Raw genomic sequence first — 57,671 nt, forward strand, 5'->3', positions numbered from 1 at the left:
GCCACCTTTCATATAGCCAACAGGTAGGTACAGACAGCGTCGCTGTTGCAGATTCAAATGCTGTGGCTGCTAGTCCCAAAGATACGGTTGCCGCTCCGCCAGTTGTTTTCAAGCTGGATACGATAACTTATCGCTTTATCGGAGATGGTAATTTTACGAGAGGGAATGTAAACCGTAGTTTAATGGTGCTTCGTGCAGAAATTATTGCCACGGGTCCTGTTCTTTCCATAGCCACAAATCCGAGATTTACTTATGGACGCCAAAATGGAATTCTGGCAGAGCGAGACTCCTACATGGACTTATTCGTCGATGTTTTCAAGAAAAGAAAAACGTATGTTTTTGGCCTGGGGACACTGGAAACCAGCAACCTTCGTGGTATCACGCTACGGGTTATGGGCGGTGCAGGTATTGGTTACAGGTTGTTGAGTACTGAAAAAAATAAAATTTTGCTGACAAACGCGCTTGTTCATGAATCAACCAACTTCCGTGAACTTCCTACAAAAAGTATTCAGCGTAATTCTTTCCGTGTGAAAGGAAAACACTCTTTTGCAAAAGACAGGTTCAGAATCAATCACATCACTTTTGTTCAGCCTGCCATAACGGATATTTCCAACCTGCGTTGGAATACGGTAATCTCCCTGGAATTTCCTGTAAACAAATGGGTAGCACTCAGATCAAGTTATGAAAATTCTTATGAGAGTCTGGTGGAAGCAGGGAGAAAAAGAAATGATTCCCGTGTAACTTTTGGAATTTCAGTTGGAAACAGACAGTAGGTATACAGGTCCGTTGCCGCAAGATGTAAGAATCAAATAAAAAATATACAGAATAGCAGAGAACAATTCTGACAAGGTAGGTATAGTGCTTTCTATGGCGTATTTTGTTATCAGGATACGCTATTTTCATTATTTCTTTTTTATTCTCTCTTATGAAAAAATATACGACCGGGTTTTTTATCTGCGTTCTGCTAGCCGGAATACAATCTTTTGCTCAAACCCCTATTACGATCAGCGAAACTCCGACGCGACATGGTCCTGAAAAAGGGTCCCTGATTATTATTGGAGGCGGAGGAGCTACACCTGAAATCTGGAATAAATTTGTAGAGCTGGCAGGCGGAAAAGAGAATGCGAAAATCGTGGTTATTACTGCCGCAGCCGGAGATTCCTCAGTGTATAAATCCGATGGTGTTGAGTTGGTAAAAAGGGAAACGGGTATCAAAAACGTGACGATGCTACATACCAGCAGTCTGACGGAAGCCAACAGTGAAAAATTTATAGCACCCATTAAAGCTGCTACCGGTATTTATTTTGTCGGAGGCAGACAGTGGAGGATCGCCGATTCTTATCTGAATACGTTAACCCATAAGGCATTCCAGGAAGTTTTGGAAAGAGGAGGAGTGATTTCCGGAACGTCTGCGGGAGCCAGTATTCAGGGATCATTTCTTTGGAGAGGTGATACAAAAGGCGCTCATATCCTGGTTGGTGATCACACTCAGGGCATTGGCTTTTTAAAAAATTCAGCAATCGACCAGCATTTATTACGACGAAATCGCCAGTTTGATCTAGTTGAATTTATTCGCCGTTCGCCGGAAATAATCGGGATCGGTCTGGATGAAGCGACAGCAATAATCGTTCAGAAAGATGTATTCGAAGTTGTTGGCCGTTCTTATGTTGCTGTTTACGATTACAACACGATCGTTGCTCCAAGAGAGCGAAAGTTTTCAGATGGCAATGGTCCGGAAACCAATTTTCAGGGCCCATTTTTCTTTTTGAAACAAGGCCAGAAATATGACCTTAAAGAACGAAAAGTAATCCCGGACAGTCCTGTAAAAGAATGAACAGGTAAAAAATAGGCAGAAAAAATGATTACCGGGTATTGAGAATTTTTCTCATAAAAATAATATCATTAAAAAAATCAAAAGCTGTGCGCCGAAAACCACATTTATATTTTTAATCACTTCGGAAAATTGACCAATACAGCGTTATATTCATTATTGTTAGTCAGGATTTATTTTTCGAAGGAAGTCTTAAAATCGTTCGCTGTTGCTTTCTTGTCTGTAATTAGATTTCAAGGAAATTTTGTTAGAAATTTGACTTTTATCGAATAACTGATTTTCAAACCTAACCCTTATCAAATGACTTCATTGTTTAAAAACTTAGCATTGCGAAAGACATTCACATTTCTTTTTGCCGGAATCGCATTGAGTGCTGCCATTATTTCATGTGGTCAAAAAGAAAAAGCAGCAGAAAAAACCACGAAATCGAAACCTGTGATTATTGGCTACGTCGGAGGTTTTCATGGGCTTGTCAATACCGATGAAATCAAGGCCAATCAGCTGACGCATATCAATTATGCGTTCGTGAATGTGCAGGATGGAAAGGCGTTTCTTACAAATGAGAAAACAGATTCTACCAATTTTAGAAAACTGAATTTGTTAAAAAAAATCAATCCTGACCTGAAAATCCTGATTTCTATTGGTGGATGGGCGTGGAGTGAAAACTTTTCTGACGCAGTTTTGACTGATAGTTCAAGAGCCATATTCGCAAAAAGTTCTGTGGATATTATCAAAAAATACAAACTTGATGGTGTGGATATCGACTGGGAATATCCAGCGATGCCAGGTGAGGAAGGAAATGTTTTCCGTCCCGAGGATAAAGAAAATTTCACACTGATGTTTGAAGCGATCAGAAAAGAGCTGGATATTCTCGAAAAAGAAGAAGGGCAGAAAAAGCTGTTAACCACGGCGGTAGCTGGTTGGGAAGAGTTTATTCCACATTCAGAAATGGGTAAAGCGCAGCAATATCTGGACTTCGTGAATCTGATGACTTACGATCTTTTTTCAGGTGATACAGTTGTTCATCATGCCGGATTATACGCCACAGATAAATTTAAGACCAGAAAATCAGCAGATAATGGTGTCAAAGCTTATATGGGCGCGGGTGTTCCTGCTTCGAAAATCGTGTTAGGAATTCCGTTTTATGGCCGCGCATTTACGTTGGGAAAGGACTCAGAAGTCATAATCGGGGAAGTTTCAGTTTCAAAAGCTTATATCGACGGATATAGCTACATTAAAGACAGTCTGGTTAATAAAAAGGGTTATAAAGAATATCGCGACGACGCAGCGAAAGCTCCTTTTATCTACAATGAAAAAACAAAGGTCTTTATCGGTTATGATGACGAGAAATCTGTTGCTGAGAAGTGTAAGTATGTCTTGGATAATAAGTTGGGTGGAGTAATGTTCTGGGAGTATAATTCTGATCCAAAAGGTTATCTGCTGGACGAGATCAATAAATCGCTGAAATGAGACCGGTCTTAATCATTATTGGATTATGTCTGCTGATTAGTAATCTTGCTTATTCCCGGATCAAACCGGTTTTCAAAGTATTGGCCATCGCTGAAAACGGTGGCCACCATATCGAGTATTCAAAGGCAGCGAAGATATGGATTGACAAGCTGGCAAACGACAATAATTTCAGTGTGGATTACATTGAAAATACGGATAAAATTAATGACGCTTTCTTGTGTCAGTATCAACTTTTTATCCAGCTGGACTTCCCGCCTTATGCGTGGACACCAACTGCCGGAGCAGCTTTTGAGAAGTACATTAATGAAGGAAGAGGAGGGTGGATCGGCTTTCATCACGCAACTTTACTGGGAGAATTTGATGGTTATCCTATGTGGAACTGGTTTTCTGAATTTATGGGAGGTGTCCGTTATAAGGATTATATCCCAACTTTTGCTTCGGGCAGAGTACATGTCGAAGATAACGCTCATCCGGTAATGAAGGGACTTCCGGCTTCATTCTTCGTAGATATGGAGGAATGGTATACTTATGATAAAAGTCCTCGGGCAAATGTTAAAGTGCTGGCCAGCGTCGATGAATCTACTTATAAACCGGATTCAAAAATTAAGATGGGCGATCATCCTGTGATATGGTCTAACCCCAAAATCGCAGGCAGGAATGTTTACATTTTCATGGGGCATTCCCCGGATCTTTTTGAGAATGAAGCGTATAAAACCTTGTTTAAAAATGCGATATTCTGGGCAGCAGGAAAATAATTTATAAGATTTCTTTCATGAGAACCCTTCATAAGTATCTATATGTTAGAAAATTTCGTGAAGGGTGTTTCCTTGTTTTGGATTTTATTAGGTAAAAAAATAAACATCATATCTCAATCAGAAGCCGGAATTTACGGATTTTCGTATAATAGGTTTGCAGTGTACTCTTTTGTAATGCACTACTGCACAAAACTTTGGGGAATAATCTTAGTGTTGAAAAAGTCCCCAATTCAATTGTTAAATCAAAGCATTTTAGTACTTAGTTCATACGGCGATTTTTAAAATTTCTGACAGCGCAACTTTTCTGTTCCAATCATGATAGTCAAGCGTATTTTTAGTTTCTATCCCTTCGCCCTTTTAGTTCTTAGGCATCCGATCAATTGGTGAAAGGTTTTACAGGACGTGTAATTTAGCATCAAGACAAATCAATTGAGAACCCGAATTTTCGGGATCAAATTTGCTTTAATCTTCGATTTTTTGGAAGAAATGGCAAATTATGTTCTGATTAGTTTGAAGTTGAAATGTTTATACACCAAGCCGTCAAAATGATATTAAAAAGATAGATAGGAAATCTGCGGATGAAATTGATGCTTTTTTTGTTTGGGCCAAATAAGTTAGAAAGGATGATTGGATAAACTTTATACGCTAGCGTTAGGATAAAATTTTGTTTTTAAATGCTTGAAAATAAAGACATGGCTTCTCAGCAAGGAGCCATTTTTTTGTGCCCAAAGTTTTGAAATGGGTAACGGTATGGTTTTTGTCTTAGTAGGCGGGAGGTTTCATCTTCGAAACAAATCTTAACATTTAGTCTAATGTAAACTGAATCAACTAACCTGATTTTACTCACCTGCCACTTATGAACAAATCTCAACGATGCCATGAAGCATGTCGCCCCGGGCGCGTGTTCCTGACCATGAAAAAAGTGTTACCCGTTATCTGTCTTCTTCTTTTTTACGCTCAAAACTTAACAGCACAGGTAACGTCGCCAAAGCCAGATTCTTTGCCTGCCTTGCAGCGGGATTCCATCAAAAACCAGCCATTAAAAAGTGATCCTGTTTCGACATCAGCAATCAGGGATACGCTTGTAAAACCAGTCCTTAAAACTGATTCCATTCCCGCGGTTCGTCAAAATTTCGATCCGCTTTCAAAACCTGCTACCAAAATTGATACCGTTGCGAAGCCAGCAGGAGTTACAGATTCTTTATCCAAACCAGTCGGAAAAGCCGATACACTGAATAAGCCCTTAAAACAAGCGGATAGCCTTTCTATTCCTGGGGAAGTAAAAGATCCAGCCGTTGAAAAAGTTGCTTCGGGGGCTGCGGTTGATAGTTTGGCCGGGCCAGGAGCCAGAGCCGTAAAAGGTCGGGTAACAGACGAAGCAGGTGAAGGTTTGCCCGGCGTCAGTGTCTTGGTGAAAAATACAAAAATCCAGACTGTTACCACTCCTGATGGGCTTTTTGATATTAAAGTACCAAGTGAAAAATCGATTTTAGTATTTAGTTACGTAGGTTTTACAACACAGGAAAGAATTGTTAAAAGGCAGACCAACTTTGCGATCTCAATGAACCCGGAAGCTAAGGCTTTAAAGGAAGTGGTCGTGGTGGGTTACGGGACGCAAAGCAAGCGGGATTTGGCTAGCTCGACCTCAAGGGTTGCTGCTCAGGAAATAAAAAGCGCGGTTGTCAATACACTGGATCAGGCTTTGCAGGGCCGGGCAACAGGGGTTCAGGTGACTCAATCTTCCGGCGAACCGGGCGCGTCTACTGTTGTGCGTATTCGTGGAAATAACTCTTTAAGCGGCAATAATGAACCGTTGTACGTAATCGATGGATTTCCAATGCCCCCATATCGCGAAGCAAGTGCAAACTTTACCGGTGCCTATGAACAGAACGGGTTGTATGGAATTAATCCGAATGACATTGAAAGTATGGAAGTGCTGAAAGACGCTTCCGCAACAGCGATTTATGGGTCCCGCGGTGCCAATGGCGTTGTTCTGATCACCACAAAAGCCGGGAAGAGGGGAGCGGGGAGAGTGGAACTTGTAAACAAAACTTCGTTCGGATCAATTTCAAAACCGATCAGGATGATGAACGGAAGACAGTATGCCGAAGTGATAAATGAGTCATATCGGATCACTGAACGCCCGGAACCGTTCAAAAATCTGGATAGCGCTTTCACAAATACTGACTGGATAGGAGCGATTACGCAGCCAAGTTTTCGACAGGATGTTACGTTAAGTGTTTCAGGTGGAAGTCAGAAATCGTCGTATTATGTTTCGGGAAATTACTTATCCGAAAAAGGAACACTCATCAACTCGGATAATAACCGGGCGAGTCTGCGCGTGAATCTGAACAATGAAGTGACCAACTGGTATACCCTAAAGGGCCAATTATCTCTGGTTCGTCAGAAATCAAATCGTGCCCTGACGACTGGTCATGCATGGCCGAACTCTGGCGGGCTGATGGATGGATTGCGGGCAGCACCGATCCTGGACCTTAATTATCTGGGAAACAATGCTCTTGGTGTCCCCGGATTTGTCGGCACTTATTTTGCCAATCCATACAATGAATTGAAGTCAAAAACAGATATTTCTAAAAACGATTATGTGATCGCCAACATGGAAAACTGGTTTAAAATAGTCAATGGTTTACAACTTGTCGTGAGCCTTGGAACAAACCAGAATTTAACACGCCGGAATGTCTTTATGCCTCCGACTACCGCAGAAGGCCGCGTAGTAAATGGCAGCGGAAGCAATTCAACGTCCAACACATACAGCTATAATGTCAACGCATATTTCCTTTACGAAAACACTTTCAATAAAGATCACTACCTGAATGCGACACTTGGCGCCGAATATAACGATCAAACCGTTGAGTTTTTGAATACCGTTTCCAGCGGATATGATGTTCCATTTTTTGGAATTGATAATATAGGAACAGCGCACAATCAAAGTATCAGCTCTTACAAAGAAGGGCGAAGATTGCAATCCGGATTTTTTAGGGGGAATTATTCATTTAAAGGAAGATATGTCCTGAATACATCGATCCGGATGGATGGTGCGTCTCCATTTGCCGCAAATAAAAAATACGGAATTTTTCCTGCCGTTGCGCTGGCCTGGAACATCGATCAGGAGCCTTTTATGAAAAATGTAAAAGCGATTTCGAATTCAAAAATTCGCGCATCTTTTGGTGAAACAGGTAGCCAGGCGATTAGTCCTTATTCATCACTTGCCCAGTTTTGGAGCGGGTTTTACGAAATGGGAAATGACGGAACGATTGCCACAAGCCTTTATCCGACTTCAATCGGAAATCCAAATCTGTCCTGGGAAAGAACACGCCAGCTGAATATAGGTTTTGATTTTAATACTGCAAATGACCGTCTGGTTGTAAGTTTTGATTATTACAATAAAAAAACGATGGATCTGCTGCAATATCGTGTAGTGCCATCGCAATCCGGCGTGACGAGCATTATTGACAATTACGGAAATATGCGCAACAAAGGTGTTGAATTAACCTTGCAGGCAAATTTGGTGAGAAGAAAAAATGTACAGTTTTCAACCCGTTTTAATATCTCGAGAAATGTGAACACACTGATCGATTTGGGAGATAAGAAGACTCCGGATTATGTAGCAATCAATGGCAACCTGCTGGGAGGTATCTCCGGAATTTTGACTCCGGGTCAGGAAGTTGGGCAGTTTTTTGGATATAAAATCATAGGCCTGGCGCAGAAATCGGATTTTAATGCGGAAGGAGAACCAACTTATCCTTACGCAAGCTTATCGACGGAAATCCCCGGGACCTGGAAATATCAGGACACCGACGGAAATGGTATAATCAATGCAGATGACCGTCAGATTTTAGGAAAGTCAAATCCTGATTTTACCTTCGGATGGACAAACGATTTTGCCTGGAAAGGTTTTTCTGTAAATGCTTTTTTCACTGGTTCTGTGGGTAATGATGTATTAAACCTGACGCGTTTTTATCTGAATAATGGTATTGTCAATTATTCGGGAATTGCTTTCAATCAGTCAGAAGAATGGTATGAGAAGCGCTGGACGGAAGCGAATCAGCATAACGATCCATTGTATCCGAGCACTCAGCGTGGACTTAGCTCGGCTGATATTAATTCGACAATGCTGGAAGACGGAAGTTTTATCCGTTTGAAAACACTGACGCTTTCCTATACATTTCCAAAACTTGGAGTAATCCAGAATCCGCGGTTATTCGTGACAGGTACTAATATCGCCACTTTTACAAAGTATAAAGGTTTTGATCCGGAAGTCAGTTCATTCAACCAATCGCTCCTTCAGCAGGGAATTGATTACGGTGCATATCCGGCGCAACGTTCGTACACAATTGGTTTTTCATGTAATTTTTAATTGAAATCCAGAAAAAAATTGAAATATCTCAGTCTCAATTTGATTACACAAAATATGAAACTTAAAATATATTTTTCTGCAATGCTATTGTTGGCACTTGGCTTGCAGTCTTGCAAAGATTCCCTGGATGAAGTACCGTATTCTTCTTTAAATCAGGATCAGGTATTTTCGGATGAAGAAGGATTGAAAAAGGCGACGCTTGGTATTTATCAAAGTTATACTGCTGCAAATTACAGTGATATTGTTAATCGCTTTATCCTCAGTGAGGCGGGGCACCGCTATTCTACTGCGGGAATTTTTGGTGCAGGTGCTGATCCTTTTTACCGTTTTGGACATTTGCCGAAAGAAGACGCATTTAATTCGGTTTGGGGAAGGTTTTACAAAACGATTTTTCGGGCAAATTCGGTAATTGAAAATGCGAATAAGGCTGTTGAAAATACTGAAATTGCAAATATTTATATCGCCGAAGCGAGGTTTTTGAGAGCCTATGCATATTTCAACCTGGTGCGTTATTTCGGTGGTGTTCCTTTGATCAAAAATGCAATCACGTCGCTGGAACAATCTGATCTGATCTATGCGCCGGCATCGAGCGTTGAGGAAACATATGCATTTATTATTGAGGATATGACATTCGCAGAGGCAAATTTACCGGATAACTGGACTGCCTCGGACGTTGGGAGAGTTTCTGCCGGAACTGTGAAAGCAACACTTGGAAAGGTATATCTTCATATGGCTGGAAAGCCTTTAAGCAAAACCGAATATTTTCAACGAGCAGCAGATAAACTGGCAGAAGTTGTAGGAACTGCCAATGAGGCAAAATATAACTTTGCTCTGCTGGATAGTTTTGCGGACGTGTTTTCAATCAATAATGAGCGCAATCAGGAGATTGTTTTATCTTTTGGATATTTTGCCAACGAATCAAATCCGAATGGAAATTTCTTCCCGTTTTTTCTGTTTCCGCAAGGTCTGCAAAACGGAGATGAGCAGACAACTTATGGCTTGACATATAGTTTTTACCAGCTGTTTGGTAAAGGAGATACCAGAAGAGATTTTACGCTAGTCGATCGATACCAGTATAAGGGAAGTCCAAATTTTGCCGCATCCGCGGGTGATAGTGTTATTTACGATTCTACTGTGAATGTCTACCGAAATAAAAAAACAGGTATTTACATGGGTGATACGACTACCGGCTACGGAATTGCTTATGGAAAGCTGGCCAGAGTTCCGCGTATTGCCGGCTCGCCAGCACAAGGCTATAATTCCGATCTGATTGAAATGCGTTTTTCAGATGTGTTGTTATGTTACGCCGAAGCGTTGAACGAGGCCGGAAAATCTGCCAGTGCGTTGCCGGTACTGAATCGTGTCAGAGAGCGGGCAAAAGCGGCTGCATCCAGGGCGACAACTGTTGCAGACCTTCGTGCTGCCATCCGTACGGAAAGAAGATTGGAGTTGACAGGTGAATTTACAACCGTATTTGATATTCGCAGGTGGGGAACGTTAAAGGAGGAAATTGCTGCGATTACGCCTGATCAGATCGTGGGAGCAAAGCTGACACCTTACGATCCAAAGTTTGAAATATACCCGATTCCACAGCCGCAGCTGGATATTAATCCCAATTTGAAGCAGAATACCGGTTGGTAAAAATTGGATCAAAACGAGGCATGGTTATTTTAAAGTTAACCTTAAATAATTATTGCATCTTATTTAACTAGATATAACATGAAACAGACCATAAATCCAGGTGAAACAGAAGAAGAAACCGTCGTGAGCCAGGGACACCAATATCCGGATCCGATTAGTCCGCCTGAAACACCGCCTTTTGATCCAAGACCTGAGTATCCAAACCCTGAAATTCCTCAGGAGACGCCACCTTGGGAAAAAGAGCCTGAAACACCACCCGTTCAACCTGAACCCGAGCTTCCGGCTGTAAGCCCGGACGCTCCTGAGATCACGCCGGAACCACTTCCGGGTAACGAGCCGGATGAACCACTGCAGGGATTGTCGTAAACTGGATAAAAATAAAGGAGCCAATTATATAAATTGACTCCTTTATTTTTATCCAGTTTTTTCTATTGTAAAATCGCAACGGGCACTTTCAAAATGTTCTGGTCCTTAAAGGACGATTTTGGAAATTTCTTAGTTACAAGATTAACGAACTGGTTGTCTCTCGCCTCTGCGGAGTCATAAACCCAAATTCCTACTTTGTTTTCGTTGGAATAGAATGTGATAAGATACTTTCCCGCTTCGCCATCCGCTGGCTCTTCCTGCGATTTAATAAAATAGTCTACACGGTCAATGTTGAAAGCGAAATTCTGGCCTTCAAGGTGAAAAAAATTCGCCATAGCTTTTTGTTAATTGGATTTTTGTTGATTATCAGAAATATCTTAAACAAAGCTGATTCCTGTGATGTGAAGGCAAGAATATTGAAATGGCTAGATGTGTTAAGTAGTCAGATCGAATTTGAATAAGCCATTAACTCAAATATACATTTTTTATTCACAGGAATGGCTATGTTTTGACTTTTTAAATTAACAATTATAATAAATGACCCAGATTACTCCATTCGGTTGTAGATATTCTTTATTCCGAAAGTATTTAATAGTTTTTGGAATATTTTGATAATCACTACATTACTTTTGGTATAGTTTTACGTATTATAAATAGACATTTTTACTTCCAGGTTCGAACTGAAGTATAGAATTAAGTTTGTAAAATTATAGAATAAATTGTGGCATTTTTGTCGCTATACAATATGGACAAAGACCAGAAGAAAATTAAATACCAGGAACTGTTTCTGTCGGAACTCAGAAATAGTAAATTTGGTGAGAAAAGAATTGAGGATGCGCTAAGGGAAATGGAAACGAAGTCTAATATGGAACGATTAACGAAAGCGCTGAAAAATATCTGGAAAAAGTCGGATGAAAATGTAAAGGAACTTGGGACCGCATTTCCAGTTGCCCAGCTCAAAACAGCACCCTCCGAAGTCCCGACAGAAGAGGAAAGGGAAATTAAAGTAAATTTAGATTCTCGAAAACGCAAGTCGGAGGATAGCAACATGGAAAAGAGACGCCAGGACATCAGCGATCTTAAAAATTTGAAAGTGCTGTCTTACGATCACCTTGTTGAGTTAGTCGATGATCTGAATATTGAAGAAGTAACCGAGATTTTGACATCAGTTGCAGGTGAAGAAAAAAATAACCAGCAGTATTTGACCAGGCTTGCTGAAAAACTCTTGAAGGGCCGCGATTCAAAAAAAGTGCCGGATTCGAAACCCTGAGCAGATTCAAATCCAGACAACCTTTTTTTTAATAATCAATACCCATACCAGTCGGTCCACCATTGCTGAAGTTTCCGGCGGATTTCTTCTTCACGGGCATTGTTCCCAGGCTCAAATAATTTAGTACCTTTCAGTTCATCAGGCAAAAAATTCTGTTTCGCAAAATTGCCTTCGAAGTCGTGGGAATATTTGTATTCTTTTCCATAACCAATTTGCTTCATTAATTTTGTTGGCGCGTTTCGCAAATGCAGCGGAACAGGTAAGTGAGCTGTATTTTTCGCAGCTTCCATGGCATCTGCAATAGCGAGATAACTTGCGTTACTTTTTGGAGAAGTGGCCAGGTAAATCGCAACTTGCGACAAAATAATTCTGCATTCAGGATATCCGATTACGTTTACAGCCTGCATACAAGCATTCGCCATGATCATGGCTGTTGGGTTTGCGTTGCCAATATCTTCGGAAGCCATGATTAACATTCTTCTCGCAATAAACGACGGATCTTCTCCGGCAACGATCATTCTGGCCATCCAGTAAACAGCACCATTGGGGTCACTGCCACGTAAAGATTTAATGAAAGCAGAAATAATATCATAGTGCTGCTCTCCGGATTTGTCATAACGCGCAATATTCTGCTGAGCCACTTCGGTTACCCATTCGTCGGTAATCTCAATTTCGTTAACATCACCTTTTCCAAGGACGACAAGTTCCAGCAAGTTTAAAAGTTTTCGTCCATCACCACCCGAAAGTCTGAGTAAAGCGTCGTATGATTGGAATGTTATCTTTTTTTGTTTGAGCCAGTCATCTTTTTCGAGCGCACGATTAATGATTGCTTTTAATTCAACCTCACCAAATCCTTCAAGTATATAAACCTGACAACGCGATAACAAAGCCGAATTTATTTCGAACGAAGGATTTTCAGTCGTAGCACCTATTAGCGTCACCTGGCCTTTTTCTACGGCTCCAAGTAAAGCGTCCTGCTGATTTTTATTATAACGATGTATCTCGTCGATAAACAAGATCGGAGGAAATAAACCCGAGGGACGGGCCAGGACTTCACGCAATTCCTTGACCCCGGAATTAATAGCACTGAGATTATAAAATTGCCGCTTTGTGGCATCCGATAACAAAAGAGCCAGCGTCGTTTTGCCTACTCCCGGAGGACCCCAAAAAATCATTGAAGGAATTGTATTCTGTAAAATTGCCCTCCTAAGAGGTCCGTTTTTGCCAAGTAATTTTTCTTGTCCTATATAATCATCGAGTATGCGCGGGCGCAACCGTTCGGCAAGAGGTGTGGCAATCGGTGATATCATATGTCGAGATTATAATTTTTGTTGATGTAATTAATTAACAAAGCTTTATGATGATCGATTCAATTTACATCACAATAGGTATATAATTATTTGATTATCAATATTTTTATCCTGAAAAATAAAAAAAAAGCGTAACATATTGTTACGCTTTTCTACAATGTAAAAATATTTTCAGATCAGAATGTAAGTCGGTCTAATGTCATTTGTTTTTTTAAATTTCCCAATGCGCCAAATACAAGGTTGTACACCGATTGTATATTAATCTTCATTAGGTCGGCAATTTCGTGGTTGTTAAGATTCATGTAAAATTTCAGGAAAATCGCTTCACGCTGACGGCGGGGCAATCCGTTAATTGCTACATTTAAATGCTGATTTGTTGAGTCAAATTCTTCCTCAGAAATCATGTGGTTTTCATGAGAAGGTGTGTGGATATGCCAGTATTCCACCGGAATATCTTCGTTGCTGGTGTGTTTCTGCTGTGCATTCAAATGGCGAACCAACTTTCTCTTGATGGATGCCATAAGATAAAACCGAACAGATGTGGTGTCACCCAGCGTTGTTCGGTTTCTCCAGAGTTCCACAAATAAATCGTGAATACAATCCTTAATAAGTGGCTTATCAATCGTAAACTGAGAGCAGTATTGATAAAGGATGTGAACGTAAGAACGATAAAGGCAGGCATAAGCGTTCTCGTCTCCTTTTCTGAACTGGTCCCAAAAACAAAGTTCTTCTTCTTGTTTGTAGCGTAAGTGAGCCATTGTAAGGTTAGGAATTAACTAAGGTTAGGAATGATAAATTTAATAAGGGTCATTTTTACACTTGTAAATATATTTATAAAAAAACGTATAAAAAAAATATTTTCAAGAAAAAATTACATCCTTTAAGTTAATCATGCAATAAACCGTAATTAAGTAACCTTTTATAGATTTAAGTTTACAAACTCAAACTTTTCACCATCAAAAAGACCTTTGTCACTTAGTTTAATATTAGGAATTACCAATAAAGCCATAAAAGATAAAGTCATATACGGTGACTTCAATGTTGATCTGAGTCTGGTTTTAACAAATTGGTCAATTTCTGTGTAAGACTCTGCTACTTTATAACCGTCCACGTCCGTCATAAGTCCCGCAATTGGAAGTGCAAGCATATGTTTTTCCCCAAATCCTACGGCTGAGACCCCGCCTTTGGCCTCAATTAATAGATTAACAGCATCGGTGATACTTTGGTCGTCGCAGCCGACTGCAATGATATTGTGGGAGTCATGTGCAACGGTTGAAGCAATCGCACCCTCTTTTAAGCCAAAGTTTTTGATAAAAGCAATGGCAGGAGCGGTGTTTTGATACCGGTTCACAACTGCGATTTTTAGAATATCGCGATCAGTGTCCGAAACGATGAGGCCATTTTCTGTTTTAAAACTTTCGACTAAAAGATTTGTGATCAATTGCCCCTCCAAAGCTTCAATAACCCGAATTTTTCCACTGCTATCAGCAGGAGTCGGAGATTCGAAATCTGATGGGGTTTTGGCTGCACAATTAAAATGGTTGATATGTTCGCTGCGAAGATCAGGAATCAGGGAAATTCCGTTTTCCGCAACTAATGCTCCATCAAGATAGGTCTGAAGAATATTGAAGTCAGTAAGATTATCGATAACCACAAAATCTGCGGGGTCATTTTCTCTCAGTAAGCCAACGGGGAGCCTGTAATGCTCAACCGGATTGATACAAGCTGCCTGCAGAATATTCCATAGATCATGTCCAAGCGTCAGTGCCCTTTTTATCAATACATTGATGTGACCTTCCACAAGATTATCGGGATGTTTGTCGTCGGAACAGAACATGATCCGATCTGGAAATTCTGCCAATAAAGGAATTAATGCGTCAAAATTTCTAGCAGCGCTTCCTTCACGAATTAATATTTTAACACCATAGTCAATTTTCTCCCGCGCTTCTTCATAAGTGAAACATTCATGATCTGTGGAAATCCCATTTGCTGCATATTTTTTGGCAGCTTCACCGCGAAGTCCGGGTGCATGGCCGTCGACCGGTTTATTAAAATATTTGGCCCAGTTGATTTTTGCAACCATATCGGGATCGCCGTTTAAAACGCCTGGAAAATTCATCACCTCGGCCAAATAACCGATATCGTCGCTTGCAAGCATTTTTCTCACATCTTCCGGGTCAACGACAGCACCGGCAGTTTCAAAAATAGTAGCCGGAACGCAGGACGGCGCGCCAAAACAAAATTTAAAAGGAACGCGTTTACCGTCTTTGATCATGTATTCAACTCCTGGAACGCCAACCACATTTGCAATCTCATGTGGGTCAGAAACGGTCGCGACCGTGCCGTGGACTACGGCTAATCGTGCAAACTGTGAAGGTGTCAGCATGGAGCTTTCTACATGGACGTGCGCATCTACAAAGCCCGGCATTATATATGGAAGGCTGATGTTTTCTTTACCTATTATATATATACTTTCAATATGCTTATTATTTATCGTGATTTCAGCTTCCTGAATCGTTTTTTCGAATATGTTTACTAAGTTGGCTTTCATTTGGTGATTGATTGTGGGAAAATGTCTTTTCTGATTAGAACGCAAGGTCTGGTATAATCTATTTTAATGCAACACGGATTGTGAGGTTTATTGTGGCGGATTCGAATTTCAATCGCTTTTATTTTTAAATTGGTTTGATACCCGTCGGATGGCGGAAAAGCCATCCGACGGGGTCGCCCGGTCCAACGGCTTTTTCTGCCGTCGGACCGGTAAAAAACATCCAGAAAGAGAAATTTAAAAATTACAAAAGAAAGCTTAATCATGAAATCACCGAGCTCGCCCGGTAACCTTTCTGATATTGAAGCGGACTTTTTCCGGTATGCAGTTTAAAATATCTGTTAAAATTGGCAAAATTATTAAAGCCGCTTTCATAGCAGATCTGCGCAACACTCAGTTTCCCATCAATCAATAATTTGCAGGCATGGCCGATCCGAAGTTCCAGTAAAAATTGAGAATAGGTTTTCCGGCTTCTGCTTTTGAAATACCTGCAGAAAGAATTTGGACTGATATTGGCAATCTCTGCAATCTCTTCAATCGTTATTTTTTGTTGGAAATTGCTAAGAGAATATTTGTAAATCTGGTTGATTCTGTCCTCATCGTGCTGATCGTACTCTTCCTGATAGTGACTGTTTGAAAGTAATTTTATATCCTTACTATGTGCCAGTGTTTCCAGAATTTGCAACAATGAGATAATCGGATTTCCCTCAACCTGATCCAGCAGGTTCTGAAGCAGTGTCTTGATCTGCTGATTTTCCTTACCCAAAAGTTTCATTCCCCATTTGGCCTTATCAAGTAATTCGTTGATCGCTTTATTTTCCGGAAGGCCTCGGAAAGTATCGCCGAATAGGTCAGCGGAAAAGTGAAGAACAGTTGCTTGTGCATATAGCTGGGAATCGCCTTTAAAATACTTTTCGTCACAACGCCAGTAGTGCGGCAAATTTGGTCCGATAAGCAGCAGATCCCCGCTCTGAAAATTCTGAATATTATCCCCGACAAACTGAGTTCCGGAGCCTTGTTCGATATGAACCAACTCTATTTCTGGGTGATAATGCCAACGATTGTAAAAATACAACACAACATCCCGCCGGATACTAAAAGACTGGTGTAAACCCTTCGGCACTTTAAGTAATTGCGGTTTCACAGGTATAATGACAAGATTTAATCAGTTAGGATCTAATTTATGCCAAAATTATTGAAAAATATGCTAGTATAATGAAACAACGCCTCTTTATATTTCTATTCATTTGTGTTAAAATTCAATAAGAAATATTGGTATTTTTATTTTGGATAACAACATGTATTATTTGAGCATTTTTTTTAGTATATATTAATGATGTATGCTTTAAATATGCCGGGTTAACAGCATAATTATTCGTCTCATTGAAAAGTGGGATGAAATTTTCAGCATGAGGTTATTTCAGATTCACATCATGAACATTTATTAATACTTATTTCTATTGAGACTATGGCGTCCAATCTTTTAAAAATTCACCCGTCTGACAATGTCATCGTGGCGCTTAGGGATATTCCGACCGGCGATATAGCAGAGTGGAATGGAGAGAGTTATTTATTGCCTTATGGCGTTTCATCCAAACATAAGTTTGTCACCGAAGATATAGAAACTGGCGGAGCGATTATTATGTATGGTGTTTTGGTAGGCCGTGCGAAACAGCCGATCAAGCGGGGGGAACCGATTACAACATTTAATTTAAAACACGATTCACAGGATTACAGCACAGCGAACCGTAAGCCATATTCCTACACGCAGCCTGATATAAGTCGCTGGCAGGGAAGAACATTTAACGGGTATCATCGGGAAGACGGCCGGGTAGGAACTTACAATTACTGGCTGGTATTGCCGCTGGTATTTTGTGAAAACCGCAACGTACTGATCATGAAGGATGCTTTCGAGCGTGAACTTGGTTATGCACAGACTGATATGTACCGCGGCCAGGTTGCTGAATTTCTGAAAGCATACCAGTCGGGGGATATGTCCCGTATGCAGAATTTGGGAGGTTTTACCGAGCCAACGAGAGAGCAACAAGTAAAAAGTCGTCCTTTCCCAAATGTGGATGGGATCAAATTTCTTACACACGAAGGCGGTTGCGGCGGTACGCGTACGGATGCAAATACTTTGTGTGCACTTTTTGCTGCTTACGCCGTTCATCCGAATGTGGCTGGCATTACGGTGTTAAGTTTAGGTTGTCAAAATTCAGAGCTTAAAACTTTGGAAGACGAAATAAAAAAACGTGATCCAAATTTCAACAAGCCTTTTTATGCTTTCGAGCATCAGAAAGGAACTGAATACTCATTGGTTTCCGGCGCGATTAAGTCTACTTTTTTAGGTTTGACTGAAATGAACAAACAATTCCGGGAGCCTGCACCTTTGTCCAAACTTTCGGTTGGATTGAAATGTGGCGGTTCCGATGGATTTTCAGGAATTTCTGCCAATCCGGTTCTGGGTCATTTATCTGATATTGTTGTTGGCCTGGGCGGACAAACACTTTTGGCTGAATTTCCAGAGCTTAACGGCGTAGAGCAGGAATTGCTTAACCGTTGTGTTACCGAAGAGAAAGCCGCAAAGTTTGAAAAATTGATGCGTGATTATGCGGGTAAAGCAGAAGCAGTTGGTTCCGCCTTTGCATTCAATCCATCGCCGGGAAATATTAAGGATGGTTTGATAACTGACGCAATCAAATCGGCCGGTGCTGCCAAAAAGGGCGGGAATGCTTACATTACGGACGTTTTGAACTATACAGAAAGAGCGACAGAAGCTGGTCTCGCATTGGTTTGCACTCCTGGAAACGACGTTGAAGCAACAACCGGACAAACTGCTGCCGGTGCGAATATTATTCTATTCACAACCGGATTGGGAACGCCAACGGGAAATCCAATTTGTCCGGTAGCTAAGGTTGCTACAAACACAATTTTGGCAAACCGTATGCCGGATGTGATCGATTTTGATTGCGGCCCGGTTGTCGACGGAACCCAGTCTCTGGAAGAAAACGCTGACCATTTGTTGGAATATGTTATCAAAGTAGCAAGCGGAGAACTGACAAAAGCACAGCAACTGGGGCAGGATGATTTTATTCCATGGAAAAGAGGAGTTTCTCTTTAATTATGGATAGCAATATTTTAAAATAGCTCCGGCTGCAGGAAATTTCATTTTCGGCGCTGGCCGCTGAGTTAGTTTTCGAGTAAAGTTTGTGGTCATCAGCCTTTTTATCGAGACTGTTGATCTTAATATTTAATTTTAAAATACATGTTTGATTTAACCGGCAAAGTGGCTTTGGTAACGGGAGGTGCAAGTGGAATCGGTCTGGCGATTTCTCAGACTTTTGCTAAGCAAGGTGCACATGTCCATATTCTTGAACTCAATATCGATCTGGCAAATCAGGTTGTAGCAGATATAAAAAGCAGTGGCGGAAGCGCAGAAGCACATGTAATCGATATTTCAAAACAGACAGATGTTGTAAAAGTTATTGATGGAATTGCGGAAAAACAAACAATCAATATACTGGTAAATAACGCTGGAATTGCGCACGTAGGAAGAGCAGATAATACTGCCGAAACCGATTTTGACCGTGTATTAAATGTCAATGTAAAAGGTGTTTACAATTGCCTTTTCGCAACAATTCCGCACTTGAAAAAAGCAGGCGGCGGCGTTATTCTGAATATGGCGTCGATTGCAGCCACCGTCGGAATTCCTGATCGGTTTGCTTATTCGACTGCAAAAGGAGCTGTATACTCAATGACGTTGTCCGTTGCAAAAGATTATCTGGCAGATGGAATTCGATGCAATAGTGTTTCACCAGCTCGTGTTCACACGCCTTTCGTCGATGGGTTTATCGCTAAAAACTATCCAGGACAAGAAGCTGAAATGTTCGAAAAACTTTCAAAAACGCAACCGATTGGCAGAATGGCAAAACCAGACGAAATTGGTGCGCTTGCCCTATATCTATGTTCAGACGAAGCCTCGTTCATCACGGGTTGCGATTATTTGATTGATGGTGGATTTGAGAAACTAAATAATTAAAAAGGTTGTCGGCTGTCGGCTTTCGGCAATCGGCATTATAATTGAAATAATTAAGAAAATATTTTATCAAAACTGGCCGGAATCTGGCAGCCGATTGCTGACAGCCGACAGCCGAAAGCCATAACTATGAAACTTTTCCGTTTTGGAGCTTACGAACAAGAGAAACCTGGTGTAGCATTGACAAATGGCGAATTGCTGGACGTCTCTGCTTTTGGTGAAGATTATAACGAGAAATTTTTTGCGACTGACGGGTTGAATCGTTTAGCAGACTGGCTGACGATTAATTCAGCATCAGCACCGCGTGTTGAACCCGGTTTTCGTTTTGGATCATGCATCGCGCGTCCGTCGAAAATAATCTGTATTGGAATGAATTATGCAAAACATGCATATGAATCCGGCGCGACAGAATTGCCGAAGGAACCAATCGTATTTTTTAAAGCGACATCTGCATTGGTTGGCCCAAATGATCCGGTTATCATTCCAAGAGGTTCAGAAAAGACTGACTGGGAAGTGGAGCTTGCTGTGATTATTGGCAAAAAAGCGAGTTATGTTGACGAAGCCGACGCGCTTAGTTACGTAGCAGGTTACGCCATCCACAACGATTATTCAGAGCGTGCCTATCAGCTGGAACGCGGCGGACAGTGGGTGAAAGGAAAAAGTAATGACACATTTGCTCCAATAGGACCTTATCTGATTACAAAAGAAGATGTTCCAAATGCGAATAACCTTGATCTTTGGTTGTCGTTAAATGGCAGGAAAATCCAGGATAGCAATACGTCAGATATGATTTTCCAGGTTGGTTTTCTGGTAAGTTATCTGAGCCAATTTATGACTTTACTTCCGGGTGATGTTATCTCGACGGGTACTCCGGCCGGCGTAGGCTTGGGTATGAAACCTCAGGTTTATCTAAAACCGGGTGATATCGTGGAACTTGGTATCGAAGGATTGGGCGTTCAAAAACAGGAAGCCGTTGCCTGGAAAGCGATATAAATTCAAATTTTCGGATACGGATTTTGATTCGTATCCGAAATAGTAAAATAGTAAAATATGGTTATAGATTCCCATCAGCATTTCTGGATTTATGATTCGGTAAGAGATTCCTGGATTACGCCTGAAATGGAAAAAATACGCCAGAATTTTCTTCCGGAAGATCTGAAACCGGTTTTGGCAGCGAATGGAGTAGATGGATGCGTTGCAGTTCAGGCGGATCAGTCCAACTCTGAGACAGAATTTTTGTTGCAACTCGCGGAAGCAAACGATTTTATCAAAGGTGTTGTCGGCTGGATCGATCTCCGTGCTGATAATTTATATGACAGGCTTGAAGTTTGTTCGCAGTTTGAAAAATTAAAAGGTTTCAGGCATATTGTTCAGGGCGAGCCGGATGATTTTTTGCTCCAGCCGGATTTTATCAAAGGTGTAGGGCAATTGGTTGCATTTGATTTTACTTACGACATTCTTGTTTACCCGACGCAGCTTACTGCAAGTTATACTTTTGCGAAACAACTGCCGAAGGTGAAGTTTGTACTTGACCATATTGCAAAACCTTATATCAAAAAGGGAGAAATGGACACGTGGGCAAAGGATATCAAAAAGTTAGCTGAGCTTCCTAACGTTTATTGTAAAGTTTCAGGAATGGTCACAGAAGCAGATTGGTATTCCTGGCAGAATGCAGATTTTGTTCCGTATCTGGACACCGTTTTAGAAGCTTTTGGAACAGATCGTTTGATGTTTGGCTCTGATTGGCCGGTTTGTCTGGTTGCTGCCGAATATTCAGCGATGAAGGACGTACTTGCAAATTACCTATCAAAGCTTTCTAAAAATGAACAAAATAAGGTTTGGGGAGAAAACGCAGTCAAGTTTTATGCTCTCGATTAAAGAACTTACAAAATGAAAAGATACTGTCTCGCGCTGGATTTGGTCGATGATGCAAAGATGATCGCCGAATACGAGGAACATCACCGTGTTCCACGTCCCGAAATTAAAAAGAGCATTCTGGATGCAGGAATCACGCAAATGGAACTTTATAGAATTGGAAACAGGCTTTTTATGATTATGGAAACGGTAGACGATTTCAGCTTTGAAACGAAAAGCGCAATGGATGCAGCTAACCCGGATGTACAGGTCTGGGAACAGTTGATGTGGAAGTATCAGCAAGCTTTGCCGTCCGCAAAAGAAGGAGAAAAATGGGTTTTAATGGATAAAATTTTCGCTTTGGTTTAGGGATAATTTTAAAATTGAAGTCATAAATTTTGTTAGCCACAATTGAAAAATAGCTTTTAAAACTAGCACAGACCAGCATCACTCAATAAAAGTTAGGGAGAAACTTCTCGGGAATTAACCGAACACAGATTGCGATTTTTAGCCCAATGGTTATAAATTACAGTTTGACAGGAGCCGTTTTACTTAGCTATTTGATAGATTGAAAAAGTTAGTACTGATTATCAGCTTAATAGGATTGACCATTACTTTATTCTCTTCACAGCCTCGTCGGCCGGTTGAAATTAAGGTTATGAGTTTCAACGTCCGCCATGGACTGGATTTGAACGACGAGTCAAATCTTATGGGGATTTTGAAAATAATAAAAGAAAACTCGCCTCAGTTAGTCGCTTTACAAGCGGTAGATAGTTTAAAAAATAACGGTAAAGTACAATTTCAGCTAAGACAGTTAGCTATTCAGACAGGCATGTATTATGCTTATGGTGTGGCTGATAGCACGGAACATGGATCGCAAGGAGTAGGGTTATTATCAAAATGGCCTTTTGAGAAAACACAAAAATTCAATTTGCCGGCAACTAAGGGTTCTGATGCAAGAGTTTTACAGTGCGGACTTATTCGGGTGAATAAAAATCTGACATTTCGTTTTTGTAATGCACGACTTGAATATGCATCTGTTGTGGATAGAGCTTTACAGGCGGCGTTTGTGAACAGGTTATTAGAGGCTAGTATTCAGCCGGTTGTGTTGGGAATGGACATGGGAGCGCGACCCAATGAACAACCCTATTTTTCTTTCAGGAAAAAATGGCAGGATGCTGCCAAAGGATCTCAGATGGAAACATGGAGTGAAGGACTTCCCGGCGACAGGCTCGATTATATTTTTGTATTGATGAACAACAAGGTTAGAGTGAAGAAATATAAGGTAATCAAAAATCACCCTGACGTTTCGGATCATTATCCCATTATGGCAACGATTGAATTTTGGTAAAATATGGATTATTCGCATTTGAAAATCGGACTGTTTATCCCTTGTTATGTAGACCAGTTTTATCCGCAGGTTGGAATTGCAACATTGGAATTGTTGGAAAAACTGGGTTGTAAAGTTAGCTTCCCGCTAAATCAGACTTGTTGCGGCCAGCCAATGGCAAACTCAGGATTCGAGCATCTGACGAAAGATTGTAACAATCTTTTCTTTGATTCTTTTGGCGAATTCGATTATGTAGTGGCGCCATCGGGCAGTTGCGTGCTGCATATCAAAGAGCATTTGAAAGTAGAAGAGCATTTGGAAGAATCCAAAAAACTGCGCAGAAAGGTTTATGAACTCGTTGAGTTTATAACCGACGTCTTGAAAATTGATGAGATCGCGGCTGATTTTCCTTATCGGGTAGGTTTGCACCAGGGTTGCCACGGACAGCGCGGATTGCATCTTTCCCAGATGTCGGAATTAAATGCAGCACCTTATAACAAGCCTGAAACTTTGTTGAGTAAAGTGCACGGATTGCAGCTCGTTGATCTGGATAGAAAAGATGAGTGCTGTGGATTCGGAGGAACGTTTTGTGTAGCAGAAGAAGCAGTTTCCGTGAAAATGGGAAAAGACAGAGTATCGGATCATATCCGTCATAACGCCGAGTATATAACAGGATCGGACATGAGCTGCCTTTTACATTTGGAAGGAATTTTGAAAAGAAAAAATTCGCCTGTTCAGGTAAAACACATTGCCGAGATTTTGAATAGTGCCGTAAAACAAATACCGGTACCCAATCAATGAGCACCGGCATTTTACAAAGTTTACGGAATCCAGAATCTGAGAAGGCTCAGTCGTTTAGTTGATTGAAGAAACGACGCGGCTCGTCTTTGTCAAAATGTCAAACGTTTGTGAAGCTTTCTCTTTTCCGTCCGTAATCTCGAAAGTATAAGTACCGTCAAGAAGCGTAGAAAGGTCGAAATATTTCACAAAAGTTGCTGCTGCACGCTTGTTTTCTGAAAAAAGAACATTTTTGTCAGTGTCAAGAATACGTACGATAATATTGTTTGACTGTGCGTTATTATATGAAACTCGAAATTGCATAGGTTTAACTTGCAGAACTGACAACTTAGTAGAAGCTGTCTCAGTTTTATCTGAAGTTGCGATGGCGGTTTGTGCATTTGCAGTAAATGCTGAACCTGATATAAGCAAACCAATCAAGGCTGCTGAAAAGAGAGTGTTTTTGGTTTTCATAGGAGTGAAAATTTAATTGCGTCTAAAAAAAGTTAAATAAACTTTGATCAGACTCTGATGCCCCGATCAAAAAACTTTGTTGATTCAAAATTACAACACATTGCAATACAATAAAATAGCTTTTTGACGATTTGTAAAAAGTTGTTTATTTAACAATTTGCAAACTTGGAATAATACAACGAATGTGAAAAGTGCAATTGAGATTCTTTAAAAAATACTATTATCTATTTGTTATTAAACCATGTCGAAAGCAGTAATTGAACATGCCGAGGCCTCAGAGACCTTTAATAAAGACGAACCGTATGTAGACTGGCATGACGAAACTTTGTGGTTCGTTCGTAAAAAGCGTGATATTTCGTCAAAATTGTTGCCTGAATGGGAAGAGCTGCGGGAAACCGCTTCACAGATAAAGAATTACGTTCTTTCGCATATGGATGATCTGCTTGAAGCATTTGAAAAAAATGCGAAAGCAAATGGTATTCACGTCCACTGGGCGGTTGATGCGAAGGAACATAATGAAATTGTGCTCGCCATTTTAAAACAGCATAAGGTGGAGCGCATGGTGAAAAGCAAATCGATGCTGACCGAGGAATGTCATATGAATGAATTTCTTATTCAGAATGGTATTGACGTTATTGATACCGACCTTGGAGAAAGAATCGTTCAGCTTCGGCAAGAGCCGCCAAGTCATATTGTTTTGCCTGCAATCCATTTAAAAAAGAAAGATATCGGCGATTTGTTCCATGAACATTTGGGAACGGATGCCGGCGCGACAGATCCGCAATACCTGACAGAAGCCGCCCGGCAACATTTGCGGGATAAATTTCTAACGAGACGGGCGGCATTAACCGGCGTTAATTTTGCAGTGGCAGAGACAGGCGGATTTGTGGTTTGCACGAACGAAGGAAACGCAGATATGGGTGCACATCTTGCGGAAGTTCATATCGCCAGTATGGGTTTTGAAAAAATTATCCCGTTGCAATCTCATCTTGGCGTTTTCCTCAGACTTCTGGCTAGAAGTGCGACAGGGCAACCGGTAACTACATACAGCAGTCATTTTAAAAAGCCTCGCGATGGTCAGGAAATGCACTTGGTCATTGTCGACAATGGACGAAGTACACAATTAGGCCGTGCTGATTTTCGGAATTCTTTGAAATGTATTCGTTGCGGTGCCTGTATGAATACTTGTCCGGTCTACCGCAGAAGTGGCGGACACAGTTATCACAATGCAGTTGCCGGTCCGATCGGGTCAATTCTTGCTCCGAATCTTGATATGACCAAAAATGCGGATCTTCCATTTGCAAGTACGTTGTGCGGAAGCTGTTCGAATGTTTGTCCGGTTAAAATTGATATCCACGATCAGTTATATAAATGGAGGCAGGTTTTGGTAAAAGGCGGTCATGTGCCTCAGGCGAAAGAGATAGGAGTGAAGGCAATGTCGATGGTTTTATCACAGCCAAGATTTTATCAGTGGTCGGGAAGACTTGGCCGTTCGGTGATGCGGACTTTACCTTTTATGGTTAATAATTCGCTGAACCCGTGGTTTAAGCAGCGGGAAATGCCAGAGCCTCCAAAAGAGAGTTTCAGAGACTGGTTTGTCAGAAACCGGAAATAATTTTAGAATCAAAAAATACCATGAGCTCACGTGAAAAAATTCTTCAGCAGGTCAAGCTGAACAAACCTTCCGGAACTGATTTGCCTGCCCGGTATACTTTTGACAGCGGTTATGCAAACACAGAAGATAAATTTAAGGAGGTTTTACAATCTATATATACCGAGGTGATCATTGTGGCATCCATGGAGCATCTTCGCGAGAAAGTAGAAGAGATGTATGTGGACGTGGTAAACAAGGCGAGTACAATTCCTGAACTGGCTTCCTGGGCAGATTTCAGTTTACAGGTTTCCGATCCGCATGATCTTGAAATGATTGAAGTGGCTATTCTGCAAGCAGAATTTGGTGTTGCAGAAAATGGAGCAGTCTGGATTTCCGATAATCATTTGCAACACCGTGTTTTACCTTTTATTACGCAGAACCTTGCTTTTGTCATTCCAAGAAATGCACTGGTCAATAACATGCATGATGCCTACAATCGTTTGTCGGATACAACCGGTTGGGGGTGTTTTATTGCCGGTCCGTCAAAAACTGCGGATATTGAACAGTCCTTGGTAATCGGTGCGCATGGAGCGCGAAGTATGGTTATCTTTTTAGTGGAGAATTAGTTAGGAATTGTTACAGCGGTTGTTTTCAAGTAAGTATATAAAAAAGTTCGTCTCACGCTTTCTTTCTTATACTTTTGCAGATATTAATCTATTGCATTTTTGAATTTGGCACAGTAAACCGGCCAAATATTAAACCTTGAAAGTATGCCCAAAATAATTGTTGCGATTGATGGATATTCTAGCTGTGGAAAAAGCACAACGGCCAAGCAGGTCGCGCAACAGCTGAATTACGCGTACATAGACACAGGAGCTATGTATCGCGCAGTAACATTATTTTTTATTCAGAATCACATATCTGTTTCGAATCCAAGAGAAATACAAAAAGCATTAAGCGATATCCATATTACCTTTCGTCGTCATAAGGAAAAGGGAACGAATGATACGTTTCTGAACGGGCTTTATGTAGAAGATGAGATCCGGAAAATGTACGTTTCCGAGCAGGTAAGTACAATTAGTGCGATTGCTGATGTCCGTCATGCCTTGGTGGCTCAGCAGCAGCGTATGGGGAAATCCAGAGGAATCGTCATGGACGGCCGTGATATCGGAACAGTCGTTTTCCCACAGGCGGAATTGAAGATTTTCATGACAGCAGATCCGATGATACGCGCACAGCGCCGTCAGCTTGAATTGCTGGAAAAAGGTGAGCTAATTGGCATTGCCGAAATTGCCGATAATCTTAAAAAACGTGATCATATCGATACAACGCGTGCGGAAAGTCCGTTGAGACAAGCGGAGGACGCTGTTTATATCGACAATTCGATGATGACGCTTGATGAACAGGTAGAAATGGTTGTCAGGTTAGCGGATGAGCAAATTGGATTAGTACTTCGTGATCGTGAAAATAACTAAAATTTCATGACACAAAATAAGGATACTTCCTATGATTATCTGATTGTTGGACAGGGAATTGCCGGGACTTCAATGGCTTGGCATCTGCATGAATCAGGTAAGAAAATACTTTTGGTGAATGATTCTTCTTTGCCATCTTCTTCAAAAGTCGCTGCCGGAATTTTTAATCCTTTAACAGGGAAAAAATTGGTAAAAACCTGGCTTGCAGATGAGATTTTTCCTTTTGCGCAGAATTTTTATTCAGGTTTGGAAGAAAAACTTGACATCAAGATTTTACACCAGGCTTCCATCTTTCGCCCATTTCGATCCATAGAAGAGCAAAATTCGTATTTAGCACAAACATCTGATCCTGGAATTTCGAGGTATATCCAGTCTGCTGAGAAGCAACAAAATGTCCCTGAACACATTCATGCTCCGTTCGGTGGCATGGAGGTAATTCAGTCAGGCTGGGTTGATTTGCCGTTATTGTTAGAAAAAAGTCGTGACTATTTTTCAAATTCAGGGCAATATCTGGAAGCTGGTTTCAATACAAATGATTTGAAAATTTCAGAGGAAACGGTTTTCTGGAAAGGTTTTAATTTTACCAAAGTTATTCTTTGTCAGGGTTTTAATGCAAGAGAAAACGAACTGTTTAACTGGTTGCCTTTCACTCCGGTGAAAGGTCAAATTCTTGAAATAGAAATTGAAAAGTTAAAGACCAATCAAATTGTAAACCAGGGGATTTTTATCCTTCCGGTTTCTGAAACGCATTGCCGGGTTGGCGCGACTTATTCCTGGGACCCTTTGGACTGGCAGACAACAAAAGCGGCGGCTGAAGAATTGAAAGGTAAGTTAGAACCGTTGCTGAAAGTACCATATCGAGTAACCTCACAGTTGGCCGGAATTCGTCCTTCTTCTCATGACCGAAGACCAATGTTAGGTATTCATCCTGATCATCCCCGTATCGGGATTTTTAATGGACTGGGAACAAAGGGTGTCACACTCGCTCCTTATTTTGCGAACCAGTTTACGGAATATCTTGAAAAGCATAAAGAATTGAATGATGCAGTGAATATTAAGAGGTATTTTTCGTTATATTTCCGTTGAAGTAAGCAGGAGAAAAATGAGAATAAAAATTATACACAAGCTAACCTTATCGGCCGCCTTTTTTACACTTCTTTTAACAAGTGTGGAAATCAAAGCACAACGCTATCCTTCACAGGAAGTTTTCGGCAAAAACCGTGTGCAATATAAAACCTTCAACTGGAAGATTTTCAGAACCACAAATTTTGAAATTTATCACTATCAGGGAGGTACTGCATTGGCAAAACTTACCGCACAATATGCTGAGAGTGAATTCGATAAAATTACGGATGTCTTAGGTTGGACGCCATACAGCCGCGTTAAGATTTTCCTGTACAATTCTCCACAAGAGCTTGAACAAAGCAATATGGGGTTGTCCACGCTTGATAATCTTGAAGATAAAAAACTGGATTTGGGGCAGTCACGCGTTGAGGTTGCATATACCGGGGATCAGATCGGATTCAAAAAGAAACTTGTAAAAGACATCAGTCTGCTTTTCGTATATGATATGCTTTATGGCGGCAATATGAAAGAAGCACTGCAAAGCTCTCTCTTGCTTACACTTCCCGAATGGTTCATGACCGGTGCTGCTGCATATATTTCGGAGGGATGGTCACCGGAACTGAATGATTATATGCGCGATTTTCTCAAAAATCGTAACGTAAGAAAACCAACGTTGCTTACTGGAAATGATGCAACACTGATTGGTCACTCTATTTGGAATTATATCGCCGAACGATACGGAAGAGATAAAATTTCTGATATCCTTAACCTGACAAGAATTATCCGTACAGAGCAAACCAGTATCACAAGTACCTTAGGCATTCCTTCCTATAATAGGTTTTTGAGAGACTGGAGAGCATATTATTTAAATATAAACAAAAAGGCCGAGCAGTTTTATACTGATCCCAAGCCCGCCTGGAAATATAGGCTGAACGAATTAAGTGCTTCGGATGCGAGTGCGGCTATTAAAGTTTCGCCGGATAAAAAATGGACGGCCGTTAGCGAAATGAAAAATGGACGTTACCGTGTTTATTTATTTAACAGCGAATCAGGCTCTAAAAAGATAATCCGGCAGGGGAAACTTGATATTATTGGAGGAAGAAATAAAACACAGCCCCCGCTTTTAGGGTGGTCCAAAAATAATACACTTGCGGTACTTGCGTCGGAAAATGGTCGTCAGAATTTCTATCTGTATGAAAATTTAGACTCGAAGAAAATTAAAATAAAACTGAGAAGAACTATTCGCGGGCTTGATCAGATCAGCGATATGGATATTTCCAGCGATGGGACGATGTTAGCTGTTAGTGCAGACAAAAATGGCCAAAATGATTTATTCCTGGTAAGTGTGGCCAGGATGTCATTGATCGGGTTAACAAACGATTTGTACGACGATGTTTCACCGAGATTTGTTCAGGGATCGGCAAGACGAGTAGTATTTGCTTCCAACCGTCCGACAGATTCTTTGGGCGTAGACAAAGGTAATTTCAAAACGCTGTCTGCTGGTTTATCGGTTTTTGAGCACGAAGGTTCTCCACGCGCTGAAAAGCTTTTAAGATTAACACCGGCTGATTCGAAGGTAAAGGTTGCTCCAATATATGCCGATGAAAATGACGTTTATTACCTATCAAACATAAAAGGTGTCAGCAATGTTTTCAAATATAACAGAGCATCGAGTACGAATTCTCAGGTAACAAATTATATCAACAGCATCCGTAATGCCGATATCACCTTGAAATCCGGCGGTGCAATCGCTTATACTTATTTAAATGACGGCTATTACACAGCGGCATTCAAAAATGGTTTTGATCCGAACGCGTCGGTCGACACGCCATCACTTATAAAAGGAGATATAGTGGGCGGAGAATCTGCTAGGCCTGCCGCTGCAACGACGGTCCCGGATTCTGCAAAAGCACCCGTGAAAACCGAAGCTCCAAAAATGGCTTTGAAAGAAGGGGAGGTTGATACCGATAATTATGAGTTTGATGAAGATGTCTTAAAAACATTTGAAACCCGCCAGAGAAGGGGAACTTTCCCAACATCACCAAATACTTTACCCAGAACAAAGGCAACGCGGGAAAATATTGCAATTAAAGGTCCATATAACTACAAGGGTTTATTTATCACAAATGATGCAAGCTCCGATTGGCGTGTTGATCCGATCAGAGGATTCGGTTATGCACAATCGATCTCGATGAATGATTTGCTTGAAAACCACGTAATTAAAGCGGGTTTGTTTATTTCTTCAAATTTCCGGAATAGTGACCTTTTTGCAGAATATTCAAACAATGTTCATAGGATCGATTTCGGTGTGAGAGTAGATAGAAAGGCTCTTTACATTGATTCGGAAGTAGCACCTCAAAAATACCGATTCAATCAGGTAATGGTTTCTGCATCGTATCCTTTCTCTACCACAAGCAGATTTACAGTCGCGCCGATGTTTACTTCTACGAGAATGGTTGATTTGATTCTGTCGAATCCGGATCTAAGTTCAAGTTATGGAGGATTGAGAACTGAATTCGTATTTGATAATACCACAAAATCTGGTATGAATATGATGCAGGGAACACGTTTCAAAATTCGCTATGACAATTATCTTGGTTTGTCAAATGGAAATGAAAGTTTCAATCGCGTGAGCCTTGATTTCAGACATTATCAGAAAATTCACCGTGACCTGATTTTTGCAACCCGTGTTGCAATGAGTCATTCAGGAGGAAAGGCAGCAAAACAAAGTATTCTGGGCGGTATGGAAAACTGGATTGGAAACAAGAAAGATTCCCGTACTACCGGCGTAAATCCTCTCGATTTCAGCAGAGACAACCGCGATATTTTCTTTACGGATTTCGCAACCAACTTACGCGGATTTAACCTGAACCGTTTGTCAGGAACAAGTTATATGTTGCTTAATGCAGAGCTTCGCATTCCTTTGATCAAATATCTGTATCGCGGTGCAATTACATCAAGTACGCTTCGTAATTTCCAGATCGTAGGATTTGGAGATATTGGAACAGCGTGGACCGGAAAAGGCCCATTTAGCGAGAAAAACAGTCTAAATACTGAAATCATCGGGAGCGTGGAAGAACCTTTCAAAGCGACGGTGATCAATTACAAAAACCCGTATCTAATGGGTTATGGAGTTGGAGCCCGGACGACAATATTCGGTATTTATGTTAAATTTGACTATGCCTGGGGCGTTGACAACGGATATACGAACAAAGCAATTCCTTATGTAACTTTGGGATATGATTTTTAAGTAATGGTTCAAAAATTAAAATAAAATAAAGGTAAAAATGGCACGGGAACTGTTCTCATGCCATTTTTTTGTGCTATCGTAAATCCTTTTTCCACAATTAATGATGATAAGTTTCCAAAGCCGATTTCTATATTTTGTAGTAATTCTCCCTTTTCTGATTTTTGATGCAGATAAAAGTTTCGCTCAACGGGAAGTGATGTATGAACAATATCTCCAGAACCCAATGGCTATAAATCCTGGGTTTACCGGTGTGAGGGAGACTTTTAACATGACAGCCATGTTTCGCAGAAAATGGTTTACCATACAAAATTCGCCTTCAAGCCAGACTTTTGCAGCAGACGGAACCTTTGGAAATGGGAAATTTGGAGTTGGTTTTCAGGCAATGAACGATCAGACCAGCTTTTTCACTACCACTGCTTTTTCAGCATCCTTTGCCTATCACCTTGGAATTTCTGATCAATGGAAACTTGCTATGGGTGGGCAAGGTGGCATAAATGTTTTACCGGTATTTGACGTCGGCTCGTCGTTTAACAGCACCAACAGAGCATTAGGAAGTTTTGGGATCGGTGCATGGCTCCACTCGGATAATTTTTATTTGGGAGTTTCCAAACCTGAACTCTTATCGCAGGGTTTCGGTCAGCAGCAGATTGCTTACTATTACCGTAGGCCGTTGTATGTTATGATAGGCGGAAGTTATGATCTGGCAGATGAGGTAAAACTTATTCCAAACGTACTTTTTGTTCAGGAGAAAGATTACAAATTAAGAGTTGATTTCGGCGGCCGCTTTTGGTTTAATGAAAAAGTTGGTGTTGGTACGACTTATCACGCAGGCGGCGGGTCGTCTTTTGGCGGTTCGGGTATTAATTATTTACAATTATCTGCCGAAGTGATGGTCGGCAGGAATGTGCGGCTTGGATATTTTTACAGCACCAAACAAGTGGAACAACTTAACCTGGTTACAACCGGGCCAAAAGGAATTCATGAGTTAATGTTGAAGTTTGTTCCTAACCCGAATGGCTTCCAGAAGTATTAAAGTAAACTTACGGTGAATATCTCCGAACATGTTTAGTAAAAAGGAGATTTTTTGCGTTTTGTTTACATAAGTCTCGTAACTTTGTCCGGTAAATGAAATAATCACATTTGTGATGGATAAATACACATATATAGCAAATTCCGACGCCGCTTACATAGAGGAATTATACAATTCCTATAAGCAAGATTCAACCTCCGTAGACGAAGGTTGGCAAAAGTTTTTTGAAGGGTTTGATTTTTATCAGAAATACCCTGCCAACGGCAATGGACATGCCAATGGTGCCAGTAATGGAAAGGAGGTAGCATCTGCCGGCAAGGTGGACGCAGCTCAGATCCGAAAGGAAATGGAGGTGGTTCACTTAATCCGTGGATACCGTTCAAGAGGACATTTGCTTGCAACGACCAATCCGATCCAAAAAAGAAAAGACCGCAAGCCACAACTGGAACTTAGCGATTTTAGTCTTGGACCAGAGGATTTGGATTCTGTATTTGAAGCTGGTACCGAAGTTTTCGGCCGTCCCGCTACGTTACGTGAAATTGTTGATTCCCTGAAAAAAATCTATTCAGGAAATATTGGATTTGAATATCTCTACATCCGTGACCGCGAGCAGAAAAGCTGGTTACGGAAGAAAATTGAAAAAGAGGCATTAAATATGTCGTTTTCAATTGATGAGAAAAAACACATTCTTTCCAAGCTGAACGAAGCAGTTGTTTTCGAAAATTTCCTTCATACCAAATATCTTGGACAAAAACGTTTCTCGCTGGAAGGTGGAGAAACGACAATTCCTGCCCTTGACGCAATGATCAATAAAGCTGCGGAAATGGGTGTGGTAGAAGTAATGATCGGGATGGCTCACCGTGGTCGTTTGAACGTTCTTGCGAACGTGATGCAAAAAACATACGGACAGATCTTTAACGAATTCGAAGGTAATTTACCTGATCAGGTTTGGGGAGACGGTGACGTTAAATACCACATGGGTTATGCGAGCCAGATCACCGCTGAAAACGGAAATCAGGTTCATTTGAAATTAGCTCCAAACCCATCGCACCTTGAAGCAGTTAATCCGGTAGTTGAAGGATTTATCCGCGCAAGAGCCGATGGCATGTACGAATCTGATTATGATCGTGTACTTCCCGTTATTATTCATGGAGATGCTGCGGTTGCGGGTCAGGGGATTGTATATGAAGTAACGCAGATGTCAGGCCTTAATGGTTATTACACAGGTGGTACTATCCATTTTGTGATCAACAACCAGGTTGGTTTTACAACGGATTTCATTGATGCTCGTTCAAGTATTTACTGTACGGATGTTGCGAAAATCGTAGACGCTCCTGTTCTTCACGTTAATGGTGATGATCCGGAAGCAGTAGTTTTCTGTATGAGACTTGCTGTTGAATATCGTCAGAAATTTAACAAAGATATTTTCATAGACATGGTTTGTTATCGTCGTCATGGACATAACGAAGCTGATGAGCCTAAATTTACGCAACCGGTTCTTTACAAATCGATTGAAAATCATCAGAATCCTCGCGAGATTTATCAAAAAACGCTTGCAGATCGTGGTGATGTGGATGCTCAGCTGGCAGCCAATATGGATAAAGAGTTCAAGACTTTGCTTCAGGAACGTCTTGATATGGTGAAACAAAAAGCATTACCTTATGTTTTACCAAAACTTGAACAGGAATGGCATAGTTTGAGAAAATCGACACCGGTAGATTTTGAGAAATCTCCGGAGACCGGTGTTCCGCTAGAAATTCTTGAAAAAATCGGGAAGGCACTGATCAGTACGCCGGAAGATTTTCAGAGACTGAAACAAATTGACAAACTTTTGAAAGATCGCGAACAAATGATCTTTGAGAAGAAGGAGGTAAACTGGGCTACGGCTGAATTACTTGCTTATGGTTCAGTTTTGGCCGAAGGAAATATTGTTCGTTTAAGCGGACAGGATGTTCAGCGCGGTACCTTCTCTCACCGTCATGCTGTTTTGCACGATGTTGAAAATAATGATTCTTACAGCAGTTTAGCGCATATCCAGGAAGACCAGGGGCCTTTCATGATCTATAACTCTTTGCTTTCGGAATATGCGGTTTTAGGTTTTGAATTCGGTTATTCGATGGCAAATCCTAATGCGCTGGTTATCTGGGAAGCACAATTTGGTGATTTCGCTAACGGTGCGCAGGTAATTATTGACCAGTTTATTTCGTCAAGTGAGACCAAATGGGATCGTTGGACGGGTCTTGTAATGCTTCTTCCACACGGATATGAAGGTCAGGGGCCAGAACACTCGAATGCTCGTCCGGAACGTTACCTGCAACTATCGGCTGATTATAATATGATCGTAGCCAATGTTACGACGCCGGCTAACTTCTTCCACTTGCTTCGTCGCCAGCTGAAATTTCCGTTCCGTAAGCCTTTGATCGTGATGTCGCCAAAGTCGATGTTGAGACATCCGCTTTGTGTTTCTCCAATCTCTGATCTTACTGAAGGGACATTTAGAGAGACGATCGGCGATACTTTTGTTGATGCTAAAAAGGTAACGAAAGTGTTGTTATGTACAGGGAAATTGTACTATGAATTGTACGAAAAACAGCAGAAAGACAAGCGTGATGATGTTGCCATCATTCGTTTGGAGCAAATGCACCCCTTCCCGCAAAAACAAATAGACGAACATCTTGCACTTTATGAAAATGCGAAAGTATTTTGGGTGCAGGAAGAGCCTTTTAACATGGGTGGCTGGACTTTCATGCTTCGTATGTACAATGGAAAAAAACCATTGGAAGTTATTGCCCGCCGTTCAAGTGCGTCACCATCGACAGGATTCGCGAAAATCCATGCACAGGAACAGGCTGAGATCATTCGCAGGGCATTTGAATAGGGTATTCAACTAAGTTATAAAAGACATAATTCGTTCATCATATTGCTGATAAAATGGCTGAAATTGAGATAAAAGTACCGCCGGTAGGCGAGTCCATTACTGAGGTTACGATAGGGAACTGGTTCAAAAATGATGGAGATTTTGTGAAATTGGATGAGGTAATTTGCGGATTGGATTCAGATAAAGCAACATTTGAACTAACTGCCGAGTCAGAAGGTGTTTTGCACATCAAAGCGCAGGAAGGTGATACATTAAATATCGGGGACTTGATCGCTACGATTGATTCGTCTGCGAACGGTGCCGCGGCAGCTGCACCTGCTCCGGCTGCTGAAAAAGCGCCAGAACCGGTAGCTGCTCCTGCTCCGGAAAAGACCGAAGAGAAAGCTCCTGCTGCGACAGCTGCTACGGGCGAAATCTATGAAATGAAAGTTCCTGCTGTTGGTGAATCCATTACAGAGGTGACTATCGCTTCGTGGAGTAAAAAAGATGGAGATCACGTGGAAATGGATGAAATTCTATGTGAGCTAGAATCAGATAAAGCAACATTCGAACTCCCTTCTGAGGCAGTTGGTACGTTAAGAATTGTTGGAAAAGAAGGAGATACCTTGGCGATTGGTGCAGTTATCTGCAAAATAGAGGTTGGCGCTTCGACAGGTACAGCGGCACCTTCTTCGGCACCTGCTCCTGCGGCGGCGGCTGAAACTGACAAAGGATATACAGAAAAACATACTTCTCCTGTTGCAGCTAAGATTTTGGCTGAAAAAGGAATCGATCCTAAGGATGTGAACGGTTCTGGTTCAGGTGGAAAAATTATGAAAGACGATGCTTTGAAAGCGGGTGCTAAACCTGCTGCTCCGGCTCCTGCCGCGAAACCAGCGGCTCCATCAGCTCCTGCGAAAGCGGCAGCTCCTGGCGAACGAGGTCAGCGTCGTGAAAAAATGTCTTCACTTCGTCGTACGATCGCAAGACGTCTTGTGGCAGTGAAGAGTGAAACTGCTATGCTAACAACCTTCAATGAAGTTGATATGAAGCCAGTAATGGATCTTCGTAACAAGTTCAAAGATAAGTTTAAAGAAAAACATGAAGTTGGTTTGGGCTTTATGTCGTTTTTTGTAAAAGCAGTTACTGTTGCATTAAAAGATTTCCCGGTTGTTAATGCATATATCGACGGCGAAGAATTGGTTTACAATGACTATGCGGACATCTCCATAGCCGTTTCTACACCTCGCGGGTTGGTAGTTCCGGTGATAAGGAACGCAGAAGACCTTTCTTTCTCTGCGATCGAAAAAGAAATTGTTCGTCTGGCTGTTCGTGCTCGTGATGGTAAGCTAGGTCTGGACGAAATGTCTGGCGGGACTTTCACGATTACCAATGGTGGAACTTTCGGTTCTATGCTTTCGACTCCAATTATTAATGCACCGCAATCCGCGATTTTGGGGATGCATAATATCGTTGAACGTGCTGTGGTAGTAAACGGCGAAATTGTTATTCGCCCGATTATGTTCCTTGCACTTTCTTATGATCACCGTACAATTGACGGAAAAGATTCAGTAAGCTTCCTGGTTCGGGTAAAACAATTACTTGAAGATCCAATGAGGCTTTTGCTGGATATGTAATCCGGAATATATTATTAAACAGAAAAGACTTTGAAGATTATCTTCGAAGTCTTTTCTGTTTAATAATGGATTATACTAATGATCAACCCAATTTTGGATTTTCCTTATGCCGATCCTTGTCGCGCTCAGTCTTCTTAGCAAGATTCTTTTCAAAAGCCTCGGTTAAATTAATACCTGTTTGATTTGCCAGACATATTAAAACCCATAGTACATCCGCCATTTCATCGCCAAGATCCTTGTCAAGATCGGATTTTTTGAATGACTGATCTCCGTAAGTCCTGGACATAATTCTCGCTACTTCGCCAACTTCCTCTGTTAGGATAGCCATGTTGGTGAGCTCCGAAAAGTATCGGACGCCATATGTTTTTATCCAGTTATCGACCTGCTGCTGTGCTTCTTCAAGTGTCATTTTGTCGTCTTTAAATTCTGTTTTTTGAATCAATTACAATTGTTACAGGGCCGTCGTTTAGCAAAGCCACCTTCATATCTGCGCCAAAAATTCCTGTTTGAATCGGATTGCCAAGTTCTTTTCCCAGAAACTCAATCATTTGTTCGTAGAGCGGGATGGCTGCTTCCGGCCTTGCTGCCTCGATAAAGGAAGGCCGGTTTCCCTTTTTAGTATTTGCATGCAAAGTGAACTGGCTAATAAGCAGAATATTTCCGTTCACCGCCTTCAGATCCAGATTCATTTTTCCTTCATCGTCACCGAAAATCCGTATCCCGATAATTTTCTTGCCAAGCCATTCGAGATCTTCACGTGTGTCCTCGTGTGTTATGCCCAACAATACTAAAAACCCGGTATCAATTTTACCTTCTACTTTTCCCTCAATTGTCACGGACGCTTCACTTACCCGCTGGATAACTGCAATCATGAATTTTTAAAATGTTAGTCAGGAATTTTTTCCTTTCAGTGGTCGAAATTTAAAGCTGGCAAAATAACAATAAATCGAACAGGAACTCATTTCAGTAAATTTTATTTCATTACTTAAAATAGCAGGAAATAATCCTGAGCATGTTGAATCGTTGTAATAAGGGTTGTATCTTGTAAAAACAACGTTTATAAACATTTATCAGATGGTCGTCTCAGAGAAATCAAACACTGCAAAACCAGCCTTGAAAGAAGAAAGGATTTCCGTTTTTGATATCTTCAAGATCGGAGTGGGACCGTCCAGTTCACACACACTGGGGCCATGGCGGGCGGCGCAGCAATTTGTAAAACTTGTCCGGGAAACAATTGATTTGAATGAAATAACATCTGTTAAAGTTTTTCTGTTTGGCTCCCTGGCGAAAACCGGAATTGGCCATGGAACGGATTTGGCGGTGCAGCTCGGATTGAGCGGTTTTGATCCCGTTACGATGGATACAAAGCAAATTGAGGGAATAAAATCCCGGATTATGGAAGGAAAAGAATTGTCGTTAAACGGAGAAAAAAAAATCGTTTTTAATCCAAAGACGGATATCAAATTCCAGATGCAGGAATCGCTGCCTTTTCATCCCAATGCATTGACTTTCGTTGCCGAAACGGATTCAGGTCAAACAATTACTGATACCTACTATTCTGTCGGTGGTGGTTTTGTCATTAAAGAAGATGAAAAGGAAGAAAAAATTTCCCCTTGCGTTAAACTTCCGTTTCCGGTGGATCACGCTTCGGACCTGCTCGCGTGGCATAAGTCGACGGGAATGAAAATTTCTGACATCATTTATGAAAATGAAAAAGTTTGGAGGAGTGAGGCCGAGATAAAAAAGCAGCTTCTGAATATCTGGAAAGTGATGAAGGAAAGTATTTTTGAAGGCTGTCATAATGAAGGAACGCTGTCAGGAGGATTGAATGTGAAAAGACGAGCTGCTGCGCTGAACAAAAAGCTTTTAAACGGAGCGAATTATTCAACTTATGAAGAATGGATTCAGGCTATACGTTCCTGCGGTAGCGGATTTAAGTATACATTGGATTGGCTGAGTTGCTTTGCTTTGGCTGTGAATGAGGAAAATGCCTCGTTTAGCCGGGTGGTCACTGCGCCGACAAACGGTTCTGCGGGTGTTATCCCAGCCGTTTTACAATACTATCTGATATTTTGCAATGATACTGAAGAAGATGTTATCAGATTTTTGCTTACTGCCAGCGAAGTAGGCTGTATTTTTAAGAAAGGTGCAACTATTTCTGCTGCTATGGGTGGTTGTCAGGCTGAAATTGGTGTGTCGTCGGCAATGGCAGCTGCGGGTCTCACAGAAGTTTCCGGCGGAACGGTTGAACAATGTATGATGGCAGCGGAAATAGCAATGGAGCATCATTTGGGTATGACCTGCGATCCTGTCGGCGGACTCGTTCAGATTCCATGTATCGAACGAAATACGATGGGTGCTATCAAGGCAATTACAGCTTCACAGTTAGCTATGCAGAGCAACCCTGAAAACGCAAAAGTTTCATTGGACAATGTTGTGAAAACGATGTGGGAAACAGCTCTGGATATGAATTTCAGGTATAAGGAAACCTCAGAAGGCGGTTTGGCTGTCAATATCCCGATAAGTTTGAGCGAATGCTAATGCCAGGCTTTATAGATTCAAAAGTAAATGAGCCAGACCGAAATACACGCCGTAGCCAATCAGATCGTTGGCGGTTGTAATAAAAGGACCGGAAGCTACTGCAGGATTGATACCGATTTTATCGAGTAGAATCGGTGTTACAGTTCCCATAAAGGAGGCTAAAAAAACAACCGACAGCAGTGCGGAAGAAACGACAAGTGCCAGTTGCAGCTCATTGCCTATCAATAGATTAAATCCGAAAACAATTCCGCTGATAATCAATCCGTTAATCGAAGCAACAGCAAACATTCGTATAAGTCTTTGCCAGACATTGATATCCAGCCCCGTTTTATCAGCTATACTCTGGAGAATTATAGATGAAGTTTGTATACCAACATTTCCGCCTGTCGAGCCAATAATTGGAATGAAAGCGGCCATGGCAGGAATTATTTTTAGATCACCTTCGAAAAAACTGATAAATTTCGCCGCCACGATTCCTCCCATCATACCGACCAAAAGCCAGGGTAAACGAGCACGTGTCTGTTGCCAGATGGTATCATTTTCTTCCACGTCTCCCGTGATACCGGCCATGGCCAGGGTATCAGAATTTGCCTGTTCGGTAATTACGTCAATCACGTCATCGATCGTAATTCGCCCCAGAAGTTTTCCCTGAACATTAACGACCGGCAACGCATCAAGGTCATAACGCTGCATAAGTTCAGCAACTTCTTCTGCCGGACGATACGTTTCTACAAAAATGACATCCTTGTCATAAAGTCTTTCAATTTTGGTATCCTTATTGGCCAGTACGATCTTTTTCAAAGACAATATCCCAAGCAAAATTCCATTATCGTCGATTACATAAACCGCATAAACTTTTTCAACGTCTTCGGCCTGTTTTCTGAGCTCTTCTATACATTGATTTACATTCCAGTTGACATTGGCCTTTACCAACTCTTTCTGCATCAAACCACCCGCCACATCTTCGTCATAATGCAGCAAATCGAGAATGAAGCGGGCCTGCTCTCTGTCTTCCAGCAAAGCAATAACTTCTTCACGAACGCGTATCGGCTGTTCGTTCAGCAAATCCACCGCATCATCTGAGTCAAAAAGATTAACGTAACTTGATATTTCCTCAGAGGTGAATGCTTTTAAAAATTCACGTCTCTCGTTCGGATCAAGCGCGGCAAGAATTTCAGCGCCCAAGGCAGTATCCAATTGATTGATCAGATATCTTGCTTCCGGAGTTTCCAGTTCATACAACAAGCCTGTTATATCCGCAGGGAAAAGTTCGGTCATGCTGCTTCGAATGGCTTCCGAATTTTCAGTGAGGATTAATTCCTGTACTTGTTCAACGTATTCTTTGGTTAACTCAAAATTCATAAATCTGTACTGGCAAAGGGGTATTACAATGAGAGATCTTGCTGCGGTTATTTACGACTAAAACAGATAAAACGATTTTGTTTTTATGTTTTTTAACGATTAGCTTTAACCACACCATCCGCTAAAAGTGTCAACTCAACAAACTCGGCAACGTTTAGCTGCTCGGCCCGTTTGGTCAAAAGCGGATGTTCGGGCATTTCACAAATCGGTTTCAAAGCGTTTCTTAACGTTTTTCTCCGCTGATTGAAAGCGGTTTTTACTACTCTGAAAAATAATTTCTGGTCACATGCGAGCGATTTTGTGTCATTTCGGCTTAAACGGATCACACCTGACTGCACTTTTGGAGGTGGATCAAAAGCGCCGGGAGGAACGGTTACCAGATAACTGATATCATAAAAAGCCTGCAAAAGTACGCTCAAAATTCCATAATCTTTATTTCCCGGAGGTGATGCGATCCGCTGCGCGACCTCTTTTTGAAGCATACAAACAACTTCCGGTACGCGGTCAGGCATTTCCAGCACTTTAAAAAATATTTGCGAAGAAATGTTGTAAGGAAAGTTGCCTATTATCGCAAAAGGCTCCGGGAAAACTTCCGAAGTATTGTATTTCAGGAAATCGCCTTCAATAATTCGTGGCGTCAGTTCTTCATAATGCTTTTTCAAATAGACAACCGATTCGGTATCTATCTCAATAACATATGTGCTGAAAGCGGTTTTTTGCAATAAAAATTGCGTCAATACGCCCATTCCAGGCCCTATTTCCAACACTTTATTATATCCGCCATGACCTGTCAGACCGTCAACGATCTTATTGGCGATATTCATGTCTTTCAGGAAATGTTGTCCCAAATGCTTTTTGGCACGAACTTTCGAATCGTTCTGATTTTTATAATTTATTTTCACGGACCAAAATTACGTCTTAATTCGTAGATTTATCGAATAAAGAATAGGAAGTAATCTTAAAAATACGGTTTCCGGCAAACTATGGAAATGATATCGTCGCTGACTGACTGGCAGTCAATACACGCCACACTACAACACTTGAATTTGATAGGGGTAACTTTCACGCCTGATTTCATCATTCGTGCAATAAGTCCATATGCTATAAAGAAAACAGGGTGGCTCGAATCGGATCTGATCGGGGAAAGTATCTTTGAAAGACTGGTGCCAAAAGATGAAGAGGACGAAGTTAGTCAGATGCTGGAAGAGGGGATTCAGGGCAAACGAAAACTTGAACAACGGGAAGTTCCTTTTTTAGCTCAAAAGGGTACGCTCCGTACGTTTTCGATCAATTCCGTTTTAATTCAAAACGATGAGGACAAAGTTTTATATATCACCTTGGTGGGTGATGATATTACCCGGAAACGTCGGATGGAATCTTCGATAACCAAATCCAATGCGCAGCTTCAAGATCTGGTTGATAACACAAGTGATTTAATCCAGCTTGTGGCGCTTGACGGAAAATTTATTTTTGTCAACAAAGCCTGGCGCGAAGTGTTGGGTTACCGGCTCGATGAAACGGCTTCAATGCGCATGCAGGATATTCTTCATCCGCAGCATATGGAGGAAGCCATCGCTCAGCTTGATCTGATCCGTGAAGGAAAAGCCAACCCCAATTTTGAGACGGTTTTTTTAAGTAAAGAAGGTAAAAAAGTCTTTGTGGCAGGAAGTGTCGTTTGCCGGTTTGATAACGGAAAACCTACGGCTTTTCGCTGTATATTAAACGATTATACTGAAAAAATCCGTGCAGAAAAAGCGCAGAGTTTGTATTACAGTATTGCCAACTGGACGGTGAATACCCAGAATCTGGATGATTTTTACCATAAAATCCATGAGGAATTAGGGAAAATTATTGATGTCAAAAACTTCTTTATCGCGCTTTACGATCAAAGTAAAAGCTATCTGTATTTTCCGTATTACGTCGATGAATATTTCAAGGGTAACGTTCGGTTTACAAGACGTCGGTTGGGGAATGGAGTAACCGAATATGCCATTGCATCCAATAAACCGCTTTTTTTATACGATTCTGATATCGAAAGGCTTGCGAAAACGAACAGTTTGCACCTTTACGGCGTGACTCCGAAGTTATTGCTTTGCGTGCCGCTGCGGATCGGTGACCGGGTAACCGGGATTATTGGCGTCAAGTCGTATGATGATCCGAATATGTTCGATGCACGTGATCTGGAATTGCTCGAATTTATTTCCGGTCAGGTTGCGCTTGCGATTGCCAGAAAACAAAGTGAAGAAGAATTAAGCAAATATGCCGCGCGTTTGAATGCTATTTTCGATAGTAGTTCGCATTTAATATGGTCGGTTAATAAGAGTTTACAGCTTACTTCTTTCAATTTAAATTACGCAGATCTGATTGAAAATCAAGTCGGTGTCCGCCCGACTTTACAGGTCGGTGCTGAAAAGTTTGGCTGGCGGTTGGTTGGGCAAAAAAACCGGAAGACGCTGGATACCAAATATCGTCAGGCTCTTCGCGGGGAACCTCAATATTTTGAATTTAAAATTGATAGAAAAGATGGTGGTGAAATGTGGCTTGAATTTTATTTGAACCCGATTCAGTATTCTAATGGAGTCATTGAAGAAGTTTCAGGTATTGCCAGAGATATTACGCGCCGGAAAGAAGCGGAACTCTCATTACGACATAGCGAAGAATTGTTCCGTGGAATTTTCGAAAACTTGCAGGATATCTATTGCCGTATCGACCGCCAGGGTAGAATTTCGATGATCAGCCAGTCTGTTTTCAAGCGGATGGGGTATACGCCAGACGAGGTTATCGGACATGAAATTACTGAATTCTTTAAGGACAGAAAGAAAATACATTCTGCTCTGATCAGACTTCGAAAAACAAAAAGTTTAAGAAATTTCGAGATCAGTCTGAACCGGAAAGATGGCACAGAAAGACAGTTCATGGTGAACATGTTAATGTTTACCAACGATAAGGGGAAAGCCATAGAAGTAGCTGTTCTGGCTCGTGATATTACAGAATTGAAGAGAAATGAACAGGAATTGCTAAAAGCAAAAGAACACGCAGAACACTCGTTAAAGGTAAAAGAAGGCTTCCTGGCGAATATGAGCCATGAAATCAGAACGCCTATGAACGGTGTGATCGGGATGATTGATTTGCTTGGCGAAACAAAATTAAATCCTGAACAGCGTGATTACGTTTTCACAATCAAACGCTCTTCTGAAACTTTGCTTGATATCCTTAACGATATTCTGGATCTTTCAAAAATCGAGGCAGGAAAAATGGTGCTTCACGAGTCACCGCTTGCTTTGGAAGAATTGCTGGTTAAACTTGTTTCTTTATTTGGGCAGACAGCCAAAAATAAAGGAAACGAGCTTACATACCATATCGCCGCAGATCTGCCACAATTTATCATCGCAGATCAGACCAGATTGTTACAGATTTTATCAAATTTGACTTCCAATGCGCTGAAATTTACAGAAAGAGGCGCTGTCAAAATTTTCCTTTCCTTGGTAAAGCGGGATGGCAAAACGTATAAAATAAAAGTAGAAGTTCAGGATTCCGGTATCGGTATCAGCGCGATTGACAAGCAGATTTTGTTCACATCCTTTACACAACTTGACAATTCATCACGTAAATCTTTTGGAGGAACCGGCTTGGGACTTGCTATTTCAAAGCAGCTTTGCGAGTTGATGAACGGTGAAATCGGCGTAGAATCTACGATCGGCGAGGGAAGTACTTTCTGGTTTACCTTCGAAACAAAAAGCACTTCCATTGCGCAGGTAAGTTCGAGCAGTCAAATGGAGGAAGTTCCGATTGAAAATGTATTCTCAGACTTTCATCCCGTAATTCTTCTGGTTGATGACAATGCTGTAAACCGGAAAGTTGCCAATGAAATTCTGAAAAAATCAGGTTGTCAGGTTGATTTGGCGGAAAGTGGTTTTGTAGCGCTTGACAAAGTTGAAAGCAAAATGAAAACGGGCGAAAATTATGATATCATCTTCATGGATATTCAAATGCCGGATATGGATGGCGTTGAAACTACGCAGGAATTGAAAAAACGTTTCCCTGAACTGACTTCACCGATCGTTGCGATGACGGCCTATTCCATGAAGGAAGACCGTGACCGTTTTTTGAGCCAGGGAATGGACGATTATATCGCAAAACCGATCCGTGCCCAGCATTTGATCTGGAAAGTTAAAGAGCTGATCGGAAATGTAGAGGGGCGCAAACTGGAAATGAAGCAAAAAGAAATCGCTCAGGAAATTTCTTTGCCCATTTTGGATAAAGAAATAATCGATCAGTTAAAAGCAATCGGTGGCGCAGACTTGGTTTTATCGGTTTTCGAAGATTTTGTTATGGAATCAAACGAGCTGGTCGAAGGTGCTGTCACTGCCTACGCATCCGGAGATATTCCCACGGTCAAAAGTAATTTGCATACATTGAAAGGAAGTGCGGGAACGGTTGGAGTTTCCCAGGTTGCTGAAATTGCAAAGGATGCCGAGTGGAGATTGAAATCGGATGATACAAGCACGCTGGCCGAGGCGCTTCCACAATTACAAAGAGCTTACCGGAAGTTTCTCGACAGTTATGAAGGATTGCTTGAAGATTGGATGAAATAATTTGATAGGGAAAGTTATGTAAATGATCGGTGAAAACAGGTGTTCTGTCGATTATGGCGAGGATATGTTTGCTAGCTGTTAAACCTTATTCCGTAAAGCAGCTCTAACCCAGCATAAACCTTTACGAGGAAACCATGAACAGAATTACACCACTCCTTTTGCTGATCATTTGCATGGCGTTGCCCGGCTTTGTTCAGGCGCAGACCGCTCAGATTATCGGAACGGTAATTGACAGTACCAGCAAATCTCCGGTTGTTGGCGCCTATGTCGCAGTAACAAAAACAACACCTGATGCCAAACCTGAATATGTCACGACCGATGTTAATGGCAAATTTGCAATTACTGTAACCCAGGAAACTTACCGGGTTAAGATCTCGTATTTGAGTTATAAGGATTCACAAAAAACCGTTCATGTAGCCGGCAACGTTCAGGATGCCGGAACATTTTTGTTGACCGAAGCAGTGGCTAATCTCAACGAAGTAAAGGTAATCGGTGCGGTGACGCCGATGGAGCAAAAAGGGGATACCACACAATTTAACGCAGCAGCTTTTAAAACAAATCCCGATGCTACAACGGAAGATCTGATCCAGAAAATGCCTGGAATTACCGTAACAAACGGAACCGTGACAGCACATGGAGAAACGGTCAACAGAGTATTGGTAGATGGAAAACCATTTTTTGGTGATGACGCAGCACTTACATTAAAATCGCTTCCGGCAGAAATTGTTGACAAAATTGAAGTGTTTGATAAATTAAGCGATCAGGCGCAGTTTACAGGATTCGATGACGGAAGCGGACAAAAGACTATTAATATTGTTACAAAATCTAATAGAAAAGTAGGACAGTTCGGTAAAGTGTTCGCAGGGTACGGTCTGGATGACCGCTATCAGGCAGGTGGAAATGTCAGTTTTTTCGACAAAAATCAGCGTATATCAATCATTGGATTGACGAATAATATTAATCAGCAAAATTTTTCCAGTCAGGACTTACTTGGGGTATCGGGTAATAGTGGTGGCGGCAACAGAGGTGGGGGAGGATCAGCCGGTAACTTTTTAGTTGGACAACAAAGCGGGCTTACCGGGACAAATTCATTTGGGCTCAATTATGCTAACAAGTTTGGTGAAAAAGTAGACGTAACCGGTAGCTATTTCTTTAACAGAACCAGCAATAATAATTTTCAGACCACAAACGAAGATTATTACGGGAAACAATTATATAAGGAAACCAATAATTCGGGAAGTACGAACATTAATCACCGGCTGAACTTCAGAGTGGAATATGCAATCGACAAAAAGAATATGTTGATTTTTACGCCACGGTTGAGCTTTCAGAATAATCAGTCCGGAACATTAAAAAATGGATTGACAAATCTGGGTGACGGTACGCCGCTGAATAGCACAGATATTGATAGATCCAGCAAAAATAACGGATATAATTTCACGAATGATCTGTTATTTCGCCATGCTTTTGAAAAGAAAGGGCGTACGCTCTCCTTCAACTTCAATACACAGATAAACGATAAGGACGGAAGTGGAAAATTATATTCTAAAAACCTGTATTTCAGCAATCTGGAAGTGCCCGGTGATACGATCGACCAGCGTAGTTATACTTCTTCCAATGCCGTAGTTTTAGGTGGAAATTTTGTTTACACCGAGCCAATCAGCAGCACCGGACAATTGCAATTCAATTATGGTCTGACAGTAAGTAACAGTAATTCTGACAAAGAAACTTACAACAACACGCGAATCGACGAAGAGGCTTACACGCAGCTTGATACGTTACTTTCTAACAGTTTTGATAATCGTTATACAACCAACCGTGCTGGTTTGAGTTATCGTTATCGTAAAAATAACTGGTCGGCAAATTTGGGAATGGATTTTCAAAATACAGGTTTGTATAGTGAACAATTGTCGCCCGTGATGGGAAAAGTGGATCAGAGTTTCACCAATTTTCTGCCAAATCTGATGGTAACATATCGTTCGAAAGAAGGTACTCAATTCCGTACCTTCTTCCGCAGCTCAACAAATCAGCCATCTATTTCGCAGTTACAAAACGTTGTCGATAACAGCAATCCATTATCGCTAACAGCTGGTAATCCGGATTTGAAACAAGAGTACAGAAGTAATTTAAATATGCGTTATTCCATTGCGGGTGCAAACAGACCATTCAGTTTAAATGCGATGATCTTTTTGACACAAATCAATAACGCGATTGTAAATTCCACTTTTATCGCACAAGAATTAACTACGCTACCAAGCGGAATTGTTCTGGAAAAAGGTGCAAAATTGACAGCGCCGATCAACGTGGACGGAAGCTGGAACGCCAGAACTTTGATCACATACGGGAAACCTGTTTCGAAAATTAAGCTAAATGTGAATTTGACTTCCGGTTTTAATTACGTCCGCTCTCCGGGTATGATCAATAACATTGCAAACTTCTCTAACACCTATACATACAGTCAGGGAGTAGTATTGAGCAGCAACGTGAGTGAAAATCTGGATTTTACAGCGTCTTATTCAGGAAATTATAACGTTGTAAGGAACTCGATTCAGCCGAATTTAAATAACAATTATTATACAAGTTCGATTAGCGCACGAGTTAACTGGATCTTCGGCAAAGGCTTTGTTGTCGCCTCCGATATTAATAATCAATCTTACCGCGGTTTGGGTGCAGGATTTAATCAGAATTTCACACTTTGGAATGCAAGTGTTGGAAAGAAATTCCTGAAAAATAATGCAGGTGAACTTAAATTGACAGTGTTTGATATACTGAAACAGAATAACAGTATCGCCCGGAATGTTACAGAAACCTATGTGCAGGACGTTACAAGCCGCGTTTTGACACAATATGCAATGCTTACTTTCACCTACACACTTAGAAATTTCGGTAAAATGCCAACCCGCAATAATTCAGAAAGACGTCGTGAAGGATTTGACGGACAAGGCGGATTTCCTGGCGGCGGAAGAGGACCTGGCGGACCTGGAAGTTTCTAAGGCTCACTCTGATTAAAGCGCGCACAGATTTGCAGTCAGTCCGGTCATGGTTCAGCGTTTATAACGCTTGTTTCAGGGTTAACAAACAAAAAACACCGATTTGATGTCGGTGTTTTTTGTTTTAAACTTGTAATATTTAACGTTTCGTCGGGAAAGGAATCACCAACTCTTCGCCGCGGCTGGCCATATCTTTTGATTTCCCATTAGCCTTCATAATAGCTTCTTTGCTAACTGAATATTTTCCGGAAACTACTTTTAAAATATCGCCTGGACCAACCGTATGAACAGCCTTAACGCGGATTTTCAGTTTATCACCTGATTTTAGTTCTGAGATCGAAGGGTTCAAAGCCTTCAACGTTTCAGTAGTAAGATTATATTTGCTTGCAAGAGAAGAAAAAGTTTCGCCGCTTTTGACAGTTCGTGTAATTTCTCTACCTCCGATTTTAGAAGCGACAGCCTTAGGGTCTTCTGTCTTTTTAGGCTCTTCTTTTTTTGTTTCTTCTTTTTTCTCTTTCTCCGAAGCTTTCGGTTTTTCGTCAACGTTAACAACCGCTTCCTCAGATTCATCCTCCTCCGTCAAATCACTGGTCACCGGCTTTTCTTCAGGAGTATCCGCTGCGGCAGACGTAAGCTCTTCGGAATTCGTAGCATCGTCGGAGATGTATTCATAGCCGACATAAAGCATTGCCAAAACCAAAAGGACTAACACGAACAAGGTAATAACTGGCAGGTTGGATTTTTCTGTTGGGCGTATATTTCTCTTTTTCGGGTTTTCGTCTTCCATAGCTTTATGATGATTCAATTAACGGGTGACTTAGTTTTTTACGAAAATAGCAAACGGGTGTTACTTTACAACTTCATTCTTCAATTCCTTATTCATAACAGCAACTTTGTCTTTCAATCCTTCTTTGAAGATATCCAGCCGGTTAGCAACTTCGCTGTCACTTGCTCCAATAATTTGCGCCGCAAGAATACCTGCGTTTCTGGCACCGTTCAGAGCAACCGTTGCAACGGGAACTCCTGATGGCATTTGCAAGATAGAAAGAACAGAATCCCAACCGTCGATCGAATTGCTTGACAAAACAGGCACACCGATCACAGGTAAAGATGTAAGCGAGGCAACCATTCCTGGTAAATGCGCCGCTCCGCCAGCACCTGCGATAATCACTTTTAATCCGCGCTTCCTCGCAGTGGATGCATATTCCAGCATACGTTCAGGTGTACGATGTGCAGAAACGATCTCCATTTCAAACGTAATGCCCAACTCATTTAGTGCGTCTGCCGCTTCCTGCATTACCTTCCGGTCAGACAGGCTTCCCATGATTATTCCTACCATTATTATTTGATTTTTCGAATTTGGCTCCAGGCCTATACTTTATTTGTGCGGATCTCCGCTTATTACTCTGATACTTTTTTTAACAAAATCAACCTTCTCTTTCAAGGCTGCAATGTTGTTGTCCATGATTGTGATATGCCCCATTTTACGGAAAGGTTTGGTGATTGCTTTCCAATACAAAAACGGAAAAACCTGTTCGGTCGCCAGCAATTTTTCCATTCCTTCATAGACTGCCGGCCCTTCAAAACCATCTTCGCCCAGCAAATTCACCATGGCAGACGGAGCATATGCGGCTGTACTTCCCAGCGGCAAATCCAGAATGGCACGCCAGTGTTGTTCATATTGTGAAGTTGCATTAGCACGAATTGTATGATGTCCGCTGTTGTGCGGACGTGGGGCCACTTCATTAATAAGCACTTCGCCGTCAGCAGTAAGGAATAACTCCACTGCCAGCAAACCCACAATTTCAAATGATTCTGCGGTTTTTCTGGCAATTTCCTGCGCTTTCTGATCAATTTCATCACTGATTTCTGCCGGAGCAAAAAGATATTCTACCAGATTAAGTTCAGGATGAAAAACCATTTCCACCGTTGGGAAACATTTAATTTCTCCAGATGGATTTCTGGCCACAATAACAGCCAGTTCTTTTTCAAAAGGTACTGCTTTTTCAAGTAAACCAGGCTGATCAAAAGCCTTATCAATTTCAGCTTCCGAAGACACGCGCTGCACACCGCGGCCATCATAACCGTCGCGTCCGAGCTTGTGAAATGCAGGTAAAAAATCTATGAAATTCCGCACATCTTCCCGGTTTTCGGTAAGGACGAAGTCGGCTGTCGGAAGTTGTTTTTCGAGGTAAAATTGCTTTTGAATTCTTTTATCCTGAATTTTCCGGATAACAGAAGGCTGGGGATAAATAAGTTTTCCTTCTTTTTCAAGCGCTTCTAACGCTTCGACATTTACCTTTTCAATTTCTATCGTAATGACATCCAGATCTTTCCCAAACTCGTAAACAGTATCATAATCCTGTAAAGATCCTTGTGTGAATTTCGGAGCAATTTTGCGGCAGGGTGCTTCTGCGTCAGGGTCTAAAATGTGAATGTCAAGGTTCCAGTCTATGGCGGCTTGCAAAAGCATAAGTCCTAACTGACCACCGCCAAGAATACCTATTCGGGATGAAAGCATTTAGTAGTTCGATTGTATTTTTGCAAAATTGGTGGAAAAAGCGCGAACTTAAAACTGTTTCTGTCAATAATCACGATAAGATAAGTTTCCGAGGCGATATAATCTTATTTCATAAATCTGATTAGTCCAATTTCAACCAACAAAAAGAACAGAGCGCCGTACAGGAAATATTTCCAGAGACTTGTTCCCAGGTTTTGCTGCTGAAATTCCTGAGCAAAGGCGTCGTCATCGATCTTATCGAAAATCTGAACATTTTTCTGTCCTGAAAAAATATTCCGCAAATCCGTCGGTGAGAAATAAACCAGCTTGGATTCTGCGTTATTATGGTTCAGCGCAAGCAGTTGCTCTACTTTATTGTCTTTCACAAGTTCGAAATATCCGGCATCCAGTCCATTCCCTGTCTGGTCTCCTTGCGGAATTTCAAGTAAAAGCTGATTACCAACCAATTTCTGTACCGGAATCACTTCTGCTTTATTCCGACGCAATTTGTAAACACTGTTTTGAGCTTCTGTATTTACCGTCAATACAATCGGATTTTCATCGAAAGTAAAAGCAGTTCGTTGCGCCCTCACACTTAATGCAGCCATTTTGTACATAATTGGAACAAAAATGGCATGTTGCGCCATCGATCCAAATTCTGGAATAAGCGGTGAGGCAAACAAATAAATTTTACCTTTTCCGCTCGACATCTGACTCAAATAAGGTTGGCCGCTGCGAAGTGCCAGAAGCGGCTGGCCCGCACTTGACCAGGTCCAGGCGGGTGACGTAGATGGCAAATTTAGATTCAATTCCTGTCGGATGGATTCTTCGAAGACGTCACTGAAAAACGGATTGTTCCGGTCAGGAGCTGCAATAGAAATCAATTCCCGGTTTGCTGGTTTTTCCGCATTCAAACCATTAATACCAAGATTTTGAAGTAAAGCGTTGTAACTTCCGGCATTCGGCGTCGACGGCGGAATTACAGTTAAGCTGCCACCTTTTCGAACAAAATCCTGAATTTCTGAAGCCAGCGTCCCCGAGGGTTGTTCAACGCCTTCAAGCAAAACCATATCCGAATTTTTGATTAAACCGGGATCAATATTTTGAGCAGCGAAACTTTGAAGAGCAAACAGACTGTCGTTGGCATATACATTATTGATGTAATTTCCTTCAAATTTTTGTCCGTAAATATGAAGGATACGGATCAGCGGCGATGCGTTTAACACAAAATAATAATCATTGTCAAAAGTTACCGGAAAATCGTCGAATGTAATTCTTCCCTGTTTAAATCCTTTTCCTTTCAAATTGAAATTAAACCTGGCAATTGCACTTCCGTTGGCCGGAACATTAACGGATGCTGTGGATGATTGTGTATTATCCAGACTTAATTTCAAAACGATCTTTTTAGCTTCGGCGCTTCCTGAATTACTGACCTTGACAAAAAGAATATTGTTCTGCAATTCTCTGATAAAAGGATTGCTGAGCCAAACTGAATCAACAAAAATATTTTTTTCTGCGACGGCTTGTACAGGTACCAAAAAAAGCTGGTTAACAGAGTCCGTTTTTAATTTTGCCAAATCACCGGAAGTGCTTTTCTGAAAATCTGAAAACCAGAAAAACTGATTTTTGCTGCCGTTTTGATATTTCGACACCAGATTTTCCTGGCGCTTATATACCTGTTCAAACGTACGCGGTGTGTGAGAAAGCCCGATGGTTGTGAATCGGTCACGGATTTTTTCAGCCGGGTAAAGTCCTTGCTCTGTCGCCGAAAAATCGTTTGTTACTAATTGAAGAGATGTTGCATTTTTAAAAAGTCCAAGCAATTCGTTAAGCCGGGTCGTGGCAATATCAAGGTAACGTTTGTTATTAGACTCGTTTTGCATGCTGAACGAATTATCCAGGTAGATGCTGGTAATCCCTTTCCTTTCAACAGATCCGTTATTTTTTCCTGGTAAAAATGGCTGAGCAAAGGCAAAAACGAGGCATGTAATTGCCAGAATACGGGCTGCCATAATCAGCCAGTGTTTTATTTTTCTGATTGATCGGGTCTGCGTTTCCACCGCTTTTAAAAAAGCGACATTTGTAAAAAAAACACGTTTTGTTTTCCTGAAATTAAATATATGAATGGCTATCGGAACAGATATGGCCAGTAAACCCCACAAGAATGACGGAAAAAGAAAACTCATTTAGGTTCGGATGTTAATTTTAAGCCGCCGGCTTTCAGCAATTGGCAGTCAGTTTTACGCTGCAAGGAATTTGATATCTTAAAGAACGCAAATTTTTCAAATATCGGGTGATAAACTTTGGTTTTTATTCGTTCCCTGCATATCTGGTAAGAGTTCTGCGTATTTTACAGTATTTATTTCGGTGGCTTTCGGATAAGTCGACAGCTTTTTTCTAACTTTACAGTTCGTTTAGCAATTGTCGAAAAGCCTTATGGTTGGGCAATCTCCAATAAAAAAAGAAATTGATTAATTTTTAACAGAATTATGGCCAAAGTATCGGTGAACAAACACCAGCCTGTTTATCAAATGCCTACGAACCCGGCAGCGGTTCGTACAAAAAGGTATGCGTTGCCAACTAAAAAATACATTACGCTGGCGATGAAGAATTTCTTCAAAGCACAAATCAAGTGGATTTTGTTACCGGTGGCACTGCTTCTTATCAATGCTGTTGTGAGCATTACGGGTGTGTATCCAAATATCTGGATCTACGTTGTAATTTTTGTTGCGGTAATTCTTTACATTCTTTTTTGGGTTATTCAATTTACCGGAATTACTCAGTTAGCGCAGTACAAACCGATGTTTGAAAAATTTTCATATGAAATAGACCAACGTCAGATTTTGATGAAAATGAATGCAAAAGAAGGAAGTATCATGAAATGGGAACAGATTCAGGATGTATATAAAGATGAGGACGCGTATGTTCTGGTTATTTCCAGAGGGCAGTTTGTTCATCTTCCATTCTCGATTTTTACATCAGAACACGATGTTAAAGTTTTTGAAAGAATATTGAAACAAAAAGAATTCCTGAAAGAAAAGTAAGGTGTTTTGATTATAATATAAAAGCGGAAATTGGGTGCGTCCCGGTTTCCGCTTTTTTTTAGTGTCAGTTTAACAGTAATGAAAGTTTTCTGCCAATCCTTCGGGATATAATCCGGCAGTTAAAACACTCTCTATTTATGCAATACAAAGATAGCTTCTGGACTATGCTTGAGGACATTAAATCGATGTAATTCTTATGCCGGAATCGGCAATTCAGCTAACACCGGAATCCGCCCCCTAAGGGATGGCAGTTAAATAGATTGTAGAAAATAGCCCAACTCTTCATGTTTAACATACGGAAAGGGTGACAGAATCTTTACTTTTAAATTATTTGAGCTAAAATTTGTATTAATATTCAAACGGACGAATTTTATAACTGAAACAGCGATCCTTGAACTTTAGAAGATTTAAATATTTAAAAATCAATGTTTTACTAAACTATAATTGGTTAGAGTAAAAAATCACTTTTGGATACTTACGGGTAATCATCAAGCGAGGATCTTACGTTTTTTAAATGATATGAACCAAAGCTTGCCCGAAATCGTAAAACCAGTACGAAAAAAGCCTATTTTTACGGCTTCTTGTTTCAATAGACCTTTAATTTATGTCAAATAACCTCTTCGATTTTGGAATGATTGGGTTGGGAGTAATGGGTAGAAACCTGTTGCTGAATACCGCCGATCACGGTTTTTCTGTTATTGGCTTTGATAAAGACGAAGCTAAAACGGCTGCGCTTGAAGCTGCCGCAACGGAAGGTACTACGGTGAAAGGAGTTCCGGATCTTGCACATATGGTGCAGCAATTACAGCGTCCACGGAAATTGATGATGCTTGTACCTGCCGGTAAACCGGTTGATGATGTGATCGAATCACTGCTGCCTTTGGTTGAAAAAGGTGATGTGATTATTGATGGTGGAAATTCTCATTATACCGATACATTACGTCGTGTTAAATATCTGCGCGACAAGGAAATTCATTTCATGGGTGTCGGAGTTTCCGGTGGAGAACAAGGTGCTCGAACCGGTCCGAGTATCATGCCTGGTGGAGATTTAGAGGCTTATTCACATGTGAAACCATTGCTGGAAGCCATTGCGGCGAAGGTAAATGGCGAGCCTTGTGTAGCATATCTAGGAAAAGAAGGAGCGGGTCATTATGTGAAAATGGTTCACAATGGTATCGAATACGCGATCATGCAGTTGATCAGCGAATCATATACTTTGCTGAAACATGCAGGATTAAACAATGACGAACTTCATGAAACTTTCAAAAAATGGAATGAAGGTGCGCTGCAATCTTTTCTTGTTGAAATTACAGCAGATATTTTTCTGCAAAAAGACGACAAAACAACCGCGCGTTTATTGGACGTAATTTCTGATAAAGCAGGTTCAAAAGGAACAGGGAAATGGACTTCTCAGGACTCTATGGAATTGCCCGTTGCTGTTTCTGTAATTGATAGTGCAGTTGCAATGCGTACGGTTTCGGGATACAAAGAAGAAAGAATAAAAGCGGCAGCTTTATATAATGAGTCCGGTGCAGCCATTACGGTTTCGACTGAGGAATGGATTAAGCAGGTTCACGATGCCTTATATTTCGGTACCATTTTAAGTTATGCGCAAGGTCTTGCAATGCTTTACCAGGCATCAAGAGAATTGGCAATGGACATTCCTTTGCCAGATGCGGTAAGTGTGTGGCGCGGTGGATGTATTATACGTTCTACTTTATTGGAAACTTTCACTCAGGCATATAAAAACTCGCCGGATCTGTCGAATATTCTGCTTGATCCAGGTGTTGCCGCCATTATTAAATCAGCGGAAAGCAATACGCGCGCAGTGGTTGCACAAGCGGCTTTGAGCGGAGTTCCTGCGGCGGCGTTGATGTCGTCACTTGCTTATTTCGACGCTTACCGCAGCGAACGTATGGCGACAAATCTTATCCAGGCGCAACGTGATTATTTTGGCGCACATACCTATCAGCGTACAGACATTCCGGGAACTTTCCATACTGAATGGAATCATTAAAAGAAGGTAGCTTTTATGAAAACAAATAAAAGACCGCCTGCGTCCATACTTTTTATTTTTGGAGGCAGCGGTGATTTAAATTATAGAAAATTAACGCCGGCGCTTTATAATCTTTTTTTAGATGAATGGATGCCCGACAACTTTGCAATTGCCGGAATAGGTCGAAGTTCATATAGCAACGAAGAATATCATGGTCATTTGCTGGACGGGATAACAAAATTTTCTCGTCGTAAAGGTGAGCAAAACGGACATTGGAAGGATTTTAGCCAGCATGTTTCATATCTCCAAATGGATGGAGATGACGCGGCTGCCTATCATAAGATCACGGATTTGGTGAAAGAAAAAGAAGCCGAATGGGGACAACATCCAAACGTGATTTTTTACCTTGCCGTGGCTCCGCAGCTGGTCCCTTCGATCGCAACAAAACTTGGCGCGCTGAATCTATGCAGCGATGTACATTGCACCAGGATTGTCGTAGAAAAGCCTTTTGGTCATGATTTGAAAAGCGCGCATGAATTAAATGCTTTGCTTTCAAGCATGTTCAAGGAAGAGCAGATTTTCCGTATTGACCATTATTTGGGTAAAGAAACGGTTCAAAATATCCTGGCTCTACGTTTCGCAAATGCTTTATTTGAACCAATCTGGAATCGCAATTACATTGATCATATTCAGATTACTGCCGCTGAAAGCGTCGGTTTGGAAGGTCGTGGCGGATATTTTGAAAATTCGGGAGCTTTGCGTGATATGGTTCAAAACCATATTTTGCAGATACTTTGCATGGTTGCCATGGAAGCGCCTGTTTCTTTTGATGCGAACGAAATCAGAAATAAAAAGGTGGATGTATTAAACGCAATCCGCCGGATTACGCCTGATAAAGTGGGTGAACATGCCGTTCGCGGACAATATTCAAAAGGCTGGAAAAAAGGAGAGGAAGTCGTTGGCTATCGTGAGGAAAAAGGAGTTAATCCTGAATCTGCGATTGATACTTTTGCTGCTGCAAAATTCTATATCGATAACTGGCGCTGGCAGGGAGTTCCGATTTACGTCCGTACCGGAAAATACCTGAACCAGAAAGCAACGCATATTACGTTGCAGTTTAAATCTGCGCCGCATAATGCATTTCCAAGCGAGTCTGCTGATACCTGGCACTCAAATAAGCTGACGATAAGTATTCAGCCGGAAATGGATATCAGTATCCGTTTTCAGGTGAAACGTCCGGGGCAGACGATGACTTTGGATCCGGTGGACATGACTTTCAGCTATGATACCGAAGCTGATCACGCTCCGGAAGCTTACGAAACTTTGCTTTTGGATGCAATGGAAGGTGATGCAACTTTGTTTATGCGCGGCGACCAGGTTGAGGCTGCGTGGAAGGTGATTATGCCTATTCTAGAACATTGGGAAAGTCATAAACCAGCTGATTTCCCTAATTATACTCCGGATTCATGGGGCCCTGAGGCAGCGGATAAACTGATTGCGCAGGAAGGACATACATGGATTAATGTACCATCAGCTTAAAATCACAAATTATGGCGCAAATTCATATTGCAGAGGATGCCAGGCAGGTGAGTGAAGATCTTGCTAAGTGGCTTGGCAGTTATATTGAGGAAGTTTTAAGTAAAAAAGACAGGTTTACCTTTGTCCTCTCAGGCGGAAGTACACCGAAATTGTTGT

Annotated in this window: 44 protein-coding genes (2 of these 44 cut by a window edge); 30 read left to right on the forward strand and 14 right to left on the reverse strand. The window is 41.3% G+C overall.

The window, feature by feature from the left end:
• The 7 genes from BMY70_RS28765 to BMY70_RS28795 form a co-directional block, all read left to right on the forward strand.
• Window positions 1–773: the 3' portion of a DUF481 domain-containing protein gene (locus tag BMY70_RS28765; protein WP_090341611.1), read on the forward strand. Its footprint begins 61 nt before the window's first position; 773 of the gene's 834 nt are visible here — the last part of the coding sequence; its start codon lies off the left edge, out of view; its stop codon occupies window positions 771–773.
• A gap of 152 nt (window positions 774–925) precedes the next feature.
• Window positions 926–1,834: a cyanophycinase gene (locus BMY70_RS28770; RefSeq protein WP_090341613.1), complete on the forward strand. Its 909-nt coding sequence runs from the start codon at window positions 926–928 to the stop codon at window positions 1,832–1,834.
• 297 nt (window positions 1,835–2,131) lie between these two features.
• The gene (locus BMY70_RS28775; protein ID WP_090341615.1) at window positions 2,132–3,301 is read left to right on the forward strand and encodes a glycoside hydrolase family 18 protein; all 1,170 of its coding nucleotides are present in this window, start codon (window positions 2,132–2,134) and stop codon (window positions 3,299–3,301) included.
• The gene (locus BMY70_RS28780) at window positions 3,298–4,056 is read left to right on the forward strand and encodes a ThuA domain-containing protein (protein ID WP_090341617.1); all 759 of its coding nucleotides are present in this window, start codon (window positions 3,298–3,300) and stop codon (window positions 4,054–4,056) included. Before BMY70_RS28775 ends, BMY70_RS28780 begins: the two co-directional genes overlap by 4 nt.
• A 913-nt stretch (window positions 4,057–4,969) precedes the next feature.
• Window positions 4,970–8,434, forward strand: coding sequence for a SusC/RagA family TonB-linked outer membrane protein (locus tag BMY70_RS28785; RefSeq protein WP_229209817.1), 3,465 nt, complete (start codon window positions 4,970–4,972; stop codon window positions 8,432–8,434).
• 54 nt (window positions 8,435–8,488) lie between these two features.
• Entirely contained in the window at window positions 8,489–10,075 is a 1,587-nt protein-coding gene (locus BMY70_RS28790; RefSeq protein WP_090341622.1) for a RagB/SusD family nutrient uptake outer membrane protein, read from the forward strand.
• A 78-nt stretch (window positions 10,076–10,153) separates the two neighbouring features.
• Window positions 10,154–10,441, forward strand: a complete 288-nt coding sequence (locus tag BMY70_RS28795) for a hypothetical protein (protein WP_229209818.1) — start codon at window positions 10,154–10,156, stop codon at window positions 10,439–10,441.
• A 62-nt stretch (window positions 10,442–10,503) separates the two neighbouring features.
• Here the strand turns inward: BMY70_RS28795 and BMY70_RS28800 are convergent, their stop codons facing one another.
• Window positions 10,504–10,776, reverse strand: coding sequence for a hypothetical protein (locus tag BMY70_RS28800; protein ID WP_090341624.1), 273 nt, complete (start codon window positions 10,774–10,776; stop codon window positions 10,504–10,506).
• 395 nt (window positions 10,777–11,171) lie between these two features.
• Here BMY70_RS28800 and BMY70_RS28805 point away from each other — a divergent pair, with 395 nt between their 5' ends.
• A complete protein-coding gene (locus tag BMY70_RS28805) occupies window positions 11,172–11,711 on the forward strand; it encodes a DUF892 family protein (RefSeq protein WP_143072166.1) in 540 nt (179 codons plus the stop codon).
• Window positions 11,712–11,746: 35 nt separating this feature from the next.
• Here the strand turns inward: BMY70_RS28805 and BMY70_RS28810 are convergent, their stop codons facing one another.
• From BMY70_RS28810 to BMY70_RS28825, 4 genes are all read right to left on the reverse strand, one after another.
• Window positions 11,747–13,018, reverse strand: a complete 1,272-nt coding sequence (locus tag BMY70_RS28810) for a replication-associated recombination protein A (RefSeq protein WP_090342011.1) — start codon at window positions 13,016–13,018, stop codon at window positions 11,747–11,749.
• A gap of 179 nt (window positions 13,019–13,197) precedes the next feature.
• Window positions 13,198–13,779 (reverse strand): RNA polymerase sigma factor, encoded by a 582-nt coding sequence (locus BMY70_RS28815; RefSeq protein WP_090341629.1) that lies wholly within the window; start codon window positions 13,777–13,779, stop codon window positions 13,198–13,200.
• Between the two features lie 161 nt (window positions 13,780–13,940).
• Entirely contained in the window at window positions 13,941–15,572 is a 1,632-nt protein-coding gene (ade, locus tag BMY70_RS28820) for an adenine deaminase (protein ID WP_090341630.1), read from the reverse strand.
• Window positions 15,573–15,831: 259 nt separating this feature from the next.
• Entirely contained in the window at window positions 15,832–16,713 is an 882-nt protein-coding gene (locus tag BMY70_RS28825; RefSeq protein WP_090341633.1) for an AraC family transcriptional regulator, read from the reverse strand.
• A 324-nt stretch (window positions 16,714–17,037) separates the two neighbouring features.
• Between BMY70_RS28825 and BMY70_RS28830 the strand changes: the two genes are divergently transcribed.
• The 7 genes from BMY70_RS28830 to BMY70_RS28860 all read left to right on the forward strand — a co-directional run bounded on the left by BMY70_RS28830 (window position 17,038) and on the right by BMY70_RS28860 (window position 23,590).
• Window positions 17,038–18,690, forward strand: a complete 1,653-nt coding sequence (locus BMY70_RS28830; protein ID WP_090341635.1) for a UxaA family hydrolase — start codon at window positions 17,038–17,040, stop codon at window positions 18,688–18,690.
• Between the two features lie 144 nt (window positions 18,691–18,834).
• Window positions 18,835–19,608, forward strand: coding sequence for an SDR family NAD(P)-dependent oxidoreductase (locus tag BMY70_RS28835; protein WP_090341637.1), 774 nt, complete (start codon window positions 18,835–18,837; stop codon window positions 19,606–19,608).
• 126 nt (window positions 19,609–19,734) lie between these two features.
• Window positions 19,735–20,598 carry a fumarylacetoacetate hydrolase family protein gene (locus BMY70_RS28840; protein WP_090341639.1) on the forward strand — a complete coding sequence of 288 codons (864 nt, stop codon included), beginning with the start codon at window positions 19,735–19,737 and terminating at the stop codon, window positions 20,596–20,598.
• A gap of 57 nt (window positions 20,599–20,655) precedes the next feature.
• Window positions 20,656–21,483: an amidohydrolase family protein gene (locus BMY70_RS28845; RefSeq protein ID WP_090341640.1), complete on the forward strand. Its 828-nt coding sequence runs from the start codon at window positions 20,656–20,658 to the stop codon at window positions 21,481–21,483.
• Window positions 21,484–21,495: 12 nt separating this feature from the next.
• Entirely contained in the window at window positions 21,496–21,828 is a 333-nt protein-coding gene (locus BMY70_RS28850) for an L-rhamnose mutarotase (protein ID WP_090341641.1), read from the forward strand.
• A gap of 199 nt (window positions 21,829–22,027) precedes the next feature.
• Complete coding sequence (locus tag BMY70_RS28855) at window positions 22,028–22,810, forward strand: endonuclease/exonuclease/phosphatase family protein (protein ID WP_229209819.1); 783 nt, start codon at window positions 22,028–22,030, stop codon at window positions 22,808–22,810.
• A gap of 3 nt (window positions 22,811–22,813) precedes the next feature.
• Entirely contained in the window at window positions 22,814–23,590 is a 777-nt protein-coding gene (locus tag BMY70_RS28860; RefSeq protein ID WP_090341645.1) for a (Fe-S)-binding protein, read from the forward strand.
• Between the two features lie 54 nt (window positions 23,591–23,644).
• Here the strand turns inward: BMY70_RS28860 and BMY70_RS28865 are convergent, their stop codons facing one another.
• Window positions 23,645–24,040, reverse strand: coding sequence for a hypothetical protein (locus BMY70_RS28865; RefSeq protein ID WP_090341646.1), 396 nt, complete (start codon window positions 24,038–24,040; stop codon window positions 23,645–23,647).
• Window positions 24,041–24,281: 241 nt separating this feature from the next.
• Here BMY70_RS28865 and BMY70_RS28870 point away from each other — a divergent pair, with 241 nt between their 5' ends.
• The 8 genes from BMY70_RS28870 (at window position 24,282) to odhB (ending at window position 36,948) form a co-directional block, all read left to right on the forward strand.
• A complete protein-coding gene (locus BMY70_RS28870) occupies window positions 24,282–25,655 on the forward strand; it encodes a lactate utilization protein B (protein WP_090341648.1) in 1,374 nt (457 codons plus the stop codon).
• Window positions 25,656–25,675: 20 nt separating this feature from the next.
• Entirely contained in the window at window positions 25,676–26,260 is a 585-nt protein-coding gene (locus BMY70_RS28875) for a LutC/YkgG family protein (protein ID WP_090341650.1), read from the forward strand.
• A gap of 144 nt (window positions 26,261–26,404) precedes the next feature.
• Entirely contained in the window at window positions 26,405–27,109 is a 705-nt protein-coding gene (cmk, locus tag BMY70_RS28880; protein ID WP_090341652.1) for a (d)CMP kinase, read from the forward strand.
• A gap of 6 nt (window positions 27,110–27,115) precedes the next feature.
• Window positions 27,116–28,195 (forward strand): NAD(P)/FAD-dependent oxidoreductase, encoded by a 1,080-nt coding sequence (locus tag BMY70_RS28885; RefSeq protein ID WP_090341654.1) that lies wholly within the window; start codon window positions 27,116–27,118, stop codon window positions 28,193–28,195.
• A gap of 16 nt (window positions 28,196–28,211) precedes the next feature.
• Window positions 28,212–31,424 carry a hypothetical protein gene (locus BMY70_RS28890; RefSeq protein ID WP_090341655.1) on the forward strand — a complete coding sequence of 1,071 codons (3,213 nt, stop codon included), beginning with the start codon at window positions 28,212–28,214 and terminating at the stop codon, window positions 31,422–31,424.
• A 100-nt stretch (window positions 31,425–31,524) separates the two neighbouring features.
• Window positions 31,525–32,457: a PorP/SprF family type IX secretion system membrane protein gene (locus BMY70_RS28895; protein ID WP_090341656.1), complete on the forward strand. Its 933-nt coding sequence runs from the start codon at window positions 31,525–31,527 to the stop codon at window positions 32,455–32,457.
• Window positions 32,458–32,569: 112 nt separating this feature from the next.
• Window positions 32,570–35,332: a 2-oxoglutarate dehydrogenase E1 component gene (locus tag BMY70_RS28900; RefSeq protein ID WP_090341664.1), complete on the forward strand. Its 2,763-nt coding sequence runs from the start codon at window positions 32,570–32,572 to the stop codon at window positions 35,330–35,332.
• Between the two features lie 53 nt (window positions 35,333–35,385).
• Window positions 35,386–36,948, forward strand: coding sequence for a 2-oxoglutarate dehydrogenase complex dihydrolipoyllysine-residue succinyltransferase (odhB, locus tag BMY70_RS28905; RefSeq protein WP_090341666.1), 1,563 nt, complete (start codon window positions 35,386–35,388; stop codon window positions 36,946–36,948).
• Between the two features lie 82 nt (window positions 36,949–37,030).
• On the opposite strand, the gene BMY70_RS28910 is transcribed toward odhB, so the two are convergent.
• Window positions 37,031–37,357, reverse strand: a complete 327-nt coding sequence (locus BMY70_RS28910; protein ID WP_090342013.1) for a nucleotide pyrophosphohydrolase — start codon at window positions 37,355–37,357, stop codon at window positions 37,031–37,033.
• Window positions 37,358–37,367: 10 nt separating this feature from the next.
• Window positions 37,368–37,820: a D-aminoacyl-tRNA deacylase gene (gene dtd, locus BMY70_RS28915; protein WP_090341668.1), complete on the reverse strand. Its 453-nt coding sequence runs from the start codon at window positions 37,818–37,820 to the stop codon at window positions 37,368–37,370.
• 202 nt (window positions 37,821–38,022) lie between these two features.
• Here dtd and BMY70_RS28920 point away from each other — a divergent pair, with 202 nt between their 5' ends.
• Window positions 38,023–39,489: an L-serine ammonia-lyase gene (locus BMY70_RS28920; RefSeq protein WP_229209820.1), complete on the forward strand. Its 1,467-nt coding sequence runs from the start codon at window positions 38,023–38,025 to the stop codon at window positions 39,487–39,489.
• A 9-nt stretch (window positions 39,490–39,498) separates the two neighbouring features.
• Here the strand turns inward: BMY70_RS28920 and mgtE are convergent, their stop codons facing one another.
• On the reverse strand, window positions 39,499–40,851 hold the full coding sequence (gene mgtE / locus BMY70_RS28925) for a magnesium transporter (protein ID WP_090341670.1): 1,353 nt from the start codon (window positions 40,849–40,851) through the stop codon (window positions 39,499–39,501).
• Between the two features lie 92 nt (window positions 40,852–40,943).
• The gene (gene rsmA / locus BMY70_RS28930; RefSeq protein WP_090342018.1) at window positions 40,944–41,747 is read right to left on the reverse strand and encodes a 16S rRNA (adenine(1518)-N(6)/adenine(1519)-N(6))-dimethyltransferase RsmA; all 804 of its coding nucleotides are present in this window, start codon (window positions 41,745–41,747) and stop codon (window positions 40,944–40,946) included.
• Window positions 41,748–41,834: 87 nt separating this feature from the next.
• Between rsmA and BMY70_RS28935 the strand changes: the two genes are divergently transcribed.
• A complete protein-coding gene (locus BMY70_RS28935) occupies window positions 41,835–45,446 on the forward strand; it encodes a PAS domain S-box protein (protein WP_090341672.1) in 3,612 nt (1,203 codons plus the stop codon).
• Window positions 45,447–45,580: 134 nt separating this feature from the next.
• Window positions 45,581–48,439, forward strand: a complete 2,859-nt coding sequence (locus tag BMY70_RS28940; protein WP_090341674.1) for a TonB-dependent receptor — start codon at window positions 45,581–45,583, stop codon at window positions 48,437–48,439.
• Between the two features lie 136 nt (window positions 48,440–48,575).
• Here BMY70_RS28940 and BMY70_RS28945 read toward each other — a convergent pair whose 3' ends face one another.
• The 4 genes from BMY70_RS28945 to BMY70_RS28960 form a co-directional block, all read right to left on the reverse strand.
• The gene (locus tag BMY70_RS28945) at window positions 48,576–49,223 is read right to left on the reverse strand and encodes a LysM peptidoglycan-binding domain-containing protein (RefSeq protein ID WP_090341676.1); all 648 of its coding nucleotides are present in this window, start codon (window positions 49,221–49,223) and stop codon (window positions 48,576–48,578) included.
• A gap of 60 nt (window positions 49,224–49,283) precedes the next feature.
• Complete coding sequence (gene purE, locus BMY70_RS28950) at window positions 49,284–49,775, reverse strand: 5-(carboxyamino)imidazole ribonucleotide mutase (protein ID WP_090341679.1); 492 nt, start codon at window positions 49,773–49,775, stop codon at window positions 49,284–49,286.
• A 39-nt stretch (window positions 49,776–49,814) separates the two neighbouring features.
• A complete protein-coding gene (locus BMY70_RS28955; RefSeq protein WP_090341681.1) occupies window positions 49,815–50,957 on the reverse strand; it encodes a 5-(carboxyamino)imidazole ribonucleotide synthase in 1,143 nt (380 codons plus the stop codon).
• Window positions 50,958–51,061: 104 nt separating this feature from the next.
• Window positions 51,062–53,122, reverse strand: coding sequence for a BatA domain-containing protein (locus BMY70_RS28960; protein WP_090341683.1), 2,061 nt, complete (start codon window positions 53,120–53,122; stop codon window positions 51,062–51,064).
• Window positions 53,123–53,425: 303 nt separating this feature from the next.
• On the opposite strand from BMY70_RS28960, the gene BMY70_RS28965 reads away from it, so the two are divergent.
• The 4 genes from BMY70_RS28965 to pgl form a co-directional block, all read left to right on the forward strand.
• Window positions 53,426–53,980 carry a YcxB family protein gene (locus BMY70_RS28965; RefSeq protein ID WP_090341685.1) on the forward strand — a complete coding sequence of 185 codons (555 nt, stop codon included), beginning with the start codon at window positions 53,426–53,428 and terminating at the stop codon, window positions 53,978–53,980.
• A 604-nt stretch (window positions 53,981–54,584) separates the two neighbouring features.
• Complete coding sequence (gene gnd / locus BMY70_RS28970) at window positions 54,585–55,997, forward strand: NADP-dependent phosphogluconate dehydrogenase (protein WP_090341687.1); 1,413 nt, start codon at window positions 54,585–54,587, stop codon at window positions 55,995–55,997.
• Between the two features lie 15 nt (window positions 55,998–56,012).
• Window positions 56,013–57,515 (forward strand): glucose-6-phosphate dehydrogenase, encoded by a 1,503-nt coding sequence (gene zwf, locus BMY70_RS28975; RefSeq protein ID WP_090341689.1) that lies wholly within the window; start codon window positions 56,013–56,015, stop codon window positions 57,513–57,515.
• Window positions 57,516–57,526: 11 nt separating this feature from the next.
• On the forward strand, window positions 57,527–57,671 hold the beginning of the coding sequence (gene pgl / locus BMY70_RS28980; RefSeq protein ID WP_090341691.1) for a 6-phosphogluconolactonase. Its footprint extends 584 nt past the window's final position; the window shows 145 of its 729 coding nt (coding positions 1–145); the start codon lies at window positions 57,527–57,529; its stop codon lies beyond the right edge, outside the window.

The organism is Dyadobacter koreensis (assembly GCF_900108855.1).
In the GTDB taxonomy this organism is placed as follows: Bacteria; Bacteroidota; Bacteroidia; order Cytophagales; family Spirosomataceae; genus Dyadobacter; species Dyadobacter koreensis.

Excerpts from the sequence above, each read along its gene's own strand:
- BMY70_RS28770 (WP_090341613.1), top strand. The coding sequence starts at position 926 with ATGAAAAAATATACGACCGGGTTTTTTATCTGCGTTCTGCTAGCCGGA.
- BMY70_RS28775 (WP_090341615.1), top strand. The coding sequence starts at position 2,132 with ATGACTTCATTGTTTAAAAACTTAGCATTGCGAAAGACATTCACATTT.
- BMY70_RS28780 (WP_090341617.1), top strand. The coding sequence starts at position 3,298 with ATGAGACCGGTCTTAATCATTATTGGATTATGTCTGCTGATTAGTAAT.
- BMY70_RS28785 (WP_229209817.1), top strand. The coding sequence starts at position 4,970 with ATGAAAAAAGTGTTACCCGTTATCTGTCTTCTTCTTTTTTACGCTCAA.
- BMY70_RS28790 (WP_090341622.1), top strand. The coding sequence starts at position 8,489 with ATGAAACTTAAAATATATTTTTCTGCAATGCTATTGTTGGCACTTGGC.
- BMY70_RS28795 (WP_229209818.1), top strand. The coding sequence starts at position 10,154 with ATGAAACAGACCATAAATCCAGGTGAAACAGAAGAAGAAACCGTCGTG.
- BMY70_RS28800 (WP_090341624.1), bottom strand. The coding sequence starts at position 10,776 with ATGGCGAATTTTTTTCACCTTGAAGGCCAGAATTTCGCTTTCAACATT.
- BMY70_RS28815 (WP_090341629.1), bottom strand. The coding sequence starts at position 13,779 with ATGGCTCACTTACGCTACAAACAAGAAGAAGAACTTTGTTTTTGGGAC.
- ade (WP_090341630.1), bottom strand. The coding sequence starts at position 15,572 with ATGAAAGCCAACTTAGTAAACATATTCGAAAAAACGATTCAGGAAGCT.
- BMY70_RS28830 (WP_090341635.1), top strand. The coding sequence starts at position 17,038 with ATGGCGTCCAATCTTTTAAAAATTCACCCGTCTGACAATGTCATCGTG.
- BMY70_RS28835 (WP_090341637.1), top strand. The coding sequence starts at position 18,835 with ATGTTTGATTTAACCGGCAAAGTGGCTTTGGTAACGGGAGGTGCAAGT.
- BMY70_RS28840 (WP_090341639.1), top strand. The coding sequence starts at position 19,735 with ATGAAACTTTTCCGTTTTGGAGCTTACGAACAAGAGAAACCTGGTGTA.
- BMY70_RS28845 (WP_090341640.1), top strand. The coding sequence starts at position 20,656 with ATGGTTATAGATTCCCATCAGCATTTCTGGATTTATGATTCGGTAAGA.
- BMY70_RS28850 (WP_090341641.1), top strand. The coding sequence starts at position 21,496 with ATGAAAAGATACTGTCTCGCGCTGGATTTGGTCGATGATGCAAAGATG.
- BMY70_RS28860 (WP_090341645.1), top strand. The coding sequence starts at position 22,814 with ATGGATTATTCGCATTTGAAAATCGGACTGTTTATCCCTTGTTATGTA.
- BMY70_RS28865 (WP_090341646.1), bottom strand. The coding sequence starts at position 24,040 with ATGAAAACCAAAAACACTCTCTTTTCAGCAGCCTTGATTGGTTTGCTT.
- BMY70_RS28870 (WP_090341648.1), top strand. The coding sequence starts at position 24,282 with ATGTCGAAAGCAGTAATTGAACATGCCGAGGCCTCAGAGACCTTTAAT.
- BMY70_RS28875 (WP_090341650.1), top strand. The coding sequence starts at position 25,676 with ATGAGCTCACGTGAAAAAATTCTTCAGCAGGTCAAGCTGAACAAACCT.
- cmk (WP_090341652.1), top strand. The coding sequence starts at position 26,405 with ATGCCCAAAATAATTGTTGCGATTGATGGATATTCTAGCTGTGGAAAA.
- BMY70_RS28885 (WP_090341654.1), top strand. The coding sequence starts at position 27,116 with ATGACACAAAATAAGGATACTTCCTATGATTATCTGATTGTTGGACAG.
- BMY70_RS28890 (WP_090341655.1), top strand. The coding sequence starts at position 28,212 with ATGAGAATAAAAATTATACACAAGCTAACCTTATCGGCCGCCTTTTTT.
- BMY70_RS28895 (WP_090341656.1), top strand. The coding sequence starts at position 31,525 with ATGATGATAAGTTTCCAAAGCCGATTTCTATATTTTGTAGTAATTCTC.
- BMY70_RS28900 (WP_090341664.1), top strand. The coding sequence starts at position 32,570 with ATGGATAAATACACATATATAGCAAATTCCGACGCCGCTTACATAGAG.
- odhB (WP_090341666.1), top strand. The coding sequence starts at position 35,386 with ATGGCTGAAATTGAGATAAAAGTACCGCCGGTAGGCGAGTCCATTACT.
- BMY70_RS28910 (WP_090342013.1), bottom strand. The coding sequence starts at position 37,357 with ATGACACTTGAAGAAGCACAGCAGCAGGTCGATAACTGGATAAAAACA.
- dtd (WP_090341668.1), bottom strand. The coding sequence starts at position 37,820 with ATGATTGCAGTTATCCAGCGGGTAAGTGAAGCGTCCGTGACAATTGAG.
- BMY70_RS28920 (WP_229209820.1), top strand. The coding sequence starts at position 38,023 with ATGGTCGTCTCAGAGAAATCAAACACTGCAAAACCAGCCTTGAAAGAA.
- mgtE (WP_090341670.1), bottom strand. The coding sequence starts at position 40,851 with ATGAATTTTGAGTTAACCAAAGAATACGTTGAACAAGTACAGGAATTA.
- BMY70_RS28935 (WP_090341672.1), top strand. The coding sequence starts at position 41,835 with ATGGAAATGATATCGTCGCTGACTGACTGGCAGTCAATACACGCCACA.
- BMY70_RS28940 (WP_090341674.1), top strand. The coding sequence starts at position 45,581 with ATGAACAGAATTACACCACTCCTTTTGCTGATCATTTGCATGGCGTTG.
- BMY70_RS28945 (WP_090341676.1), bottom strand. The coding sequence starts at position 49,223 with ATGGAAGACGAAAACCCGAAAAAGAGAAATATACGCCCAACAGAAAAA.
- purE (WP_090341679.1), bottom strand. The coding sequence starts at position 49,775 with ATGGTAGGAATAATCATGGGAAGCCTGTCTGACCGGAAGGTAATGCAG.
- BMY70_RS28955 (WP_090341681.1), bottom strand. The coding sequence starts at position 50,957 with ATGCTTTCATCCCGAATAGGTATTCTTGGCGGTGGTCAGTTAGGACTT.
- BMY70_RS28960 (WP_090341683.1), bottom strand. The coding sequence starts at position 53,122 with ATGAGTTTTCTTTTTCCGTCATTCTTGTGGGGTTTACTGGCCATATCT.
- BMY70_RS28965 (WP_090341685.1), top strand. The coding sequence starts at position 53,426 with ATGGCCAAAGTATCGGTGAACAAACACCAGCCTGTTTATCAAATGCCT.
- gnd (WP_090341687.1), top strand. The coding sequence starts at position 54,585 with ATGTCAAATAACCTCTTCGATTTTGGAATGATTGGGTTGGGAGTAATG.
- zwf (WP_090341689.1), top strand. The coding sequence starts at position 56,013 with ATGAAAACAAATAAAAGACCGCCTGCGTCCATACTTTTTATTTTTGGA.